Source organism: Streptomyces albofaciens JCM 4342 (genome assembly GCF_008634025.1).
GTDB lineage: Bacteria > Actinomycetota > Actinomycetes > Streptomycetales > Streptomycetaceae > Streptomyces > Streptomyces albofaciens.
Genome location: NZ_PDCM01000001.1, coordinates 1,230,001 through 1,287,671, shown reverse-complemented (window position 1 = coordinate 1,287,671; position 57,671 = coordinate 1,230,001). Strand labels below are relative to the sequence as shown.

The window sequence follows — 57,671 nt, the reverse complement described above, 5'->3', positions numbered from 1 at the left end:
CCCCCAACAAGGAGCTGGACAAGGCCGCGTACGTCAACGACACGATGCGCGAGATCGCCACGGCGCTGATCAACGCGGGCGACGACTTCCGCTTCGACATGTCCGACCAGGCCCCGGCGAGCTTCGGCGGCAAGCCCGGCCAGGGCGAGTGGAAGGACCTCCAGGACTTCCTGAAGAACCCGAAGGACATCGCGGGCACCCAGAGGAAGCTGGAGCAGGACGCCGCCAAGGCGTACGGCAGCTGACCCGGCGCCCGAAGTACGGCCGCGGGCCCCGCCGGCCCGCGGCCGCGCACCGCACGCGGCGGTGCGCACCGCCGCCCACCGCACCGACCGGGGGACAGACATGAACGCTGCGACCGCGGGCGGGCCGGCCGGCCCGGTCCGCCCGGGCACCGGCACGCTGCGCCGGGTCAAGAGTGTGGCGGGCACCCGCCCGTGGGTCGCCGCCGCCTTCCTGCTGCCCGCCTTCGTCCTGCTCGGGGCGCTGGTGGTCTACCCCATCGGCTTCTCGGTCTACCGGAGCCTGTTCGACGCCTCCGGCGACGGCTTCGTGGGCCTGGACAACTACGGCGAGCTGTTCACCGACGAGCGCATCCGGATCGCCCTGAAGAACAACGTCATCTGGGTGGTGGTGGCCCCCACCGTCGCCACGGCGCTGGGCCTGATCTTCGCGGTGCTCACCGAGCGGGTCCGCTGGGGCACCGCCTTCAAGCTGGTCGTCTTCATGCCGATGGCGATCTCCATGCTGGCCGCGGGCATCATCTTCCGGCTGGTGTACGACCAGGACCCGGAGCGCGGCGTCGCCAACGCCGTATGGGTCTCCCTCCACGACACGTTCGCGGAGCCCGCGCCGTATCCGGGCGCCAAGCCGCGGCCCAACGCCGGGCTGGCGGCGTCCGGCGGCGCGTACACCACCAAGAAGCCGGTGCGCGCGGGCGACCCGGCGAATCTGCCGCTGGTGGCCGTGCAGCCCGGTGACCTGGGCGGGGCGCGCCCGGCGACCGCGGCGCGCCCGGAGCCGGGCAAGGTCACCGGCACCGCCTGGCTGGACTTCACCCGCGGCGGCGGGGGCCACCCGAACATCATCGACCACACCGAGAAGGGCCTGCCCGGCCTGACGGTCGAGGCGGTCAAGGACGGCCGGACCGTGGCGAGTACGACCACGGGCCCGGACGGGCGGTTCTCGCTGCCCGCCGCGGCGGACGGCGCGAAGCTGCGGCTGCCGGCCTCGAACTTCGCCGCCGCGTACAACGGCGTGAACTGGCTCGGCCCGGCCCTGGTGACCCCGTCCATCATCGGCGCGTACATCTGGATGTGGGCGGGCTTCGCGATGGTGCTGATCGCGGCGGGCCTGGCGGGCGTGCCCCGGGAGCTGCTGGAGGCGGCCCGGGTGGACGGCGCCAACGAGTGGCAGGTCTTCCGGCGGGTGACGGTGCCGCTGCTGGCTCCCGTCCTGGTCGTCGTCCTGGTCACCCTGATGATCAACGTGCTGAAGATCTTCGACCTGGTGTACATCATCGCGCCGGGGTCCAGTCTCAAGGACGCCAACGTGCTCGCGCTCCAGCTCTTCCAGTCGTCCTTCGGCACGGACGTGGACCAGGGCCTCGGCAGTGCCATCGCGGTGTTCCTGCTGCTGCTCGTGCTGCCGGTGATGTACGTCAATCTCCGGCGCCTACGGAAGGAGCGGAGCCGATGACGACCGCCGAGGGCGTCGTACGGGCCAGGCAGTCGCTGCCCGCGCGGATCGCGGCCCGCACGGGCGGCGGCGTGCTGCGCGTCGCGCTGGTCCTGATCGGGCTGTTCTGGCTGACGCCGACCGTCGGCCTGCTGCTGTCCTCGCTGCGCGCGCCGCAGGACATCGCCGAGTCCGGCTGGTGGACGGTGTTCACCGAGCCCGCCCAGCTGACCTGGGCCAGTTACGGCGCGCTGCTGGACAACGCCAAGGTCATGGACTCGCTGCTGGTCACCGCCCTGATCACCGTCCCGGCGACGGTGCTGGTGGTCGTCGTCGGGGCGCTGGCCGGGTACGCGTTCGCCTGGATGGACTTCCCCGGCCGGGACGGGTGGTTCATGGTCGTCGTCGGCCTGCTGGTGGTGCCCGTACAGGTCGCGCTGATTCCCGTGGCCAAGCTGTTCGGCGCGGTCGGCCTGTTCGAGACGACGCCCGGTGTGATCCTCTTCCACACCGCCTTCGGGCTGCCCTTCGCGGTGTTCCTGCTGCGCAACTTCTTCGCCGAGATCCCGCGCGAGCTGCTGGAGGCGGCCCGGCTGGACGGCGCGAACGAACTGCGGCTGTTCACCCGGGTGGTCCTGCCGCTGGGCGGTCCGGCCATCGCGTCGCTGGGCATCTTCCAGTTCCTGTGGGTGTGGAACGACCTGCTGGTCGCGCTGATCTTCGCGGACAGCGGCAGTCCGCCGATCACGGTCGCGCTCCAGCAGGAGGTGCGGCAGTTCGGCAACAACATCGACGTGCTGGCGCCCGGCGCGTTCCTGTCGATGGTGATCCCCCTGGTGGTCTTCTTCGCCTTCCAGCGGCAGTTCGTCTCCGGTGTGATGGCGGGCGCGGTGAAGTGAGGCCCGCCCTGCGGGAGGGACACGGCGTACGGGAGGGACACGGCGTACCGGAAGGACACGGCGTACGGCAACGGGCCCGGTGACGTAAGGGAACGCTGTGCCGTACGCCACTTTCCGTTCACGTTGCTGCTCCACGATGACGGCCACGCCGACGACGCCCCTCGACCGTCTGGAGACGGACCGCACATGACTGCCCGCACCGCAGACCTCAGTGACGGACAACTCCCGCGCCCCGAGCGGCTGTCCGACGTGAAGGGCTGGTTCTTCACCGCCGACCAGCTGCTGTTCGACTGGATCCTGGCCCGCCAGGAGGAGCGGGCCGAGCCGGGCGACCTGCTCGAACTGGGCGCCTACATGGGCAAGAGCGCCATCTTCATGGGCGCCCGGCTGCGCCCCGGCGACCGCTTCACGGTCTGCGACCTGTTCGACTCGCCCGCCGAGGACGCGCCCAACTCGAAGGAGATGGCGAAGTCCTACGCCACGCTGACGCGCCGCGCCTTCGAGGCGAACTACCTGTCCTTCCACGACGAGCTGCCCGAGATCGTGCAGGGGCTCAGTTCCAGCGTGGCGGACCATGTGAAGCCGGGCAGCTGCCGCTTCGCGCACATCGACGCCTCGCACCTGTACGCGCATGTGCACGGCGACATCGTCACGGTGCGCAAGCTGCTCACGCCGGACGGCATCGTCGTCCTCGACGACTTCCGCGCCGAGCACTGCCCCGGCGTGGCCGCCGCCACCTGGCAGGCCGTCACGGGCCAGGGCCTGCGCCCGGTCTGCATCACCCCGACCAAGTTCTACGGCACCTGGGGCGACCCGGCGCCCGTGCAGGCCGCGCTGCTGGCCTGGCTGACCGGCCGGGAGGGGATGTGGCACGAGGTGCAGGAGGTGAACGGCGCGCCGCTGATCCGGCTGAGCGCCAAGGGCGCCGAGGAGCCCGCGCACCCGGTCTCCCGGCACCGGCCGGCGGCGCCGCGCGGCAACGCTCCGGCGGCCCCCACCGCCGCCGCCGAGCCCTCCGCCCCGCAGGCCGCCCGCTCCGCCGCGCCCCGCCCGGCCGCCCGCCCGCGCCGCAGCCCGGCCCGCCGGATCGCGGTGAACGTCCTGCCGCCCTTCATCACCAAGGCCGTCGTCGCGGCCCGCCGCCGCTCCGCGACCCGCTGAGGAGGCCGCCGGACTCGCTCACCCGACGACGGCGCCGGGGCCCGTGAGCGTACGGGTGGCGCCGTCCTCCTGGGCCAGCGCCCGTTCGGCGACGCGGGGCGACGGCGCGGTCCGGCGTTCGCCGGGCGGCAGATGCGGCAGCGGCTCGTCCTCGCCGAGCAGGACCCGGCGCACCACCCGCTCCGCGGCCAGCCCGTCGTCGTACCGGCAGAAGCGCTCGCGGAAGGCGGCCCGCAGCGACGCCGCCGCCGGACCGTCCCAGCGCCCGGAGTGGAAGGCCCCGGCGACGGCCGCCTCGTCCTGCGCGAGCACGCCCGGGGTGTCGCCGGGCTCGCCGGACAGCAGGTCCACGTAGGCGCCGCGGGTGAGCCGGAAGGCGTCCCAGCCGGCGGTGTGCACGACGATCGGCCGGTCCAGGACGGCGTAGTCGAACAGCAGCGGGGAGAAGTCGCTCAGCAGCGCGTCGGCGGCCAGGCACAGGTCTTCGACGTGCGGGTGCCCGGAGACGTCCAGGACCGCGCCGTCGTCCTGGAGGCAGGCCCGGCGGAGTTCCGGTGCCGCTCCCTGGGCACGGTCGTGCGGGTGGACGCGGACCAGGAGCTGGAAGCGCGGGCCGAGGGCCGCGGCGAGGCGGGCCACGTCCAGCGGCGGGGCGGCGCCGCCGGGCAGGCCGCGGGCGGGCGCGTACAGGACCGCGGTCGCGCCGGGCCGGACGCCGAGCGCGGCCCGTACCGCGCGCACGTCGGCGGCGGTGGCGGTGGCGAACCGGTCGTTGCGCGGGAAGCCGGTGGCCAGCGTCTCGTACGCGCCGGGGTGGGCGCGCTCCCGGATCTCACCGGAGTGCTGGTTGGCGGACAGGCAGAAGTCCCACCGGTCGGCGTGCTCCAGGACGCGGCCGGGGCCCGGTGCGGTTCCGGCGGCCGGGAGGCGGTGGGTGTCCAGGCCGGTCGCCGCCAGCGGGGTGCCGCGGTGGGTCTGGAGGCAGAGCTGTCCGGGGCGCCGGGCCGCGCCGGGGAAGTCCCCGTCGGTGACCAGGTAGGTGGCGCGGGCCAGCAGTTCCCAGTAGCGGCGGGAGCCGACCGTGACGTGGTCGGCGCCCGCCGGGACGGCGTCCCGGGCGTCCTCGTGGACGGCCCAGACGCCGTGCAGCTGGGGCGCGATCTCCTGGGCCTTGCGGTAGATCGCGTACGGATTGCCGGACACCGCGCGGTTGCTGCCCGCGCCGTACAGCACCAGGTCGGGGTCGAGGGAGGCGTGCCGCCGCAGGCCGTAGTAGCGCCGCCCGGCCGTGCGGGCGGCGGCCCCGCCGCGGTCCCGCAGCTCCCTGGCCAGCTCCCGCCGCAGGTCCCGGGCGCCGTGCAGCGACCGGTACGCGCGGTACGAGCGCAGCGCGGCCGGGAGCGGCGCCCCGGCCGGGCGGTGCCGCCGGATGCAGCGGCTCGCCGCGCGGAAGAAGGTGGCGCGGTCGGCGGGCAGGATGCGGTCGGGGTCGTCGAGCATCGCCAGCAGCCGTTCGGTCATCCGGGCGTGCAGCACGGCCCGCGGCGGCAGCCGGCCGCCGTCCGCCGCGGCCTCCTCCCCCGCCGCCCCCTCCGCGCCCTCCGCGCCCTCGTCCGTCTCCGGCAGCAGCCCGTCGAGCCGGGCGAACAGGTCCTCGTAGCGCTCGACGGCGACCAGGTGGTGGGGCCCGGGGGTGGTGGCGGCGCTGCCCCGCCGCCGCTCGCGCCAGGTGACGCAGACGCGGTCCAGTACCGCGACGCGCCGGGCGGTGAGCAGGCTCTCGTACGCGTACGGAATGTCCTCGTACGGGCCGTCGGCGAAGGCGAGGCCGCGTCCGGTCCAGTGGTCGCGGCGTACCGCGCGGTTCCACGCGGCGGGCGTCACGCCGAGCACGGCGGGCCGGGACGCGGCGTCGAAGACCGCGTCGCCCGCGGCCCGGAGGAGCGCGCCGTCGCCGCCGGGCCGCCGCCGCTCCCACACGTCCGTCCGCTCGTGGTCCCACAGCAGGACGTCCGGGTCCCCGCACACCCGCAGCCGGGCGTCGACGGCGGCCAGCGCGCCGGGGGCCAGCGTGTCGTCGCCGTCGAGGAAGAGCAGGTAGTCACCGCGGGCGAGCGCGGCGCCGGCGTTGCGGGACGGGCCGGCGCCGCTCGGGCGGCGCAGGTGCAGGGCGACCGGCCGCGGGTCGCGGCGGGCGTATTCGTCGATGATCGCGCCGGTGGCGTCCGTCGAGCAGTCGTCGACGGCGATCAGCTCCAGCAGGTCCCCGTCCGGGCGGTCCTGCTCCAGTACGGAGTCCAGGCAGGCGCGCAGATATCCCTGGACGCCGCGGGCGGGGACGATGACGCTGAACCGGGGCATGGCCCTCCCAAGGTCGGGGCGCGCGGACCGATGTACGCGACAGCCGGACGCAGAGCGTAATCAACCCGCTACGGGCTGTCGATTTCGCCTTTCACCCGTTCGCCGTACGGCCGTTTCCTGTCGATGCGCGGCCAGTTGACCCGCATGCCCCGTACGGACGGGTCCGTTGTCATACGGAAACGGGAGTCGGGGGCCCGCGCCCGGCCGCCGGGCCGGGGACGGCAAGATGGCCCGGAACAGGAACGCGCACGGAACCGTAGGGGCGGGTTCCGGTCTCCTTAGTGGACGAAAGGCCAGGGGAGCCCGCCGACGCCGACCACTCCGACACGAAATGTTGATGCAGTGACTGTGAATGAAGCCCGACAGCCACGTCCGGAGCCCGCCGGGCCCGCCGTCCCCCCCTCGGCCCAGGTCAGCATCGTCGTCATCGCCTACAACGACGCCACGCTGGTCGGCGCCGCGGTGCGCTCGGCCCTCGCGCAGGGCGACGCGGTCGCCGAGGTGATCGCCGTCGACGACGCCTCCACCGACGGCACGGGGCAGGTGCTGGACCGCCTCGCGCGCGAGCACGGGCGCCTGCGCGTGATCCACCGCGCGGACAACAGCGGCGGCTGCGGCACGCCCCGCAACGACGGACTGCGGGCCGCCACCGGGCGCTTCGTGATGTTCCTGGACAGTGACGACGTACTGCCCGACGGCGCGGTCGACGCGCTGCTGGGCGCCGCGCTGCGCCACGGCACCCCGGTGACGGCCGGCCTGTGCGTACGCCGTGAGCTGCCGGACCCGCGGGAGGTGCCCTGGCAGCCGGACCTCTACCGCGAGCCCGCCGTGCACGCGCCGCTCGCCGGGCACCCGGAGCTGGTCGGCGACACCCTGTGCGTCAACAAGCTCTACGAGCGGGCGTTCCTGCTCGACCACGGCATCCTCTTCCCCGACGGCCGCTTCACCTACGAGGACTTCGTCTTCACCTCCCGGGTGCTGGCCGCCGCGCCGAGCCTCGCGGTCGTCCCCGACCAGGTCTACATCTGGCACGTGCGGCGCTCGGCCGCCAAGCAGTCGATCTCGCTGGACCGCCGCGACGTGGCCAACTGGGAGGCCCGCATCGAGGCGCACCGCACCAGCGTGCGCATCCTGGCCGACGCCGGGCACAAGCGGCTCGCGCAGGCGGCGCGCACCAAGTTCCTCGACCACGACCTGCGGATGTACGTCCGTGAGCTGCACACCCGGAGCGCGGACTACCGGCGGGAGTGGTGGCGGCTGACCCGCGCCTACCTGGCGGGCTTCGAGGAGAGCGAGCTGCGCGCCGCCGCCGCGCCCGCCCGCTGGCTGGCCCGGGTGCTGCTGGCGAGCGAGGTCCCGGTGGACGCCGACCGGCTGACCCAGCTCGCCGCCCGCCCCGGCCGCCTGCTGCCGCCGTACGTACGCGACGGCGAGCGGCCCGTGTGGTCGCGCGAGCTGCCCGGGGCCGAGCTGGACGGCCTGGACGAGCTGCCCGCCGCCGAGCTGCCGGTGACCATCGACGCCGCGCCGGTCCTCGGCACCCGCTGCGTGCTGCGGCTGCGCGTGCGCGACCTGTACGGGCGGGTGCGGGCCGCCGGGCCGGCCGCCGTGGACGTGGAGCTGTACCGCCGGGCGGACGGCCGGCCGGGCCCCGTGCACACCGCCACGCTCACGCCCGACTCCGCCGGGACCGCCTGGACGGCCGAGACGACCCTCGACCTCGGCGCCCTGCTCGAACGCGGCGACCGGGGCGCCGCGACGCCCGTCCCGTGGGACCTCACCGCCCGTGTGCACTGCGCGGACGGCTCCGTCCTGGAGGGCGCGCTGCGCGCCGTCGGTCCCGGGCTGCGCAGGCACGCGCTGCTCAGCGGCCGGCACGGCCTGCTGCTGGTGCAGCCGTACGCGACCACCGGCGGCGCGCTGGCCCTACGCATGGCCTCCGGCCTGCGCGCGGCCTGGCGCATCGCGGCCCGCAGGCTGGGCCGCCGGACGTGAGCGGCCGTTAGTCGCGTCACAGCGGCCCGGCCGGAGACGGCGGGCCCCGGCGCGGCGGTGGCCCCGGGACGGCCCCGGTCAGCGCGCCGGAAGCCCTCTCACGACCCCCTCGGGGCGACGCCTTCGGCGTCCGTCCCTGTTCCACCCGACGCAGAACGACCACCCTAGGATGGCGAGATGTCTTACTTGATCACGGGCGGTGCCGGCTACATCGGCGCCCACGTCGTACGGGCCATGACGCAGGCGGGCGAGCGGGTCGTGGTGCTCGACGACCTCTCCACGGGCGTGGCCGCCCGGGTTCCCGAGGGCGTCCCGCTGGTGGAGGGCTCCACCCTGGACCGCGCGCTGCTGGACCGGACGATCTCCGAGCACGGTGTCACCGGCGTCGTGCACCTGGCCGCGAAGAAGCAGGTCGCCGAGTCCGTCGAGATGCCGCTGCACTACTACCGCGAGAACGTGCACGGCCTGCAGACGCTGCTGGAGGCCATGGCGGCGGGCGGCGTCGGCCGGTTCGTCTTCTCGTCCTCCGCGGCCGTCTACGGCATGCCGGACGTGGACCTGGTCACCGAGGACACCCCCTGCGCGCCGATCAACCCGTACGGCGAGACCAAGCTGGTCGGCGAGTGGATGGCGCGCGCCGCGGGCAAGGCGCACGGCATCAACACCGCGTGCCTGCGCTACTTCAACGTGGCCGGCACCGCGGCCCCCGAGCTGGCCGACATCGGCGTCTTCAACATCGTGCCGATGGTCTTCGAGAAGCTCACCGAGGGCGCGGCGCCGCGGATCTTCGGCGACGACTACCCGACCCCGGACGGCACCTGCATCCGCGACTACATCCACGTCGCGGACCTCGCGGACGCCCACCTGGCCGCCGCCCGCAAGCTGGCCGAGCCCGGCCCGGTGCGCGACATCACGCTGAATATCGGCCGCGGCGAGGGCGTCTCCGTCAAGGAGATGATCGACCTGATCAACGAGATCACCGGTCACCCGGACGCCACCCCCGAGGTCACCCCGCGCCGCGCCGGCGACCCGGCCCGGGTGGTCGCGGCCGCCGACCGTATCGCCGACGAGCTGGGCTGGAAGGCCCGCTACAACGTGCGCGACATGATCACCTCAGCCTGGCAGGGCTGGCAGCACCACCGCCCCGGCGCCTGATCCGCGAACGCTCCCCGCACGCCCCCGGTCCCGCCGGGGGCGTGCGGCGTTTCAGGCGCGGTCGTCGTCCTCGGCCGGCGGCGGGTCCGGCTCCCCCTCGGTGTCCGCCCGTACGACCTCGGTCAGCTCCTCCACCGCGCCCCTTCGCAGGCACTGCGCGCGCAGCCGCAGCCGGGGCGGCAGGGCGGCCAGCACGCGGTCGGTGAGGTAGGCGTCGACCAGGGGGCGGGCGGCCTCCGCCATGGCGCGGCGGCCCGCGGCGTCGCGGGCGAGGTAGGGCTCGGCGAACTGGGCGAGGATCTCGCCGTGGAAGTGGCGGACCATGAGCGTGTCGCGGTCCGGGCCCGGCGGCACCAGGTCCGCGACCTCGGCGAGCACGGTGCCGATGTAGCCGAGGTGCTCGACCCAGTCGAGGTCCTGGCGGCTGGCGTTGCTGTCGTCGTCGCGGCCCTGGAGGTAGTAGCAGTCGTAGTCGCCCAGGACCGAGACGGTCTCCGCGCCGAGCAGGGCCCGGATGCCGAAGGGCAGGTCCTCGGCCCGCAGGCGCCCCTCCACGAAGCGCAGCCCGCGCTCCTGGACGTAGGAGCGGCGGAAGAGCTTGTAGGCGGCCAGCGTCCAGTAGACGGGCGAGTCGAAGGGCGTGACGCGCGGACTGGTGGTGCGCAGGTCGACGGGCGCGCCGCGCCCGCCCGCGCCGACTATGCGCCCGTAGACGATGTCCGAGCCGTAGGTGTCGGCCAGCGCGGTGAGCCGTTCCAGCGCCTCGGTGCCGAGGTGGTCGTCGGAGTCGAGGAAGAAGAGGTAGCGGCCGCGGGCGCGGTCCATGCCGACGTTGCGGGGGCGGCCGGGGCCGCCGGAGGGCGGCTGGTGGAGCACCGTCAGGTTGGGGTGCGTACGGGCCGCCTCGTCCAGCCAGGCGCCGCTGCCGTCGTCGGAGCCGTCGTCCACGGCGATCACCTCGACCGCGTCCGGGCCGAGGCTCTGGCCGAAGACGGAACCCAGGCAGCGCTCCAGGTAGCGGCGGGTGTTGTGCACCGGCACGACGACCGAGACGGCCGGGCCGGTCCCCTGGCCGTCGGAGGCGGGCGGACGGTCTGCTGCCACGTGTGCCTCTTCCGTCGTGCGGTGCGGACCGGCCCCGCGCGCGGGCGGGGCCGGTCCGGCGGGCCTCAGCGCTCCAGCAGGGCGAAGAGGTCCTCCCAGCGCTTGACGATGCGGTCGGTGGAGTACCGCTGTACGTTCTCCCGCGCCGCCGTACCGAACCGGTCGCGCAGCTCCTTGTCGGAGATCAGCGCGTCGATGTGCCGGGCCAGTTCGGCGGTGTTGCCGACCACGGCCAGCAGGCCGTCCTCGCCGTCCCGGACGATCTCGTGGACGCCGGGCGCGCAGTCGAACGCCGCGCACGGCACGCCGCTGGCCATCGCCTCCATGAGCGAGAGCGGGAAGCCCTCGGCCCGGGAGGCCTGCGCGAAGACGGAGGCGCCGCGCAGCGCGCCCGCCACGTCGTCGGTGCGGCCCATGAACCGCACGGAGTCCGTGAGCCCCAGCGTGTCGGCCTGCTTCTTCAGGATGTCCTCGTCCTCGCCGGAGCCGTAGATCTTCAGCGTCCAGTCGGGGTGGGCCGGCGCGACCGCGGCCCAGGTGTCGAGGAGCAGGTCGACGCCCTTCTCGTCGGAGAGCCGGCCGATGCTGGCGACGACCTTGGCGGTGCGGTCGGAGGGCACCTCGGGCGTCACCGGCAGCGGGTTGGGCATGAAGTCCGCGTTGTCCATGCCCTGCCGGATCCACAGGTCGGCGTCCTCGCGGGTGAGGGCGAGCAGCCGGTCCACGCCCTTGTAGTACCTCTTGACCCGGTTGAAGCGCGAGGACTTGCGGCACGCGTCGAAGGACTCGTGGGTCATGCCGACCACCGGCAGCCCCGCGGTGTCCGCGAGCGCCACCCACTCCATGGCCCACACCTGGGTGACGATGACGATGCCGCCCGGCCGCGCGGCCCGGAACAGCGCGCTGAGCTTGGCGGCCTGCTCCTCCATCCCGGCCTGGCGGGCGGCCCGGCGGCGCTGCTCGGCGATGTTCAGGCGCCCCTTGATGCCGCGGGCGGCCGGTACGGCCTTGGGCGGGTGCACGTCGTACAGGGTCGTCGTCTCGTACGGCAGGTCGGCGCCGAGGTCGGCGCGCAGGTCCGCCGGGGCCGGTACGACACCGATGACGTGCACGCGGTGGCCGCGCTCGGCGAAGAGCCGGGCCATCTGGTGGGACCAGGTGGTCACCCCGCCCATCTCGTCGACGTTGTTGGAGACGAAGAAGATGTCACGCCCGGTCATCGGGCCTCCCCCTTCACGGAAGCGCCGCTCGGCGCGGAGCCGGTGATGACGGTGGGGCCGGGCAGGGCGCCGCCCCGCACCGGGCCGCGGTCCGCGCCGCCCGTGGGCGCGCCGCCGAAGAACCGCTCGACGATCGCGCGGGCCGCGTCGCCCCGGTCGTACTCGCCGAACTCGGCGGTGAAGCGGCGCCGGGCCTCGCGGTGCCCGTCGTCCGCCGCCTTCAGGCCCTCGATCGCCTCGAACAGTTCCTCGGCCGAGCCCAGCACCGGGCCCGGTGCCTTCTCCTTGAGGTCGAAGTAGGTGCCGCGGGCCTCGTTGGCGTACTCGTCGTAGTCGTACGCGAAGAACAGCATCGGCCGGTCGAGCAGGGCGTAGTCGAACATCACGGAGGAGTAGTCCGTGATCATGCAGTCGGCCAGCTGGAGCAGCGGGGTGATGTCGTGGTGCCCGGTGACGTCGATGACCTTGCCGCGTACGGACGGCGGCAGCACCACGTTGTTCAGGTAGTGCGAGCGCATCAGCAGGACGAAGCGGTCGCCGAAGCGCTCGGCGAACTCGTCCACGTCGAAGGGCAATTCGAAGCCGCGGACCGAGCCGTTGGGGTTGGCGCGGAACGTCGGCGCGTACAGCAGCACGGTCTTGTCGGCGCCGATGCCCAGCTCCTCGGCGAGCGGGCCGCGCTCGCGCACGCCGCTCGTCTCCTCGGCGACCCGCGTGGCGACCAGCGCGTCGTTGCGCGGGTAGCCGCTGCGCAGCAGCACCTCGTCGCGCAGGTGGAAGGCGCGCGCCAGGGTCCGTACGTCGTGCTCGGAGCGGACCAGGAAGTGGTCGAAGCGGTCCAGGATCTTCTGGAACTCCTCCTTGGCGGCCCGGGTCTTGAGCTTCATGCGCGGCTCGTCGAAGCCCATGCGCTTGAGCGCGGAGCCGTGCCAGGTCTGGATGTAGGTGGTCTCCGGGCGCTTGTTCAGGCGCAGCGGGAAGCCCTGGTTGTCGATCCAGAACTCGGCCTGGGCGAGGGCGCGCAGGTAGGGCCAGCTCCAGCGCTTGACGAGGGTGGCGTCCGTGGGGAAGCCGTCCGGCTTCTTGCCGTCGTAGGCCCACACCGCCTCGAAGTCGACGCCCTGGCGGCGCATCTCCTCGTAGATGGCGCGGGGGCTGTCGCTGTACTGCTTGCCGAGGTGGCTCTCGAAGACGACGAGCCCCTTGCGGACGGGCAGCTTGCTGAACACCTCGTGGTAGACGCGCAGTTTGGTCTCACCGGAGTTCAGGTCGCGCTTGGCCTTGCGGGCCTTGCGCACACCGTTCTTGGCGAGGTCGGCGGCGGGGCTGCGCAGCGCCTGCCGCAGCATCTCGTTGGTGCGCCTGGACATCTTGCCCTGGGCGTCCAGGACGAAGGTGAGGTGGCCGCGCTTGGAGGTGGCGGGCTCGACGCGGTCGGAGACCAGCCGGGTGAGGCGGGGGCGGACCCGCAGCGCGTGGGCGCGGTCCAGGTCGACACCGCCGACGGTCAGCCGGGTGCGGGTGGTGGTGCCGTCCACGTCCAGGATCAGCCGGACGTCCCAGACGGCGTCGATGAGGCCCAGCGGGCGCAGCCTGCGGGCCAGGTCCAGTTCGGCGTCCCAGTACAGGCCGTCGTCCGCGATGCGCAGCGAGGCCAGCGGGAAGGAGAACGTCTGGAGGCTCTTGCGGCGGGCCTTGAGCTCCAGCCGGCCGCGCAGCGGGGTGCCGGGGGTGACCTTGCCCAGCGGGTTGACGACCGTGCCGGCCAGCCTGACGGTGCCGCGTCCGTCGTCCTCGTAGGAGGTGAGCTGGTTGCGCAGGAAGAGCTGGCCGACGGTACGGGTGTGGTAGCCGGCGTCGGTGACGTCCAGGACCCGGCGGCCCTCGGGGTCGTCGAGGTGTTCGGCGCACCAGTAGACGCGGCCGTCGCGCTCGGCGAGCGGGGAGGAGAGCTTGTCGCGGTTGATGAGGGTGTCCACCGCGGGCATCAGGTTGTGCCAGTCCTCCTTGGCCAGGAGGTAGGCGCAGATGGCCTGGATGGGCTGGACCCGCTCGTACGCCTCCGGGGAGATGCCGGCGAGGTAGCCGTTGGCCATCGCCGCGAACTCACGGCGGTAGTCCTCGTCCAGCAGCGGAAGATCACGCAGATGCAGCACGAGGTCGTGCTTGAGGAACTTGACGTCCTTGTGGAACTTCAGCTCGGCCAGGCCCTCGCGCTCCAGCAGCTCGTCCACCCGGCGGTGGATCTCCATGCGGTGCGCGAAGTTGGCGATCTCGTGGCGCCGGTTGCTGATCGACTTCGTGGCCGCCTTCTCGAAGACGTTCCAGAAGTAGACGTGGTTGGGGATCAGCGTGATGCGCTTGGCGGCCACGTACGCCTGGGCCGAGAACAGCAGGTCCTCGTAGTGGATGCCGACCGGGAAGACCAGCCCGGCCTCCAGCAGGAACTCGCGCCGGTAGCACTTGTTGGTCGAGAGCGTGTCGAAGACCAGCAGGTCGGGCAGCTCGGAGATGGACTCGATGGTGCGGGTGCGGGAGTACAGCCAGGGGTACCACTCGGTCTGCTTCTGGTTGCGCGAGTCGACGTTGACCCGTACGCACATACCGGAGACCAGGTCGGCGCCGGTGCGCTCGGCCGCCTCCAGCATGTTGCGGCAGGCGTTCGGCTCCAGGACGTCGTCGCTGTCCAGGAACATCACGTACGAGCCGGCCGCGTGCTGGACGCCGTGGTTGCGGGGCGCGCCGCAGCCGCCGCTGTTCTCCGGCAGCCGGAGCGCGCGCACCCGGTCCGGGTGGGCGGCGGCGAGCTGCTGCGCCACCTCGAAGGATCTGTCCGTGCTGCAGTCGTCGACGATCAGAACTTCGACTCCGTGGAGCGTCTGGTCCAGTACGGACCGGACGGCCGTCGGTAGCCGGTCGGCGTCGTTGTAGACGATCACGACTACGGAGACGTCAGGCACGGGCACCCCAATCCTCTTTTCATAGCGCTGCGGGTCCCCAAAACTACCTTGGCCCGCGACCGGCCCGGCACGCCGTCGACCGGTGTACGAGCGCACGTTCGCCGCCGCACCTTGCTCTTGTCAAACCGCATTATTGCGGACATTTGGGCTTACCGTAGGACTCTCGGCCCGGGGACGATCACGCGTATCGGGAACCGGGTTACGACATTTCCGTCATAGTTAACTCATCGCCTGAAAGCGGCATCTACTCGTTCATGACGCAGCTGAGCAGGGAAGCGCGGCGCCCCGTGAAAGTGACCATCAAAACGCTGACCGCGCCCGCGGAACGCCTCGCCGCGCCACGGTTCGCGCCGCTTTTCTCGGCATTGCTGGCCATGGGCGCCTATTGCCTCGGTATGACGATGCTCGGCAGCTATCCGTTCGGTACCCGCTCCCGTGCCGTCAATGACCTCGGAAACCAGTTCGTCCCCTTCCACGTCCACCTGTGGGACCTGATGCACGGCACCACCACCGGCGACCTGGCGTTCAACTGGAACAGCGGCTACGGCGTCCCCTTCCTCGCCGATTTCCTCACCTATCTGATGAATCCGTTCTCCTGGCTCGTCGGGCTGTTTCCGCGCGAGCTGGCCGAGCTGCCGGTCTTCCTCGTCACGCTGGGCTGCATCGGACTCGGAACGGCCCTGATGACCGTCTTCCTCGGACGGCTGCACCCCGGCTCGGCCTGGCTGCGCGCGCTGCTCGCGGTGGGATACGGCACCTGCGCCTGGGTGGTGAGCGACGGCACCGCCGACCCCATGTGGATGTGGGGCCTGGTCTCGCTGCCGCTGACCGGCATCGCCGCCGACTGGTGCCTGCGCCGGCGCCGCTGGCCGTCCGGCGTCCTGCTGGTCGGCGCGTCCTGGGCCGGGAACTTCTACACCGCGGCGATGGCCACCCTCGCCATGGCGCTGGTACTGGCCGTACGCCTGCTGCTCGCCACCGACCTGCCCGCACGGCACCGGCTGCGCGCCCTGGCCCGGGCCGCCACCATGGCGCTGACCGGCGTCCTCCTGGCGGCGCCCGTCATCACCGTCACGCTCCGGGCCAGCAAGGCGTCCCGGCCCGCCCCGGAGGCCGTCTACCGGGGCCGCCCGCCGACGCTGGACGTCCTCGCGGAACTGCTGCCCGGCGGACGCGGCTCGGTGCCCGCGCCGCACCTGTTCATCGGGATGCTGGGCCTGCTGCTGGTGGCGGCCTTCCCGTTCGTCCGCGCCGTCCCGGTACGCGTCCGCGTCGCCTGGTACGCACTGGCCGCCTGCGTCGCCGTCTCCTTCGTGTGGAAGCCGACGCTGCTGCTCTGGCACGGGCTGGCGGTCCCCAACGGAAGCCCGTACCGCGCCTCCTTCGTGCTCAGCGCGCTGCTCGTGATCATCTCCTGGCTGGCGCTGGCACACCGGCCACGCCCGCGCGAGCTGGCGGCCGGGGCGGTGCTGGTGGCCCTGCTCGCCGTGCTGTGCCACGGACGCAGCGCGGTCGGCCCGGCCACCTGGATTCTGGTGGTGGGGTGCGGGGCGGTGGTGTTGGGGGCGTTGGTGGTGATGGGGCGGGGGTGGGGTGTAGGGGGTGCGGGGTCCGTAGGGGGCGTGGGGTCCACCGGGGGCCAGGGGGTGCGGGTCGCTGTCGCTGCCGTGCTGACCTGCGCGGTCTTCCTCGGTTCGGCGTACGCGGCGTTCTCCGTGACGGCCGCCCGGGACAAGATCGGATGGTGGGGGCCGAAGATCACGCTGAACGAGCAGGCCCTCGCCGCGCACCGGGGCATCCGGCAGCGCGCGGACTGGCCGCGCTCCCGCACCGACCCCGGACCGCACGAATTCGCCAACAACGACCCGCTGCTGCTGGGCGGCGAGGGCGGCGCGTACTACAGCAGCTACCTGCCGGAGCACACCGCGCGCACGCTGCGCGAGATGGGCGGCGGCTGGTACATCCAGGGCCGCCACACGCGCAGCCTGGAGGACCCCGTGAGCCGCGCGGTCATGGGCGTGAGCAGTTTCCAGACAGGTCCGCAGGCCGGTCCTGTCGACGTGGGGCGGGCCGCCGCCGCACCGCTGCTGACCGTACGGCCCGACGTCCAGGCGGACGACCTCGACCAGCGACGACGCGGGGCCGCCGCTCGGGGCATCGCCGTGCGCGACGATCCGCGGGTCGGCGGCGGCACGGTCTTCGCCCGCCAGGAACGACTGCTGGGCGCGCATGTGTACGAGGTACCGACGCTGCGCCTTACGGGGGACGGGGGCGGTGGTACGGGGGGCGGTCCGGCGGCGGGAGGGCATTCGGTGTCCGGGCCGGGCGGGTACGGGCCGGGCGGGTTCGGGCCGGGCGGTTCGGGGCCGGAAGGTTCCGGTCCAGCCGGTTCGGGTCCGGTTGGCCCGAATTCGATTAGTCCGAATGTGATTGGTTCGGGTCCTGGCGGTTCCGGTCCTGGCGGTTCCGGTCCAGTCGCCTGGTCCGTGCGGCCGGTGCCGCGTCTGGCGGACGGTGAGTGGCGGCTGCCGGCGACCCGCCGGGGCGGCGCCGCCGTCTTCACGGTCCGGTGCGCTCCCGGTTCGGACGTCTTCTGGTACGCGCCCTGGTATCACGGCAAGGTACGGGCGGCCGGGCACACCTCCCCCGGGTTCGGCATCCGGGAGACGACCGCGAACCCGATCCGGGGGCTGGGCAGGATGCCCGCCGACGGGCGGCTGACGGTCGCCTTCAGCAACCCGAAGGCCCAGCGCGTCCCGGAACACCCGCTCGGCTGCCTGTCCCCGAAGAAGCTCGACGCCGCGGTGGCGAAGCTGCGCGCCCAGGCTCCGGTGCGGCTCTCGGCGAGCGGGCACGGTATGACCGCCGAGCTGCCCGCGCACAGCACCGGTACGGCCGTCCTGGCCGTACCGGCCGTCACCGGATGGAGCTGCCGGGTGGACGGCGGCGCGGCCCGCGCCCCCCACACGTTCGGCGGCCTGATCGCCGTACCGCTGGGATCCGGTGCCTCGCGGCTGGACTGCTCCTACCGCCCGCCGGGGCTGCTCCCGGGCCTGGCGGCGAGCGGTGGTGCCGTGCTGGCGCTGATCGCCGCGGCCGTCACGTACGGCGTACGGGGGCGTCGAGGCCGGGACCGGCGCCAAGACCGGGACCGGGACCGGAGCCGAAGCCAGAGCCGGTACGGGAACTGGGACCGGGCGCCGCAATGGGGCCGGGACTGAGCGTGCCACCGGGCCGGGTGGTCTGCCCCCGCCCGATCGCCCAAATCGTGACATTTCATCTCATTAGTAGAATTGCTGCTTGGGGCGTGGTGGTCTCACCACGCCGCGCTCCGCCCCGGCGAAAGGGCCCCTTATGAAGCTCTCGGTCGTCGTCCCCTGTTACAACGAAGAGGAAGTCATCGGCCGCTTCGACGAGGAGATCCGCCAGGTGCTCGGAGGACTCGCCGTCGAGTACGAGCTGTGCTACGTGGACGACGGCAGTACGGACGGCACGCTGCACCGGATACGCACCCTCGCCCAGCGCTACCGCCCGACCACCCGCTACCTCTCCTTCAGCCGGAACTTCGGCAAGGAGTCCGCCATGCTCGCGGGCCTGAAGGAGGCCACCGGCGACGCCGTCATCCTCATGGACGCCGACCTCCAGCACCCGCCCCGGCTGATAGAGAAGATGCTCGACCTCTACCAGCTCGGCCACGACCAGGTGATCGCCAAGCGCAGCCGGGACGGCGACACGCCGCTGCGCAGCGCGTGCAGCCGGCTGTACTACCGGGCGATCAACAAGTGGGTGGACGTGGAACTGACCGACGGCGTCGGCGACTTCCGGCTGCTGTCGCGCACCGCCGTGGACGCGCTGGTCTCGCTGCCCGAGTACAACCGCTTCTCCAAGGGGCTGTTCTCCTGGATAGGGTTCGACACCGTCACCTTCGACTACCGCAACGCCCGCCGCGAGGGCGGCGAGACCAAGTGGCGCTTCGGCTCCCTGGTCAACTACGGCATCGACGGCATGATCTCCTTCAACAGCCGCCCGCTGCGGGTGGCGATCTACACGGGCCTGAGCCTGGCCGCGCTGGCCGCCGCGTACGCCCTGTGGATCATCGGCGCGGCGGTCGTCGGCGGCATCACCGCGCCCGGCTATGTCACCCTCGTGGCGATCATCGTGGGCCTGGGCGGCCTCCAGATGGTGATGCTCGGCCTGATCGGCGAGTACATCGGCCGCATCTACTACGAGACGAAGCGGCGCCCGCACTTCCTGGTCAAGGAGACCAACGGGACGACGCCCGCGCACACCCCGACGGCCCGGGTCGCCGGCCGGGCACGCCGGTGAGGCGTCCCCCGCACGGGCCGGGAAGCCGCGCCCGGTTCACCGCGTACCTTCCCCGGACGGCCCGGCTGCTGCGCTTCGCCGCCGTCGGCGGCGTCAACACCCTCACGTTCTACGGCTGCTACCTGGCCCTGCACCCCTGGCTGCCGTACTTCGCCGCCTACACGATCGCGTTCGTCCTCAGCATGGTGGGCTCGTTCTTCCTGAACACCTACTTCACCTACCGCACCCGGCCCAGCTGGAAGAAGTTCCTGCTCTTCCCGCTGACCCAGGTCACCAACTACGTGGTGCAGAGCGCGGGCCTGGTGGTGCTGGTGAACTGGTGCGGCCTGGGCACCCGTATCGCGCCGCTGCTCGCGGCGGTGCTGGCCATCCCGTTCACCTATCTGGTCTCCACGCGCATCCTGGTGCCGGGACGGGCGGTTCCGGCACCCGTCGGGGGTACGGAAGCCGGCCGTACGGGGGACGAGTGCCGTACGGAGGACGAGTGCCGTACGGGAGACGAGCGCCATACGGGTGATGACGGCCGTACAGGTGATGGCGGCCGTACGGGGGGCGACGACCGTACGGGTGTTGACGGCCGTACGGGGGACGCCTCCGGCCGGACCGGCGGGGACGGCGGCCGTACGGGTGACGGGACTCAGCCGGTGCGGTCCGGCGGGGCGGCCTGACCCCGCCTCGGCCGCTGGACCGTCCACTCCTGGAAGGGCCCGTCCGCCCCGGCGTCCCGCTGCCGCACCGCGTGCAGCCGCGCGTCGTTGCCGAGGACGGCCAGGACGACGCGCCCGTCCGGGTCCTGTCCGACGGCCGCCGCCCCCGAGTGCGGCACCTTCCCGGTCCGCCAGCGCCCCGGCCCGTCCTGGTCCGCGTCGGCGAGCGCGTACCGCAGCAGGCCCGCGCCGTCCCGGGCCGCGAGCACGACCGTCCGCGCGGGCCTGCCGACGGCCGCCGCGGCCACCCGCCCGTACCCGCCGACCGGCTCGTACCGGGCCACGAGCCGCCAGGACGCGGACCCCTGCCGCTCGGCGAGCAGCACCCCCGCGGTGCCGCTCTGCCGGTAGGCCAGGCGCACCGCGCCGTCACCCAGCGGGAGCAGGCTCAGCGGCCCGGCGGGTTCGGGCAGGCCGGTGCCCCCGGTGGGCTCCGGCAGTTCGCCCGGCTCCTTGGAGACCCAGTGGTGCACCTCCTTGGCGCCCGGCGCCGCGACGTGCACCAGCCCCTCGGAGTCCACGCACGCGTCCAGCCCGTCGACGACGCCCGGCACCCGGCCCGCCGGGCCGCCGGAGCCCGTCGGCGGTGCCAGCCGCCGCCACAGGGACCAGTCCGTGCCGCGCGCGCCGCTGCGGTAGCCGATGCCGCCCTGCCAGTCGCGGGCGAAGACGTGCACCGTGCCCTCCTGGTCGACGGCGGCGGCCGGGAAGCCCGTCTCCAGTGATCTGACCGGCGCGGCGTCCGGGACGCCCAGCGACTCCCACGCGCCGAAGGTCGGCACGCCGTCGCGGGCGGTGCCGTTCTGGCGGGCGGTCAGCAGCTCACGCCGGTGCGCCTGATTGCGGGCGGGCAGGACCGTACGGGAAACGAAGAGCTGGAGGGCGCCGCCGGGGTGGCTCACGGCGTGCACCTGGCCCTGGAACATCCGGCCGCCGAGCAGGTGCGGGCCGCTGAACGTGCCGTTGCCCGGCGCGGTCTCCGCCCAGCACACCGCGGCGCCGTCCAGGACGGCGAAGGCCGCGAGCCGGCCGTCCTTCAGGGGCCGCAGCCAGCTGTTCGAGCCGGGGGCGCGCAGCCAGGTGCTGCGGGTCCAGTTGCGGGACCAGCCGTCCAGCGCCGAACCGCCCACCTTGCGGTCGCCGCAGCCCGCCCGGTCGCCGCAGTCACGGCCGTCGGCCCAGCCGTAGACGGACAGCAGCCGGCCCTTGCGCCGGGCGGTCGGCGGGTCGAGGTTGTTGGGCAGCGCGTCCGTCTCGTAGCCGAGGTAGCTCTCCACGACGGTGGGGCGGTTGTGCTCGCGCCCCCAGTAGCCCGCGAGCGCCGCCTGCGCGAAGTACGCCGAGGCCGTGTGGTCCTGATGGTCGTGGTAGAGGAGCCCGCGCAGCCTGGGGTCGTCGGTGCGCGGCACCGGGTTCGGGGCGTGCGCCGGGGTCGGGCCGTGCGCCGGGTCCGGGCCGTGCGCCGGGTCCGGGCCGTGCACCGGGTCCGGGTCGTGCACCGCGTTCGGATCGAGGGTGCGGACCACGGTCGGCCGGACCCGTTCCAGCAGCGCGACCAGCGACTCGACGACCTGTTCGCGGGTGTACTCGAACGTGCGCTGTACGGGGGTGTCCGCGGGGCGCAGCGTGGACAACGTGCCGGTGGCGCCCAGCCACAGGCCGCGCAGGCTGTGCGCGCGGGGTTCGGAGACGGTCCGCGCCTCGACCAGCTCCATGAAGAAGAGCTGGTTGTGCGGCGCCGCCCGCAGGGTCTGCACCTCGACCTGGAAGCCGGGCAACAGCGAGATGGCCTCCACGTCCCAGGGGCTGAGCGGATCGCCGGTGGCCATCACCGCGTGCGCGGCCCGCAAGCCGTTGGTACGGGCCCGCGCGAACGCGGCGCGGTCGCGCGGCGGCAGCCGGTCCCCGCGCCCGTGCTCGGCGGTGTTCCGGCCGTCCGACTCACCACCGGTCAGACACACCGTCACCGAGCGGGCGCCGCTGCGCACCGACTGCTCCAGGGCCGGGTTCATGAAGTACAGGGAGTCGTCGGCGTGCGCGATGACGTGCAAAAACGCCTGCTCCGCCCCGGACGCGGCAGCCTCCCGCTCCAGCGCCGGCGCGGCGACCTGGGACAGCGGCGCACGCGGCCCGAGCCAGGCCCACACCCCGGCCCCGGCCGTCACGGCGGCCGCTCCCCCACCGGCCACCTGAAGCAGACGCCGACGGGACATACGGGGCGAATGCGTCGGCACAGCGCTGCTCCTCCATGGCGCCCGACAGCGCCCAAGCCCAATACCTACCAGATCCGCTCACAACAGGATGAACCACCTCCCTGGCGCATTCCCTCAGTATTCGGTCACGGCGCGAGGGGCGCATTCGGGTGCGGAGGGGCGTGGAGGCGATGGGTTGCGGAGAGGCGCGAGGCGATCGACCGCAGAGGGGCGTGGGGTGATCGGTCCGGGAGGAGCGCCGGGCGATCGGCCCCGGAGGGGCGTGGGGACGATGGGTTGCGGGCGGGGGCCTCGGAGTGGGGCGCTTGGGCGCGCGGAGGTGGGCGCTCGGGTGCGGGGGCCGGACCGGCCCCTCCTCACGCCTCCAGGGCCGACGCCACCGCGAGGGCCAGTTCGTCCAGGTACCCCTTCGGCGGCTCGTCGCGTACGACCAGCAGGCGCCAGTACAGCGGGCCGGTCATCAGGTCCAGCGCCAGGCGCGCGTCGACGCCGGGCCGCAGCTCACCGCGCTCCGCCGCGCGTTCCACCATCGCCGCCGCGACGCCCTGCTGACCGTCGAGCAGGGCGGTCCGCAGCGCTTCGGCGATCTCCGGGCTGCGCGCCGCCTCGGCCAGCAGGTCCGGGATGATCTGCGCCGCCATCGGATGCCGCAGCGCGCGGGCCGCGACCTCCAGCAGCATGCGGACGTCGCCGCGCAGCGACCCGGTGTCCGGTGACGGCAGCCCCTCGGCGGCCACCGCCGAGACCACGTCCAGCACCAGGTGCAGCTTGGAACGCCACCGCCGGTAGACGGCGGTCTTGCCGACGCCGGCCCGCCGGGCGATGCCCTCGATGGACATCCGCGCGAAACCCACCGCCGCCAGTTCCTCGAAGACCGCGGCGCGGATCGCCTCGGTCTTCTCCTCGCGTAGTACGGCGGCCCCGGCCGGCACCCGCCGCCCGCCCGTCGCACCCGGCGCCCTGGTCACTTCACTGCCGTCCTTTGCCATGCCTTGATCCTAGCGTCGCGACGCAACGGTTGCGTTTCGACGTGGGGCGGACGTAGGCTCGGCAGCGTTACGACGATACGGGACCGTTCTATCGTTAAGGCCGGACGGAGCGCGTCACGACGATACGGTCCCGTTCCAGCCCCCAGGCCGGGCGACGCACGTAGCGACGCAACGGCCCCGTTCCACCCTCAGGACCAGGCGGCACACGTAACGACGTAACGGGCCCGTTCCGTCGCTGACGCCCCCGCCCCTCCCCGGAAGCGACCGCCATGCCCCGAACCCTCGCCCCACCGGACCGACCCGCGACGACACCCTCCGCCGTCCCGGCCGCCGTCCCGCCCGACCCCCACCTGCGTGCCCTGGCCGAGCGGCACGGGCTGACCGTCAGCGGCGCGCGGCCGCCACTGCGGGAGTACACCCGCCGCCTGTGGGCGCGCCGGCACTTCATCGCGGCCTTCGCCACGGCCCGGCTGACCGCCACATACACCACGGCGCGCCTGGGTCAGCTCTGGCAGGTGGTGACCCCGCTGCTCAACGCGGGCGTCTACTACTTGATCTTCGGCGTGCTGCTGCACACCAGCCGCGGCATCCCGAACTTCATCCCGTTCCTGTGCACCGGGATCTTCGTCTTCACCTTCACCCAGTCCACGGTCCTGGCCGGCACCCGTGCCGTCTCCGGCAGCCTCGGCCTGGTCCGGGCCCTGCACTTCCCGCGGGCCGCGCTGCCGATCGCGTACACCCTCGTGCAGCTCCAGCAGCTCCTGTTCTCCATGGGGGTGCTGGCGGCCATCGTGCTCATCTGCGGCGTGCCGCTGACGTGGCACTGGCTGCTGATGATTCCCGCGCTGCTGCTCCAGTCGGTCTTCAACGCCGGGCTCGCCCTGGTCATGGCCCGGATCGGCGCGAAGACCACGGACACCGCGCAGCTGATGCCGTTCGTGCTGCGCACCTGGATGTACGTCTCGGGCGTCTTCTACAACCTCTCCGCGTTCACCGGCAGCGCACCACACATCGTCTCGACCGTCCTGAACTGCAATCCCGCCCTGATCTACATCGACTTGATGCGTTACGCCCTGATCGACACGGTGCGCGCGCACGACCTGCCGCCGCATGTGTGGCCGCTGGCCCTGGGCTGGGCCCTGTTGGCGGGCGTCGCCGGATACGTCTTCTTCTGGAAGGCCGAGGAGGAGTACGGCCGTGGCTGAGACCACCGTGGAACACCCGTCCGCCCCCGCATCCGTACCCGTACCCGCGACCTCACCCGCACTCCCACCCGAGTACGGCACCCCCGCCGACGACCGGACCCCCACCGTCATCTGCGACAACGTCCACATCGTCTACAAGGTGCACGGCGGTGGCAGCGGCAAGGGCAGCGCCACCGCCGCCCTGCAACGCCTCGTCCGCCACAGGCCCGCCACCGGAGTGCGCGAGGTGCACGCCGTCAAAGGCGTCACCTTCGTCGCCCACAAGGGGGAGGCGATCGGCCTGATCGGTTCCAACGGGTCCGGGAAGTCCACACTGCTGCGCGCCGTGGCCGGGCTGCTCCCGCCCGCCGCCGGCCGTGTCTACACCCATGGCCAGCCGTCCCTGCTGGGCGTCAACGCCGCCCTGATGAACGATCTGACCGGCGAGCGCAACATCGTCCTCGGCGGGCTCGCCATGGGCATGTCCCGCCAGGAGGTCCGTGACCGTTGCCCGGACATCGTCGAGTTCTCCGGCATCAACGAGAAGGGCGATTTCGTCTCGCTGCCGATGCGTACGTACTCCTCCGGGATGGCGGCCCGGCTGCGCTTCTCCATCGCCGCGGCCAAGAGCCATGACGTTCTGATGATCGACGAGGCGCTGGCGACGGGCGACCGGGCCTTCCAGAAGCGCTCCGAGGCCCGTATCCGCGAACTCCGCGCGGAAGCCGGCACGGTCTTCCTGGTCAGCCACAACAACACGGCGATCCGCGACACCTGCGACCGGGTGCTGTGGCTGGAGAAGGGCGAACTGGTCATGGACGGCCCGACGGACGAGGTCGTCACGGCGTACGAGAAGTCCACCAGGTAGAGCGGCGGGTGCGCCCACCGCCCGGCACCGCGACCACCGCCCGGCAGCGCGCCCGGCGCCGACGGCGCGCCGCGCACACCGGGCACAGCACCTGGCGAAACGACGGCGGCGCGGCCCGGAAGAACCGGGCCGCGCCGCCGTCACGGCATGGTGCGCGTCAGCTGTGCGTGCGCAGCAGCGTCCGCATCGTCCGCATGGCGACCGAGAGGTTCGCCAGGTCGAAGCCCTCCGACCCGTGGATCTCCTCCAGCGTCGTGCGGGCGCGCCCGAGGATCGCCGCGTTCTTCTCCTCCCAGGCCTTGAACCGCTCCTCCGGCGTGGCGGAGTCGCCGCCGAACGACAGGACGTCGCTGGTCAGCGCCGCGTGCGCGGCGAACAGGTCCTCGCGGATGGAGGCGCGGGCCATCGACTGCCAGCGGTCGTTGCGCGGCAGCTCCAGGATGCGGTCCAGGAGCTGGTTGATGCGCAGCCGGTCACCGAGGTCGTAGTAGACCTCGGCGACGGCCAGCGGGTCCTTGCCCGTACGGTCGGCGATGGCCACGATGTCCAGCGCCGGGAAGGCCGAGGAGAACCCGGCGACCCGGGTGGCCAGGCCCATCGGCACGCCGGCCTCGGTCAGTTCGTCCAGGATGCGCTGGTGCCACTCCAGGTCGCCGCCGCGCAGCAGCTTCGGCAGCTCGGCCCAGACGCCGGCCACCCGGTCCGCGAAGAAGTCGATGGTCTCGGACAGTTCCAGCGGCTGCGGGCGGTTGTTGAGGAGCCAGCGGGTGCCGCGCTCCACCAGCCGCCGCGAGTGCAGCCGGATGCGGGTCTGCACGTCGGCGGCGACGGTGTTGTCCAGCGCCTCGACGTCGTCCCAGACCTTCCCGAGCCCGAAGATCGCGCGGGCCGCGGTGTGCGCCCGTACGACCTCTTCGAGCGAGGCGCCGGTCTCCTCCCGCATGCGGTGCAGGAAGCTCGTACCGCCGGAGTTGACGGTGTCGTTGACCAGCACCGTCGTGACGATCTCGCGGCGCAGCGCGTGCGCGTCGACCTGCTCGGCGAACTTCTCGCGCAGCGCGCTGGGGAAGTAGGCGTGCAGCAGGTGCTGGAGGTACGGGTCGTCCGGCAGCCCGGTCTGGATCAGCGCGTCGGATACCGTGATCTTCGTGTACGCGAGGAGCACGGCGGTCTCGGGCTGGGTCAGGCCGCGCCCGGCGTTCAGCCGCTCCTTGATTTGCTGGTTGCTGGGCAGGAACTCCAGCGCCCGGTCCAGGTGCCCGTCGCGCTCCAGGCGGCGGATGAAGCGCGCCTGGGCGGGGAGCATGCTGGCGCACTGGGCCTGGGCGAGCGCGAGCGCGGTGTTCTGCGCGTAGTTGTTGCGCAGCACCAGCGCGCCGACCTCGTCGGTCATCTCGGCCAGCAGCTTGTTGCGCTGCTTGACCGTCAGGTCGCCGTCGGCGACGACCGAGTTGAGCAGGATCTTGATGTTCACCTCGTGGTCGGAGGTGTCCACACCGGCGCTGTTGTCGATCGCGTCGGTATTGATCTTGCCGCCGTTGCGGTCGAACTCGATCCGGCCGAGCTGGGTCAGGCCCAGGTTGCCGCCCTCGCCGACGACCTTGACCCGCAGGTCCTCGCCGTTGACGCGGATCGCGTCGTTGGACTTGTCGCCCACGTCCGCGTGCGACTCGGCCGACGACTTCACGTACGTGCCGATGCCGCCGTTCCACAGCAGGTCCACCGGCGCCTGGAGGATGGCGCGCATCAGGTCGGCCGGGGTCATCTTCTTGACGCCCGCGTCGAGGCCGAGGGCGGCCCGTACCTGCGCGTTGATCGGGATGGACTTGGCGGTACGGGGGTGGACGCCGCCGCCCTGCGACAGCAGCTTGGTGTCGTAGTCCGCCCACGAGGAGCGCGGCAGCTCGAACAGGCGGCGGCGCTCGGCGTACGAGGTGGCCGCGTCCGGGTTCGGGTCCAGGAAGATGTGCCGGTGGTCGAACGCGGCGACCAGCCGGATGTGCTCGCTGAGCAGCATGCCGTTGCCGAACACGTCACCGGACATGTCGCCGACGCCCACGACGGTGAAGTCCTCGGTCTGGGTGTTGACGCCCAGCTCGCGGAAGTGCCGCTTGACCGACTCCCAGGCGCCGCGGGCGGTGATGCCCATGCCCTTGTGGTCGTAGCCGGCGCTGCCGCCGGACGCGAACGCGTCGCCGAGCCAGAAGCCGTACGACTCGGCCACCTCGTTGGCGATGTCGGAGAACGTCGCGGTGCCCTTGTCGGCCGCGACGACGAGGTACGTGTCGTCCTCGTCGTGCCGTACGACGTCCGCCGGGTGCACGACCTCGCCGCCGACCAGGTTGTCGGTGATGTCCAGCAGACCGGAGATGAACGTCTTGTAGCAGGCGATGCCCTCGGCCAGCCACGCGTCGCGGTCCACCGACGGGTCCGGCAGCCGCTTGCCGACGAAGCCGCCCTTGGCGCCCACCGGCACGATGACGGTGTTCTTGACCATCTGCGCCTTGACCAGGCCGAGCACCTCCGTACGGAAGTCCTCCCGCCGGTCCGACCAGCGCAGACCACCGCGCGCGACCTTGCCGAAGCGCAGGTGGACGCCCTCGACGCGCGGCGAGTACACCCAGATCTCGTACGCCGGGCGCGGCGCCGGCAGGTCCGGGATGGCCTGCGGGTCGAGCTTCATCGACAGGTAGGCGTGCGGCTGCCCGTCGGCGTTCTTCTGGTAGTGGTTGGTGCGCAGGGTCGCCTTGATGACGGTGAGGAAGGAGCGCAGGATGCGGTCCTCGTCCAGGCTCGCGACCTGGTCCAGCGCGCCGTCCAGCTCTTCCAGCAGCCCGTCGATCAGCTCGGTGCCGGCCCGCTGCCGCTCCGGCGACATCCGCGCCTCGAAGAGGCTGACCAGCAGCCGGGTGGTGTGGACGTTGTTGGAGAGGGTGTCCTCCATGTACGTCTGGCTGAAGGTCGAACCGGCCTGCCGCAGGTACTTGGCGTACGCGCGCAGCACCATCGCCTGGCGCCAGTTCAGGCCGGCCCGCAGCACCAGCTTGTTGAAGTTGTCGCTCTCCGCCCGGCCGGTCCACACCGCCGTGAAGGTGTCCTGGAAGCGCTCGCGCGCGTCGTCGCCGTTCATCCGCTCGGGGATGCGCAGCCCGAAGTCGTAGATCCAGGCGGTGGTGCCGTCGGTGCAGCGCAGCTCGTGCGGGCGCTCGTCGACGACCTCGACGCCGAGACGGTTCAGCAGCGGCAGGACCTTGGACAGCGAGACCGGCTCACCGGTGCGGTAGATCTTGAAGCGGCGCTCGTCGGGGCCCGCGCCGACCGGCTCGTACAGGCTGACCTCGAAGTCGTTGCCGCCCTTCGCCGTCAGCTTCTCCAGGTGCTGGAGGTCGGCGACCGCGCTGCGCGGCGGGTTGTCGGCCTTGTAGCCCTCGGGGAAGGCGTGGTTGTAGCGGCGCAGCAGCTCGGCGGCCTTCTCCTCGCCGACCTCGGCGGTCAGCGCTTCCGCGAAGCCGTCGGCCCAGGACCGGGCGGCCTCGACCAGGCGCGCCTCGATGCGCTCGGCGTCCGCGTCGGTGAGGTCCGGCAGCGTCGCGCCGGGCTGCACCCGGACGACGAAGTGCAGCCGGGAGAGGATCGACTCGGTGTTCCAGGCGGTGAAGTCGACGCTGATGCCGCCCAGTTCCTCCTTGAGGATGTCGATCAGCCGCAGCCGTACGGCGGTCGTGTAGCGGTCGCGCGGCAGGTAGACCAGCGCCGAGTAGTAGCGCCCGTACTCGTCCTGGCGCAGGTACAGCCGCAGCCGGCGGCGCTCCTGGAGGTACAGGACGCTGGTGACGATGGACTGGAGCCGGTCGACGGGCGTCTGGAACAGCTCGTCGCGCGGGTAGGTCTCCAGGATCTGGAGGAGGTCGCGTCCGTCGTGGCTGTTCGGGGTGAAGCCGGCCGCGTCGAGGACCTCGGCGACCTTGCGGCGGATGACCGGCACACGGCGTACGGACTCGGTGTACGCGGCCGAGGAGAACAGGCCCAGGAACCGGCGCTCGCCGATGACGTTGCCGTCCGCGTCGAACTTCTTCACGCCCACGTAGTCGAGGTACGAGGGGCGGTGCACGGTGGAGCGGCTGTTGGCCTTGGTCAGGATCAGCAGCCGGTGCTCGCGGGCCTTGGCGCGCGCGTCCTTGGGGAGCCGGTTGAAGGACGGGGAGACGGGGTGGCCGTCGTCGCCCTCGCTGTGCGCGGGGTCGGAGCGCAGGATGCCCAGGCCGGTGCCGGCCACGGCGGTCAGCACGTCCTCCTCGTCGCCGGACTCGCCGGGGGCCGAGGTCAGCTCGTACTCGCGGTAGCCGAGGAACGTGAAGTGGTCGGCGGCCAGCCAGCGCAGCAGCTCGCGGGCCTCGTCGACCTCCTGGTCGCGCAGGTCGTCGGCGGTCGGCTCGGTGGGCAGCTCGTCGGCGATGCGCAGCGCGGCGTCGCGCATCTTCTCCCAGTCCTCGACGGCCTCGCGCACGTCGGACAGGACGCGCAGCAGATCCTTGGTGATCTGCTTCAGGTCGGCGCGGTCGGTCTCCCGGTCGATCTCGACGTGGATCCACGACTCGATCAGCGCGTCGTGCGGCAGGTCCTTGCCCTTGCCCTTGCCCGACTTGTCCTTGCCGGTCCGGCCGTGCAGGTCACACGTGTTGTCGAGGACCTCGATGAGCTTGCCGGTCACGTCGCGGCGGACGATGACCTGCGGGTGGATCACGACGTGGATGCCGCGGCCCTGACGCGACAGCTCGTTGGTGACCGAGTCGACGAGGAAGGGCATGTCGTCGGTGACGACCTCGACGACGGAGTGGCTGCACGTCCAGCCGTTCTCCTCGACCGTCGGGGTGTGCACCCGTACGTTCGCGGTGCCCTGGGGGCGGTTCTCGGCCAGTCGGTAGTGGGAGAGCGCGGCGCCGAAGACGTCCACCGGGTCACGGCCGGTGAGGTCCTCCGGCGCGGTGTGCAGGTAGTAGCGCTGGAGGTATCCCAGAAGGGTGTCCGGGTCGAGGCCCTGTACCGGTGCCTGTCCCCCGGCCGGGCTGCTTTCAGCGACCCGGGCGGCCCGCGCGAGCAGCTCGGTCTTGGCTTCGTCCAGCTTGGTCTGCATGTCCTCTGGCTCCTGTCGCGCGCCGTTGCGTGACGTCGTGGATGAGATCCGTGGAAGCTGCACAGCACCGGAGCGGCCGGTGAGGGTTCCCCCGCCACAGCGCGGGGAAGAGTCCGGTCGGAGACGACACTGTGCCGCGATGAGCGATGACCGGGCCGTGGGGCGCGGCTCCGCGGGGAGCCGGCGGGAGGCCGTGGTCGCAACGATCAGCGGTCGCCCGGCCGCCTTGCTGTTCCGGGCGCAGGGCGAGGGCCTCGATGCCCCCGCGAGTTATCGCGCTGATCACGATGCAAGGCTATCGCTCTCGGTACGGGTGCCGTCATGGTCCAGCTGTGTACAAAACCACTAGCCGAAATTTGACGATCCGGACAGCGACGCGACGCAGCGGCGCCACCCCTGGAATCCCACGGTATCCCGCGGGGGCTTGGCAAGCACGGCGATCCGGAGGACGTTGAGCGGGACACCGAGGAGCGGACGATCCGCGCGCGAATGTGATGAAGAGCACGTCCGCGCGGGCCACGCAACCCCAGCGGAGGTGGACGGCATGGCCGCCAAGATCCTGATCGTGACCGGCGACGCGGCGGAGTCCCTGGAGGTCCTCTACCCCTACCAGCGGCTGCGCGAGGAGGGCTACGACGTGCACATCGCCGCGCCCGCCCGCAAGACGCTGCGCATGGTCGTACACGACTTCGAACCCGGGTTCGACACCTACACCGAGAAGCCCGGCTACACCTGGCCCGCCGACCTTGCCTTCTCCGAGGTGGACCCGGGGCAGTACGCCGCCCTGGTGGTCCCCGGCGGGCGGGCGCCCGAATATCTGCGCAACGACCCCGAGCTGCGCAAACTGGTGAAGTCCTTCTTCGACGCGGACAAGCCGGTCGCCCAGATCTGCCACGGCCCGCTGCTGACCGCCGCCATCGGCGGCCTCAACGGGCGCCGCGTCACCGCCTACCCCGCCCTCGAAATGGACATGCAGGGCGCCGGCGCCACCTTCCGCGACGCCGAGGTCGTCGTCGACGGCACGCTGGTCTCCTCCCGCGCCTGGCCGGACCACTCCGGCTGGATGCGCGAGTTCATCGCGGTGCTGCGGTCGAAGGCGCCGGTTACGTAGGGGACGGGCGGGTTACGGGGCGGGGGTTGCGGGTCCGGGCCTGCGGGCGGAGCTTGCGGGTCGGGGGCCCGGGTCGGAGCTCGCAGGCCGGGGGCGGCGGGTCGGAGTTCGCAGGCAGAGGGCTGTGGGGCGGCGCCTGCGGATCGGTTCGCGCCACGGGCCCGGTCGGCGTGCGGCGTACGGCGTACGGCGTACGGCTACGCGGCGATCTCCGTGGCCGCCTCCACCGCCTCCGCGAGGGTGTCCACCACCGGAACCCCCGCGGCCGCCAGGCTCGCGCGGCTGTGCGAGCCGCCCGTGTAGAGCACCGCGTGCGCCCCGGCGTGGCGGGCCGCCACGGCGTCGTCGACCGCGTCGCCGATCACCACCGTGCGCGCCGGGTCTATTCGGCCCGTCCCGTCCGGCGCGGCGGGCCCGGCGGTCAGGGCCGCGAGGTGGCGCACCATGTGCTCGCTCTTGCTGCCGCCGGAGGGGCCCGTACGGCCGTCCACGCGCACGAAGCGCGACTCGATGCCGAAGCCCCGCACCAGCGGCATCAGCTCGTCGTGTCCGTACATGCTCAGGATCGACTGGCTGCGGCCCGCCCGCTGCCAGCTCTCCAGCAGCCGCTCCGCGCCCTCCGTGAGCCCGCAGGCGGGCCGGTGGGTGGCGTAGTGCCGGTGGAACGCCTCGTCCATGACCAGCCACTCGTCCTGCGTCGGCAGCCGGCCCAGGAGCCGCTCGTAGAACCGCGGGATCGGGACGCAGTACAGCTCCCGGTAGCGTTCGAGGGTGATCGGGGGCAGTCCGAGCTCGGCGAAGGCGGCGTTGGTCGCGCCCATCACCGCGTCGGTGTCGTGAAAGAGCGTGCCGTTCCAGTCCCAGACGATGTGCGTCACGTTCGTCCCCATGTCCAAGACCGTACCCGGGACCACCGACAGCCCAGTCATGAGCGGTGGTGCCACAGGCCTGAGGGCCCGCGAGCCCTCAGGCGATCAGACGGTCGGACGGTCGGACGGCCAGGCGGTCAGGCGATCAGGCGACCGGACGGTCAGGCGATCAGGCGGTCAGGCGATCAAGTTGGGGATCTCCTGCACGCCGAACCACATCAGCTCGTGGTCCTCCGCGCCGTCGACCGTGAACCGCGCGTCGTCGTCGCCGAGGTCGGCCGCGCCCAGCGCGTCGGCGGCCGCCGCGACGTCCTCGGCCGCGTCGTCGGAGTCCACGTGCACCGCGGCGGCCTTCGCCATCGGCACCGGTCCCGCGATCCGGACCTCGCCCAGCGCCGCCTGGTCCAGACCGCGGTCGGGGTCGGCGACGGCCGCTCCGTCCGGTACGTCCACGGCCACCACGACCCGGCGCCGCGGGGCCTCCGGGTCGGCCGCCAGCCGGCGCAGCGAGCCCTGCGCGGCCCGGTTGAGCGCCGCGTACTCCAGTTCCTCGATGTCGTCGGAGACGTACCACTCACGGAGCGCGGGGGTGACGGCGTAGGCGTCCAGCGGGCCGGGGCCCAACTCCCCGGCTTCGTGCGCCGCCGCGAGTCCGGGCAGGGTCAGGGGGACATACACGCGCATGGCTGCCGCTTCCGCTCACTTCGCCGGTCCTGGAAAAAACTGCCCGGCCAGCATACGGGCGCGCGTCCCCCGTCGTGCTCCGGCGCCGTCCGCCCCGGCGCCGCCCGGCACCGTGCGCGGGCCGGCCCGCGCCCCTAGCAGCACTGCCATCCCCCTGACGGGTGAATTCGCGGGCCTGTCCACGGCCCGGCCGCGGGCGGTTGCCGCTGCCGTCGCGCCGTCGGTAGAAGAACCCCCACCGAAGCTACTGCCCGGTATCCACCGGGCCGGCCGAACGGGGGCCCACCATGACCGTCACCACCCAGTCCGACGCCCGCACGCCCGCCCGCGTCCGCTCCTCCAGGGGCGCGTCGACGGCGGGGCCGGGCCGTCCCCGTAGCGGTCCGCCGGGACGCCGCGATTCCAGGCGCCCGGCCGGGCCGCGTACCGCGCCGGCCGCCGCGGGCAGGCGCCGGGCTTCCCCGCCCGCGCCGCACGAGTGGTTCGCCGAGCAGCTCCTGCTCACCCTCAGTGGCCGGCGTCCGGTGCACGCCCTGTTGGGCCATGCGCTGCCCGCCGCGTACGACCGCCTCGTCGAGCTGGCCCCGCAGGCGCCGCTGCGGCCCTCGGACTCCGGAGCGGGACGCCGCGCACCGGCCCCGGCGGTCCGGCACTGCGGCCTGTGCCGGCCGCGCCCGGACGTCATCGAGGCCTTCGCCCGCATCGCCTCCGGCGAGCGGCTGCGCGCCCTCGCCTTCCGGCTGGAGCGGGGCGGTGACGCCCGGTGGCGCTGCGCCGCCCTGGACATCGGCCCGTCGAGCCCGGTCTGGTGAGCCGGTCACCCCGTAGCCGTAAGGCACCTGCCTCGTAGGCGAAGACCGCCCGCCTCACAGGCGTAGACCGCCCGCCTCACAGGCGAAGGCCGCCCGCCTCACAGGCGCGGGCCACCGAAAAGGCCGGGGCGCCGTGGCTCGATGCCACGGCGCCCCGGCCTCACGCGCTCCGTGGAGCGCCGGGTGGCGTCACTTCTTGCGGCGCCGCCCGCCGCCCTTCTGGGCCTTGCGGCGCTCGGCGCGCGTCAGGCCGTCCGACTCCGAGCGGGCCGGGGCCGCGTCCTCGCTGGTGAAGTCGCCCTCGACGACACCGCCCTCGCCGTCCACGGTCGGCGCGGAGAAGTGCAGCCGGTCCGGGCGCTGCGGGGCCTCCAGGCCCTTGGCGTGGATCTCCGGGCGGCCGGCGCCGGCGGGCACCGCGTCCTGCACGTCCTTGTCCAGCGAGGTCCGCTCCTCGGCGTCCGCCACCGGGACCTCCTCGACCTGCTGCTCGACCTGGACCTCCAGGTTGAACAGGTAGCCGACGGACTCCTCCTTGATGCCCTCCATCATGGCGGTGAACATGTCGAAGCCCTCGCGCTGGTACTCGACCAGCGGGTCCTTCTGGGCCATCGCCCGCAGGCCGATGCCCTCCTGGAGGTAGTCCATCTCGTAGAGGTGCTCACGCCACTTGCGGTCCAGGACGGACAGCACCACACGGCGCTCCAGTTCGCGCATGATGTCGGAGCCGAGCTGCTCCTCACGGGCCGCGTACTGGCGGTGGATGTCCTCCTTGACGGCCTCGGCGATGAAGTCGGCGGTGATCCCGGCGCGGTCGCCGACCTCCTCCTCCAGCTCCTCGATCGTCACCTTGACCGGGTAGAGCTGCTTGAACGCGCCCCACAGGCGGTCCAGGTCCCACTCCTCCGCGAAGCCCTCGACCGTCTCCGCCTGGATGTAGGCGTCGATCGTGTCGTCCATGAAGTGCTTGATCTGCTCCTGGAGGTCCTCGCCCTCCAGGACGCGGCGGCGCTCGCCGTAGATGACCTCGCGCTGCCGGTTCAGGACCTCGTCGTACTTCAGGACGTTCTTACGGGTCTCGAAGTTCTGCTGCTCGACCTGGGACTGGGCGGACGCGATGGCACGCGTCACCATCTTGTTCTCGATCGGCACGTCGTCGGGGACATTGGCCATGGCCATGACCCGCTCGACCATCTGAGCCTTGAACAGACGCATCAGGTCGTCGCCGAGAGAGAGGTAGAAGCGGGACTCGCCGGGGTCGCCCTGGCGGCCGGAGCGGCCGCGCAGCTGGTTGTCGATACGGCGCGACTCGTGGCGCTCGGTGCCGAGCACATACAGCCCGCCGAGTTCCTTGACCTCCTCGAACTCCGTCTGGACCGCGGCCTCGGCCTTCTCCAGGGCGGCGGGCAGCGCGGCCGCCCACTCCTCGACGTGCTCGACCGGGTCCAGGCCTTGGGCACGCAGCTCGGCCTCGGCGAGGTCGTCCGGGTTGCCGCCGAGCTTGATGTCCGTACCGCGGCCGGCCATGTTCGTGGCGACCGTGACGGCGCCCTTGCGGCCGGCCTGCGCGACGATCGACGCCTCGCGCTCGTGCTGCTTGGCGTTGAGCACCCGGTGCGGCACACCGCGCTTGTCGAGCTGCTGGGAGAGGTACTCGGACTTCTCCACGGAGGTGGTGCCGACCAGGATCGGCTGGCCCTTCTCGTGCTTCTCGACGATGTCCTCGACGACCGCGGCGAACTTGGCGACCTCGGTGCGGTAGATCAGGTCCGGCTGGTCCTTGCGGATCATCGGCCGGTTCGTCGGGATCGGGACGACGCCCAGCTTGTAGATCTGGTGGAACTCGGCGGCCTCGGTCATGGCCGTACCGGTCATGCCGGAGAGCTTGTCGTAGAGGCGGAAGAAGTTCTGGAGGGTGATCGTGGCGAGGGTCTGGTTCTCGTCCTTGATCTCCACCCCTTCCTTCGCCTCGATCGCCTGGTGCATGCCCTCGTTGTAGCGGCGGCCGGCGAGGATACGGCCGGTGTGCTCGTCGACGATCATGACCTCGCCGTCGATGACGACGTAGTCCTTGTCGAGCTTGAACAGCTCCTTGGCCTTGATCGCGTTGTTCAGGTACCCGACGAGCGGCGTATTGACCGATTCGTACAGATTGTCGATGCCCAGCCAGTCCTCGACCTTGGACACACCGGACTCGTGGATGCCGACCGTGCGCTTCTTCTCGTCGACGTCGTAGTCGCCGGTCTCCTCGATGCCGCGCTGCGGGTTGGCGGGCTCGCCCTTCTTCAGACGCTGCACCAACTTGGCGAAGTCGCCGTACCACTTGGTGGCGGAGTCCGCGGGACCGGAGATGATCAGCGGCGTACGGGCCTCGTCGACCAGGATCGAGTCGACCTCGTCGACGATCGCGAAGTTGTGGCCGCGCTGCACCAGCTCGTCCTTCGACCAGGCCATGTTGTCGCGCAGGTAGTCGAAGCCGAACTCGTTGTTCGTGCCGTACGTGATGTCGCGGCTGTACTGCTCGCGGCGCTCCGCGGGCGACATGTTGGCCAGGATGCAACCGACCGTGAGGCCGAGGAACTTGTGGACCCGGCCCATCATCTCGGAGTCGCGCTCGGCCAGGTAGTCGTTGACCGTGATCAGGTGCACGCCCTTGCCGGACAGCGCGTTCAGATACGCCGGGAGGGTACCGACCAGGGTCTTGCCCTCACCGGTCTTCATCTCGGCGACGTACCCCAGGTGAAGGGCCGCGCCGCCCATCAGCTGGACGTCGTAGTGGCGCTGGCCGAGCACCCGCTTGGCCGCCTCACGGACGGTCGCGAACGCCTCGGGCAGCAGGTCGTCCAGCGACTCGCCGTCGGCGAACCGCTCCTTGTACTCATCGGTGAGCGCCCGCAGCTCTGCGTCGGAGAGGGCCGCGAAGTCCTCCTCGATGGAGTTGACCTGGCCCGCGATGCGGTGCAGTTTGCGCAGGATCTTTCCTTCGCCTGCACGCATGAGCTTGTTGAAGACGGACACTTGGGCTGGTCTCCTTGCCGGTCGGGCCTGGCGCTGGGGGTACCCCCCGCCGCAGGCAGGGGGAGGGTGCGCGGGCGCGGCATTTTTCCAAGGGGCAGGCCCCGCCGCAACGGCCATCGTAAAGGAGGACCCCATCCGGCCGGGAGGTCCACCGCCGCGAAGCGCACCGCTCCCCGGTGCACAGCTTCCGCGAAGGTGAACGCACGAGGGCGGTGGAAGGTGCCGGGTGGGCGGTCGGAGGGGCTGGGTGGGGCGTGTGGTGGGGCTGGGTGTGGGATGTGATGGGCTGGGTGTGGTGGGGCGGTGGGGGCCGGGGCGGTGGGTGGGCGGCGCCCCGACGGCACCCGCCCGAGCTCCGTCCCAGCCCCGTCGGCACCGGCCGTTGTCAGTGGCGGCTCTTACTCTGAGCCTCATGACAGCTGCCACGCCTGCCAGGTCCGTGACACCGAAGTGCGCGACGCCGAAGCCCGTGACGTCCCTGTCCGCCGACGACGCCCGGCGTCTGGCCCTGCGCGCGCAGGGCTTCCTCGGCGCGCCGGACCGCCGCGCGGGCGTGCGGGGTGTGCTGCGGCGGCTGGGCGCGGTGCAGCTCGACACGATCTCGGTGCTCGCCCGCTCCCACGAGCTGATCCCGTACGCCCGCCTCGGTGCCGTCGGCCGCCCCGCCGTCGAGTCCGCCTACTGGTCGGGCGGGCACAGCTTCGAGTACTGGTCGCACGCCGCCTGCATCCTGCCGGTCGAGGAGTGGCCGCACTTCGCCTTCCGTCGCCGGGCGATGCGCGCCAAGGGGTACCGCTGGCACCTGATGGAGGACCGCGAGGGCTCCTGCGCCGCCGTACTGGACCGGCTCAAGGCCGACGGCCCGCTGACCACCTCCGACCTGGGCGGGGGCCGCAAGGGCGGCGAATGGTGGGACTGGTCCGAGACGAAGATCGCGGTGGAATGGCTGCTGGACACCGGCGAGGTGGTGTGCACGGAGCGCCGCGGCTGGAAGCGGGTGTACGACCTCGCCGAGCGCGCCATCCCGGACGACCTGCTGCACGACGATCTGGACGACGCGGAGTGCATACGCCGCCTGGTCGCCCAGGCCGGCGCCGCGCTGGGCGTGGCCACCCGCGCGGACCTCGCCGACTACCACCGCCTCAAGAACGACCAGGTGGACGCCGTCATCGGGGACTCCGGCCTGGTCCCGGTCGAGGTCGAGGGCTGGGGCAGGCCCGCCTGGGCGGACCCCGCCGCCCTGGCGGACGCACCGCGCGGCCGGCACCGTACGACCCTGCTCTCGCCCTTCGACTCGCTCATCTGGGACCGCCCGCGTACGGCCCGGATCTTCGACTTCACCCACCGCCTGGAGGCATACGTCCCGCGCGCCAAGCGGATACACGGCTATTTCGCGATGCCGCTGCTGACCGGCGGCCGGCTCGCCGGGCGGGTGGACCCGGCCCGCGAGGGCAGCACGCTCATCGCCCGCCAGGTGTCGATGCGCGACGCCAAGGCCGTACGCCCGATGGCACAGGCCCTGACGGAAGCCGCCCGGTGGGTCGGCTGCGACACCGTACGGATCGAGCGCTGCGACGACACCAAGCTGAGGGCGGGGTTGGTGGGGGAGCTTTCGGAGGCGTGAGAGCGGTGGGAGGGACCGGCGTCGTGTCACCTGAATGAGTGGATGTGGGGGCGGATCAGGTACGGAAGCGGAGGGGCGGTTGGCGGGGAGCGGTCGCTGAAGTGCTCGGACGCCGAGAGGGCCTTTGGTAGGCGAGGTCCTTGAGGGGACGGAACCCTGAGAGAACGGGTTTCAGAGGGGGCGGATCTCTGAGGGAACGGATCCCTGAGTCGGCCGGTTGCCGGAGGAGGAGCAGCGGAGGAGAGCTACGGCGGAGTGAACCGCACATGGGGCAACTGCTCGGTGTGCCGATATGCCGGTGTCGAGAGATGGGCTCGGTGTGCCGGTATGTCGGTATGCCACTGTCGAGAGACCCGCTCAGCGGCCGGCCGCCGGGAAACGTACTGAGCGGTCCGCGTCTGGGGCGCCGCTGAACGGTCCGCGATCGAGAGTGCCGCTGAGCGGTCCGGCCGCCCGGTCCTCCCTCAGCGGATCTCCAGGATCTTCTCCCGCATCGCGTACACCACCGCTTCCATCCGGGAGTGCAGCTGGAGCTTCTCCAGGATGTTGCGGACGTGGTTCTTGACGGTGTTCTCGGAGATGAACAGTTCCTTGGCGATGTCCCGGTTGTTCATGCCCGTGGCCACCAGCTTGAGGACCTCCAGCTCGCGGTCGGTGAGCCGGGGCGCCGGCACGAGGCGGCGCTCGTCCGTGCGCTGGATCATCGACTTGAACTCGGTCAGCAGCTTGGACGCCATGGACGGGCTGATCTGGGACTGGCCGTCCGCGACCGCGCGGATCGCCGTGGCCACCTCGTCCGTGGAGATCTCCTTGAGGAGGTAGCCGGTGGCCCCGGCCTTGATCGCGTCGTAGAGGTCGGCCTCCTCGTCGCTGATCGTCAACATGATGATCTTCGCGCTGGGGGCCACCTCCTTGATGGAGGTGCACGCCTCGATGCCGCCGCGCCGGGGCATCCGTACGTCCATCAGCACGATGTCGGGCAGCAGGTCGGCCGCCTTGTCCACCGCCTCGGCGCCGTCCCCGGCCTCACCGACGACCTGGATGTCCTCTTCATGGGCGAGCACGATCTCCAGGCCCCTGCGGAAGAGCGCGTGGTCGTCGACGACCAGGACCCTGATCGGCTCCTTGCGCGACATGCTCGCGTCCATGCCGGAATCGTCGCGGACGCCGAATCCGTCGCCGTCCGCTCCGCCGTGCACGGGCCCGAAGCTGTCCCCCATCGTCCCTCCCCGTCAACTACCCGGCCGGTGAAGGCCAGAGTTTGGGTCTAAGGCTGGTTGACAACAGCCCTCTGCGGCCAGCCCGAACAACGCCATACAACCGTCTCCCCGGCATGTCGCCATTTCGTGCTCACAAGCTCCCTGGCTGGCACAAACACTATACGGCCTCAACTCCTGCCTCCCGCAGGCGCAATGGTGCCCCCGGGCGTACGCCGGGGGCACCACATCAGCGGACGTCAGCCGCCGAGCGCCCCTCCGGCGCCACCGGGCTCCTCTCCCCCGAACGAGTCGGGGTTCAGGTGGATGACGCCGTAGTCGTAGGCGTGCCGCCGGTAGACGACACTCGGCTGCTTGGTCTCGGCGTCGACGAAGAGGTAGAAGTCGTGTCCGACCAACTCCATTTCATACAGCGCCTGGTTGAGTGTCATCGGCGCCGCGGAGTGGGTCTTCTCGCGGACGACCAGGGGCCCTTCGCCCTGGATCTCCAGCGAACCCATCCGCGTCGTCGGCACCTCTTCCCGCGGCTCGCCGTCCACGGCCAGCCGGCCGCTCTCGTCCAGCATGGCCGCGTCCGGCACGCTGCCCGCGACGTCACTCGCCGGGATGCGTCCGTTGCCGCGCCGCGAGTGGCGCTTGTCGTGCTGCTTGCGCAGCCGCGCTTCCAGCTTGGCCGTGGCCAGGTCGAGCGCGGCGTAGGGATCGGCGGCGGCCGCCTCGGCCCGTACGACCGGGCCTCGGGAGCGGAGAGTGATCTCCACTCGGTCGGAACGGTCGGCCTGCCGGGGGTTGGGCTCCTTGGACACCTCGACGTCCAGGCTGATCACCTTGCCGTCGAGCTTCTGGACCTTGTCCAGCTTCAGCTTCTCGGCCACGTGCTTGCGGAACCGCTCGGGCACCTCGGTCTTGCGGCCCTTGACGACGATGTCCACGCAGAACTCCGTTCCCGGATCGCCCCGCTCGGCGCGCGGAGCGATTCCTTCTTGCACCAGGCTCCGGTGAGTGCCGAAGCCTCGGACTTGGCGACTTTCACCTCCTCCTCCCCCGTAGGCAGGGTCCCCACTCCCGTGCTTTCAGGGTCCCCGCAAAGACCCGTTAAACGCACCTGTCCGGCATTCGAGGCAAAGCGTCTGCCAAGTCCTCACAACCGAACATAGCTCTCTCGGGCGGGTGGCGGCACCCCCTGGCTGGTACTAGCTCCGTTTGGATGCCTTTTCGCGCTTGTTACCTGCAACGATGAATTTTGGCGGTCAGTTCCAGTTGATTTCGAAAGCACTCCGCGGCGCTGCCACCACACCCCCGCCCACCACCCTCCCGCCGGCCGCGCGGACCGCCCGCGCCGCCTCCGCCAGCGAAGCCCCGGTGGTCATCAGATCGTCCACCAGGACCACCGGGGCAGCCGCCAGCAGCCGTCCGGCTCCGGTGACGACGATCAGGGCTCCGGAGACGTTGGCCAGGCGCCGGCGGGCACTGAGGCCCGCCTGGTCGACCACCGTACGCCGTTGCCTCAGCACATTGAGTACCCGAACGGGCATCCCGCCCAGCCGAAGGTCCCGAGCCGCCGCCAGCGTCATCCGCCGCACCGGATCGTGCCCCCGCCCCGCCACGGCGCGCGGGGCGGAGGGGACGGGGACGAGGAGGATGGGGGCGGGTGAGCTGTCGGAGGGCTGGGGACGGCCTGAGCTGCGCGGACCGGTAAGGCCAGGCGCTCCGCCGCGGGCCGGGGCCGACGGGGCGGCTGGAGGGCGTGGGTCCGGTTGCCGATTCGTGTAACCGGCCCTATACGGGGTCGCCCCGTCGTACGGGGGCGCCCCGCCGTATGGGGTCACCCTGCCGTACGGGGGCGCCCCGCCATATGCGGCCGCCCCGCCATGCGGCATTCCCTCGGCGTACGGATTCACCCCGCCGTACGGCATTCCCCCGGCGTACGGGGTCGCCCCGCCATACGGCATTCCCTCGGCGTACGGATTCACCCCGCCGTATGGGGCCGCCCCGCCGTACGGCATTCCTTCGCTGTACGGGGTGCTCCCACCGCACGGGGTGCTCCCGCCGTACAGAGTGCTCTCACCGTACGGACGCAGCGGCCCACCCCACGCCCACAGCCCGCGCACGGCCCCCGCCAGCGCCGACCCCAGCGGACCTGCCAGCCGCAGCGCACCCCGCTCCTTGTGCGCGAGCAGCACCGCCCGTACCTCATCGGCGTACGGAGCCGCCGCGTAAGTCGGCGGCAGCCCGGGTGGGGCGGGGCTCGGGCGCACTCTTCGGGGGCCTTGGGGGCCTCCCCCGCCCCCACCCCTCCCCCTCACCCCCCGCATCAGCGCTCGTCGGCATTCCTCGCACAGTTCCGTACGAGGACGGCCGCACCCCGCGCAGTCCACCGGTAGTACCAGGCCGGTGATTTCCCGCCATACGCCCCGCATGGATCTACTGTCCCGCGGGGTGGGCGGGGCTGCCACCCCCTGTGGATAACTCGGGTGACGGGGTTGTGGCGGCGCATGTCCGGCCAGGCGTCCAGCCAGACGTACGGGCAGGCGTCCAGCCAGGCATACGGGCAGGCATACGGGCAGGCGTCCAGCCAGGCATACGGCCAGGCATACGGGCAGACGTACGGGCAGGTCAACGCCGTCGGAACTCGGCGCCCTCCCGGCGCCGCCCCCGAACCAGCCCCTCACCCCGGATAAACCGGCGCCTTCCCGTCCTTGGCCACCGTCTTCCAGTTCGCGTCCTGCGGCAGCCGCACTATGCCCTCGGAACCGTCGGCGATCAGCGGCCTCGTCTCGTCCTCCGAAGCCGTCACCGCCTTGACCCCGTTGACGCCGGGCAGCGTCTGCGCGCTCGACGCCGAGCCGTCCGTCTCCATGTACTGCATCTGCTGCACCCCGCCGGACTGCCTGCCGACCACCACGAGCCGGCTGCCGCCCGCCCAAGACGCCGCCACCACGTCCTCCAGCTGCGGTGCGATCGGCCGCAGCTCCTCCACCGACAGCACCGGGTGCTGCGCCGTCCCCCCGCGCTCGACCCGGCCGAGCTGCAACGTCGTACGGCCCTTGTCCTCGACCAGCACCGCGATCCGGATGCCGTCGGACGCCACCTTGATCGACTTGATCCGCCGGTCGCCGAGGCCGGGCACCGTCACCACGTCCGGCGTCCCCTTGCCCTGGCGCAGCCGCAGCAGCCGCGATCCCCGGTCGCTGCGGTCCGCTATCCACAGGTCGCCCAGCCCGTCCCAACTGGGCGCGGAGAAGCCGTTGTTGGCGGTGCTGTGCAGCAACGCCGGGCCGCGTTCGGTGCCGTACTCCAGCGGCACCACATACAGCGCCCTGCCGTCGGCCGAGACGCCCGCCGCGGTTTCCTCGTCGCGCGAGATCGCGATCGAGCTCAGCGGCGTCTTGCCGCTGCCGAACGGGCCCGGGACCGGCTGCGGTTCCGTGGCCGTGTCCGGCATCCTGACCACCTTCTGGTCAGCGGCGATGAAGTACTCCTGGGCGGACCGCCCGGCGTGCTTGCGCGGCGCGAACTCGCTGTTGGCCCGCTCCTGCGTCAGGACGCACAGCCGGCCGCCCCGTTCGTCCTGCAGTTCCACCTCGCTGATCTTCGACGCCCGGGTGATGTCCTGGACGGTGAAGAACAGCTGTGCCGCCATCCGCCGGCACTGCGCCGGTCCTGCGGCGGCCGCCCGCTTGCTGAGCTTGACCCGCAGCGCGTTGGAGTCGTCGAGCGCCAGACCGCTGCTCTTGAGCACGGTGCCCGTCGGGAACGCCGACGCGGTGACCTGGTTCAGCCAGTTCGTGGGCCCCTCCAGCAGCGCGGCCACACTCGCGGTGACCGGGTCTATCCGCTGCCGCAGGTAGACGGGGTCGGCAACCAGTACGTTGGGGCCCGCCTTGGCCGACTGCGCCTCCGACTTGTAGTCGGCGAAGTAGTACTTGTTGACGGACCGGTAGATGCGCTGGAAGTCGGACTGCCCGAGGACCAGCCCGTTCGGCAGCCGGTCGATGCGCCACTGACCGTCTTCCTTGGTCAGGTGAATGGTCTGTTTGTACGCCTTTTCTTCCGGCGTGTAGGCGTGGTTACGGTCCACGGTGGCGACCTGGCTGCCGGACAGCGTGACCGTGTAGCCGTTCGGGTCCTCACGGTTGGCCTGGCCCACGGGCTCGGATGCCGGGCGCTGCTGGAGCACCTTCGTCGCCGAGAACGGCTGCCACGTCTTCTTCGCCGACTTGGCCAGGTACTGCACGGCCGTGCTGAAATCCACCTCGTCGCTCGTCGTCGCGTCGAGGAAGCCACTGACGATCTCGGTCGGCTGGGCACCGTCCTGCGGCGGCACACCGTAGACGCGTACCTGCGAGTCGGCCTCCGCGCGCGGCGACTGGTCGACCGCCTGCATGTCTCCGCTGTCGGGCATCGACGCGCACCCGGCCAGCAGGAGCGCGCCACAACCGAGCACCACGCCCGTACGTACGCGCACGCCCTTGCCGCCGGCGCTACCGCGCAGCTTCAGGCGCGCCCGCGCACCGTCCCGCGCCCATGCCTCGTCCTCGGCGCGCGCCTCAGCGCTCACACCGGCGCGCGCCTCTCCGCGCATCTCGGCACGCGCCTCAGCGCCCGCTCCCGGGCCTGTCTTAGCGCCCACGAACCTCGTCCTCCCGCTTCGCGCCCGCGCCGTTCCCGGACTCCCGGTTCAGCCCACGCCCGGCACCGTCGCCCGGCACGCTGTCGCCCTCACCAGCCGCACTCCCGCGCACGCCGTCGCCCCGCACACCGGCCTCGCCACCGTTGCGCGAAACCTCACCACCGTCCAAGCCGACGTCCGTACGGGTCCCGTCCGCGCGCCCCGCCGCCCCGGCCGCGCCGTCCTCCCCCGCCTCGCTCTGCCTTTGCGCCGGGGTCCGCGGCTCAAGAGGCCACGGTTCCGCCAGCCGCTGCTGCGGCGGGATGGCGGCCGTGGCCGTCCGCACCGCCGCCGCGCCACTCGGCAGCCCCGAACCGGCCGCCTCCAGGTTGCGCCGCGAGTCCTCCGGCTCCAGCGGTATCGGCGAGCCGCGCAGCGCCTCCCCGGCCGTACGCGGCAGCGTCAGCCGGAACTGCGAGCCGCCGCCCGGCTCACCCCACGCCTGCAGCCAGCCGCCGTGCAGCCGCGCGTCCTCGACCGCGATCGACAGGCCCAGCCCGGTGCCACCGGTCGTACGGGCCCGCGCCGGGTCCGCGCGCCAGAAGCGGTTGAACACCCGTGCCGCGTCCCCCGGCTTCAGGCCCACGCCGTAGTCGCGTACGGCGACGGCCACCGCGCCGCCGTTCTCGCCGCCGACCGCGGCCAGCCGCACCACGACGTCCCGGCCTTCGCCGTGCTCCACCGCGTTGACGACCAGGTTGCGCAGCACCCGCTCGACCCGGCGGGCGTCCGCCTCCGCGATCACCGGCCGCTCGGCCCCGCGCACCACGAACCGGGTGCCCTTGCGCTCGGCCAGCGGCTCGGCGCCCTCCAGGACCCGGTTGACCACGTCCCGCAGGTCGATCGGCTCGGCCTCCAGGGCGGCGGCGCCGGCGTCGAACCGGCTGATCTCCAGCAGCTCGGCGAGCAGCGACTCGAAGCGGTCGAGCTGGCCGCGCAGCAGCTCGGCGGAGCGCGCGGTCACCGGATCGAAGTCCTCGCGCGCGTCGTGGATGACGTCGGCGGCCATCCGTACGGTGGTCAGCGGCGTCCGCAGCTCGTGCGACACGTCGGAGACGAACCGCCGCTGCATCCGGGACAGCTCCTCCAGCTGCTGGATCTTGACCTGGAGGTTCTGCGCCATCTTGTTGAAGGACTCGCCGAGCCGGGCGATGTCGTCCTCGCCGGTGACCTTCATCCGCTCCTGGAGCAGCCCGGCGGCCAGCCGCTCGGAGATGCCCGCCGCCATCCGTACGGGGGTGACGACCTGCCGGACCACCAGCCAGGCGATCGCGCCGAGCAGCACCACGACGAACACCCCGGCCGTCGCCAGGGTCCCCTTCACCAGGCTGAGCGACTTCTCCTCCTGGCTGAACGGGAAGAGGTAGTACAGCTGGTACGGGTTGCTGTTCACGTCGTTGAGGCGCTTACCGATGATGATCGCCGGCTCGCCCTCCTCCGACCCGACCCGCTTGATCTGCGTGGACTGGCGGAAGGTGCCGGTCTTGGTGTCCAGCATCCGGCGCATCTCGGCGGGCACGCTGCGCTCGGGGTCGACGTCTCCGGAGGCGCGCGGACCGCGGGTGTCCGGGCTGCTGTCCCCGAAGGGCTCCTCGACGGCCGATCCGGAGCTGAGCGCCACCACGGAGAAGACGCCCTGGCCACCGCTGGCGAGCTGTTCGACCAGGCTGGTCAGCCAGGTCGCGGAGTCCTGCGAGCCGCGGTTGCCGGACCGTACGGGGTCGTCGCCGCGGCTGTCGGTGGCGCCGTCGGCCAGCTTCTGCGCCACCGCGAACCCGCCGGCCGCCTGGCTCTGCGCGGCCTGCCGCTTGGCCTCCAGCAGCCCGTTGCGGACCTGCCCGATGACCACGACGCCGAGCAGCAGCACCACGCCCAGCGACATCAGCAGGGTCGTGGCGACCACGCGGAGCTGGATGTTGCGGCGCCACAGGCGCAGTGCGGGCAGCAGCGGACGGCGTATCCAGCGGCCGAAGAGGCGCAGCATGGGGTGGACCGGGCCGGCGGTGGCACCGTCGGACAGCAGGCGCGCGGGCATCGCCCGGAGCCGGTCACCGGGCCGCTCCGTCCACCCCGGCCGGGCAGCGGGCCGTGCCGCGGCCTCTACGGGACGCTCAGCCGCCCGCGCTGCGTGGGTGCCGTCCTCCGGCCGCTTCGAACGCTCCGGGCTCTCGCCGTCTTTCGCGTCGTCCTGCCCGGCAGCCGCCGCGAAACCGTCGTCCGGCCCTGTCGTTCGACCGCCACCGGTCACCGCCTCCGGGCGGGCGGGTGTCCGTCCATCGGCCTGCCCGGGCACCGTCCCGTCGGCCTGTCCGCTCGCTTGCCCGTTCGTCCCATCGGTCAACCGAGCGCGAAAGCGCTGGAAAAGCGACATACCACCTGCCGTACGAACGGTCCGTCCCCGCTCGTCCGCCGGGGCCGAACCGTCCCGGGACATGTCAGCTGGGCCCGGCCTTATAGCCGACGCCGCGTACCGTCACCACGATCTCCGGGCGCTCCGGGTCCTTCTCGACCTTGGAGCGCAGCCGCTGTACGTGCACGTTCACCAACCGCGTGTCGGCGGCGTGCCGGTAGCCCCAGACCTGCTCCAGCAGCACCTCGCGGGTGAACACCTGCCACGGCTTGCGGGCGAGCGCCACCAGCAGGTCGAACTCCAGCGGCGTGAGCGCTATCGACTGGCCGTTGCGCTTGACCGAGTGGCCCGCCACGTCGATGACGAGATCACCGATGGCCAGCTGCTCGGGCGCCGGCTCCTCCGAGCGGCGCAGCCGGGCCCTGATGCGGGCCACCAGCTCCTTGGGCTTGAACGGCTTGACGATGTAGTCGTCCGCCCCCGACTCCAGGCCGACCACCACGTCGACCGTGTCACTCTTCGCGGTCAGCATGACGATCGGTACACCGGACTCGGCCCGGATCAGCCGGCACACCTCTATGCCGTCCCTCCCGGGCAGCATGAGGTCGAGCAGCACGAGGTCCGGCTTGGTCTCCCGGAAGGCGGCGAGCGCCTTGTCCCCGTCGGAGACGAACGACGGTTCAAAGCCTTCGCCGCGCAGCACGATGCCGAGCATCTCTGCCAGTGCGGTGTCGTCGTCGACGACCAGGACGCGTCCCTTCATTCGGCCATCATCCCATTACCTGATCGTGACTTACCCAATCGTGACGTGGAACACAGCTCCGCGAGGCCGCCCGGAGTGACCGGCGAGACCACTCCGGCCTCCGTGACGATCGCCGTCACCAGCTCGGCCGGCGTCACGTCGAAGGCCGGGTTGTAGGCCAGCGCGCCCAGCGGAGCCACCGGCACCCCGGTGCCGGCCTCCGTCCCGGCCCCGGGCACATACGGTGCCGCGATTTCCGTCACCTCGTGCCCGGGCCGCTGCTCCACCTCGATGAGCGCGCCGTCCGCCGTCTCCAGGTCCACCGTGCTCGTCGGCGCCACCACCACGAACGGTACGTGGTGGTAGCGGGCCAGCACGGCCAGCGGATAGCTCCCCACCTTGTTGGCGACCGAGCCGTCCGCCGTGATCCGGTCCGCGCCGATCAGTACGGCATCCACCTCGCCCGCCGCGAAGAGCGACCCGGCCGCCCCGTCCGCGAGCAGGGTGTACGGCATGCCCGTACGCGCCGCCTCATACGCGGTCAGCCGCGCGCCCTGCAGGAGCGGCCGCGTCTCGTCGACCCACAGCCTCCGCAGCTCCCCGGCCCGGTGCGCCGCCAGCGCCACCGCCAGGGCGGTTCCCTCGCCACCGGACACCAGGGCCCCGGTGTTGCAGTGGGTGAGTATGCGGTGTCCGCCGCCGGGCAGCAGCTCGCCCAGCAGCGCCAGCCCGTGCGCGGCCATCTTGGTGCTGGCCTCGGCGTCCTCGGCGTGTACGGCCCGCGCCTCGGCCAGTGCCGCGGCGGCGGCCGTCTCACGGTCCGCGCCGCCCTCGACCGCGGCCCGGTACGCGTCGGCGGCCCGCCCCACGCCGTATCCGAGGTTGACCGCCGTCGGGCGGGCGTGCGCCAGGGTGTCGGCCGCGTCGGCCACGTCGAATCCCCGTGCCGCGGCGAGGGCGACTCCGTACGCACCCGCGATGCCCAGCAACGGAGCGCCGCGCACAGCCAGCGTGCGGATCGCCTGCACCAACGCCGGAACATCCGTACACACCAGTTCGATCTCTTCGGCCGGCAGCCGTGTCTGGTCGAGGAGAACCAGTACGGGCCCCTCGGGAAGCTCCTCCCAACGCAGTGACGGAACCACGGGAGCGTCGGCGCCCGCCTCGGACTTCTCGTAGCGATCGGCCATCCGCCCAGTCTGCCGCCGACGACGGGCGGAGCAGAAGGGTTCGCCCGTGCAAGGGCGCCCCTCCGGACAAGGGCCCGGGGACGCGCGCCCCCGCGCCATGACACGATGACAGGCACTGCGGACGTCGGAACCCGGCCGTTCGAACGGGCGGGAATCATGAAGGAGCGATGATGAACAACTCTCCGGGCTGGGCCTCGCCCGGATCCTCCCCCTCCGACGAGCCGGACCGCACCGCACAGGGCCGGCCCGCCACGGACGAGACCGGAGCCGCGGACCGGGCCGGAGCGGATGCCCCGGCCGACCCGGCCGGTTCCACCGGTACGGCAGGCCCCGCGGAACCAGCGGGCCCGGCCGGCGCCGGTGCGTCCGGCGACTCCTCGGTCCCGCCGCAGTGGTCCAAGGAGCAGCCTCCCCCCGGCCAGTGGTCCGCGCCCACCGGCGGCCCCGGCCGCGGCGGGCCGGGCGGACCCGGCGGACAAGGCGGCTGGGGCGGACAGCAGCCCGGTGGGGGCGGTCAGCCGGGCTGGGGCGGAAGGCCGGGCTGGGGGGCGCCCTGGGCGCCGCCGCCCGCCGCGAAGCCGGGTGTGATCCCGCTCCGCCCGCTCGGCGTCGGCGAGATCCTCGACGGCGCCGTCTCCACCATGCGCGCCCACTGGCGCACCGTCCTCGGCATCTCGCTGGTCGTGGCGGTCGTCGCGCAGGCCGCGAACACGATCGTCACCGGCCTCTGGTTCCGCAACGCCGGGGACTTCTCCGCGCTGGACAACAATCCCGACGCCTCCCTGAGCGAAGCCATGGACGCGGTCGACAACACCCTCATCGGCAGCGCCCTCACCTCGCTCATCGGACTGCTCGGCACGATCATCGTCACCGCGCTGCTCACCATCGTCGTCAGCCGGGCCGTCCTGGGCCGTTCCGTGTCGACGGGCGAGGCCTGGCGGGACGCCCGGAGCCGGCTGCCGCGGCTGCTCGGGCTGCTGCTCCTGCTGCCCCTGATCTTCTCGGCCGTGATCCTCCTGGGCATGGTGCCCGGCATCATCGTCACCGCGGTGGGCCCGGCCGCTGCCGGTGTCCTGCTCACCCTGCTCGGCGGGCTGGGCGCGGCCGTCGTGGGCGTCTGGCTGTGGGTCCGCTTCAGCCTCGCCGCCCCGGCGCTGATGCTGGAGAAGCAGGGCGTCATCGCCTCCATGCGGCGCTCGGCCAAGCTCGTGCGGGGCGCGTGGTGGCGGGTCCTGGGCGTGCAGCTCCTGACGTACCTGCTGATCATCGTCGTCGGGATGATCGTCCAGATCCCGGCCACGATCGTCGCCGTCCTCGTCAGCGGCGAGGGCATGACGGCGTGGACCGAGGGCGCGGGCGGTGCCGGCTGGACGTTCCTGACCGTGCTGGGCATCGGCTCCGTGATCACTTCCGCGGTCACCTACCCCATCAGCGCGGGCGTCACGGCGCTCCTCTACATGGACCAGCGGATCCGCCGCGAGGCGCTCGACCTGGAGCTCGCCCGCGCCGCCGGCCTGCCCGGCTACGGCGCGGACGTCCCCGGGCCGGGGGCTCCCGGCCCGCACGGCACCGGGCCGGACAGCACCGGCCAGGGCCCCGCCGGCCCCACACCGGGAAGCTGATGCGGTGACGGTTGGGGGGAGAACCGCCGTGCTCGTCCGTCTGGCGACGGGTTCCGGCGACGACGGACCAGTGACGATTCCGCGTGTGCCCGCCCGTGAGGCGGCCGAACGCGAGCTTTCCGATCCGCGGTACCACCAGAACGACCCGAACCTGCTCCAGCGTGCCCTGAACTGGTTCTGGGAGCGCATCGGCGATCTCTTCGACGCCGCTGCCGGAGCCACGCCGGGCGGCTGGACCGGGCTCATCGCCGTCGTCCTCGTCGTCGTACTGCTCGTCGTCGCCCTGCGGCTCCGGCTGGGCGCCCTGCGCCGCACCCCCACCTCGGGGGGCGGCACGCTCTTCGGGGACCGTCCCCGGACGGCCGCGGAACACCGCGCCGCCGCTGAACAGCACGCTGCCGACAGGCGCTGGACCGAGGCGGTGCAGGAGCGGATGCGGGGTCTCGTCCTCGCTTTGGAGGAACGGGCCCTGCTCACCCCGGGCCCCGGGCGCACCGCCGACGAGGCCGCGACGGAGGCCGGCCGGATGCTGCCCGCCCATGCCGAGCGCCTGCGCACGGCCGCCCGTACGTTCGATGACGTCACATACGGCGGGCGTCCCGGTACGGAACGGGAGTACGCCCTCCTGAGCAGCCTCGACACCGACCTGCAGCACAGCAAGCCCCAGCCGGCCAGCGCCGCGACCGCCCTCGACCGGAGCGGCACATGAGCGCCACCACCACTGCCACGACATCTCTCGCACCCACCGGCCGCCGCCTGTGGACCCGCTCGCGCGGGCTGCTCGCCGGTCTTCTCGTCCTCGTCCTGGGCGGGCTCGGCCTCGCCCTGCTGCGCTCCGGGGACCAGCACGGACGTCTCGACCCCCGGTCGGTGGACCGCTACGGCAGCGGGGCCGTCGCCGCGCTCCTCGCCGACCGCGGCGTCGACACCCGTGTCGTGACCACCACGGAGGAGGCCGCCGCCGCGGCCGGCCCCGACACCACCGTGCTGGTCGCCGACCCCGATCTGCTGACCCGCCGCCAGCTGGACACCCTCCACCAGGCCACCGGGCGCGCGACCGGCCGGACCATCCTGCTCGCTCCCGGCTCGCCCGCACTGGACGTCTTCGCTCCCGGCACCGAGGCCGGGGTGCCCGCCGAGGTGCGGCCGCTCGACCCGAACTGCGCGCTGCCCGCCGCCCGGAACGCCGGCGACGCGGAACTCGGCGGCCTGCGCTACTCGGCATCCGCTCCCGGCGCCGACCGCTGCTACCCCAGCAGCGGCAAGGCCACCCTGCTGCGTCTGCCGTCCAAGGCCGGTGGCGACACCGTGCTTCTCGGCGCCCCCGACATCCTCTACAACCACCGGCTCGCCGAGCGCGGCAACGCCTCGCTCGCCCTGCAACTGCTCGGTTCGCACAAGCATCTGGTCTGGTACCTCCCCTCCGTCAGCGACCCTTCGTCCACGCAGGACGGCCGGCGCAGCTTCTTCGACCTCATCCCCTCCGGCTGGAGCTGGGCGCTGCTCCAGCTCCTCATCGCCGCCGCACTGGCCGGCATCTGGCGGGCCCGTCGGCTCGGCCCGCTCGTCCCCGAGCGCCTGCCGGTCACCGTCCCCGCCGCCGAGACCACGGAGGGGCACGCCCGCCTCTACGAGCAGGCCGGCGCACGCGACCGGGCCGCCGCCGTCCTACGGGCCGCCGCCCGCACCCGGCTCGCACCGCTCACCGGCGTGTCTCCCACCCACGCCCACACCCCCGACATCCTTCTTCCGGCCGTCGCCGCGCGGCTGCCCGCGGACGCGGCGTCCGGCACGGCCCTGCACTCCCTCCTCTTCGGCCCGCCGCCCGCCGACGACAAGGCCCTGGTCACCCTGGCCGACCAGCTCGACAACCTGGAACATTCCATCCTGTCCCCAGAGAGGCACGTCCCCCGTGAGCACCCCGACAGCTGACAGCGCCCGAGCCTCCCTGGAGGCCGTCCGTACCGAGATCGCCAAGGCCGTCGTCGGCCAGGACGCGGCCGTCACCGGCCTGGTCGTCGCGCTGCTCTGCCGCGGTCACGTCCTGCTCGAAGGCGTCCCCGGCGTCGCCAAGACCCTGCTCGTACGCGCGCTCTCGGCGACCCTGGAACTCGACACCAAGCGCGTTCAGTTCACCCCCGATCTGATGCCGAGCGATGTCACCGGCTCGCTCGTCTACGACGCGCGCAGCTCGGAGTTCTCCTTCCAGCCCGGCCCGGTCTTCACCAACCTGCTGCTCGCCGACGAGATCAACCGCACTCCGCCGAAGACCCAGGCGTCCCTGCTCGAAGCCATGGAGGAGCGCCAGGTCACCGTCGACGGGACGCCTCGGGCCCTGCCCGAGCCGTTCCTCGTCGCCGCCACGCAGAACCCCGTCGAGTACGAGGGCACCTATCCGCTGCCCGAGGCCCAACTCGACCGGTTCCTGCTCAAGCTGACGGTGCCGCTGCCCGCCCGCCAGGACGAGATCGACATCCTGGCCCGGCACGCTCAGGGCTTCAGCCCGCGCGACCTCGACGCGGCCGGCCTGCGTCCGGTCGCAGGTCCCGCCGATCTCGAAGCGGCCCGCGCCGCGGTGGCCAAGACCGCCGTATCCCCCGAGGTCACCGGTTACATCGTCGATATCTGCCGTGCCACGCGTGAATCCCCCTCGCTCTCCCTCGGCGTCTCTCCCCGAGGCGCCACCGCCCTGCTCTCCACCTCACGGGCCTGGGCCTGGCTCACCGGCCGCGACTATGTCATCCCCGACGACGTGAAGGCCCTTGCCCTGCCCACACTCCGGCACCGCGTCCAGCTCCGCCCGGAGGCCGAGATGGAAGGAGTCACCGCCGACTCCGTCATCAACTCCGTCCTCGCCCACCTTCCCGTCCCCCGCTGAGACCAGCCGTGGCCCTGACCGGACGCACCGCACTCATCTCCGCCCTCGGAGCTCTCTTCGTCGGCCTGCTGCTGCCCAGCTGGACCGGCATCCTCACCGTCCAACTCGCCCTGCTGCTAGCAATTTTGTGCGATCTGGCGCTCGCCGCGCCAGTGCGGAAGCTCCAGTTCACCCGAACCGGTGACACATCTGTTCGACTGGGTCAGGCGGCACAGACACACCTGACCATCACCAACCCGGACCGCCGCCTGCTGCGCGCCCAGCTCCGCGACGCATGGCCGCCCAGTTCCTTCCGCCCCGGCACGGAGGCCCCGGCCACCCGCCACCGGCTCCGCATTCCCGGCGCCGAGCGGCGCCGCGTCACGACGGCGCTTCATCCCACCCGTCGCGGCGACCACCGCGCCGTCCGCGTCACGATCCGTTCCTACGGCCCGCTCGGCCTGGCCGCGCGCCAAGGCAGCCACCACGTCCCATGGACCGTGCGCGCCCTGCCGCCCTTCACCAGCCGCAAGCACCTGCCCGGCAAGCTGGCCCGGCTGCGCGAGCTGGACGGTCGTACGAGCATCCTGACGCGCGGCGAGGGCACCGAATTCGACAGCCTCCGCGACTACACGCCCGGCGACGACACCCGGTCCATCGACTGGCGCGCCACCGCGCGACGCCAGACCGTGGCCGTCCGCACCTGGCGCCCGGAACGCGACCGCCGCATCCTCCTGGCCCTGGAAACCGGCCGCACCTCGGCCGGCCGGGTCGGCGACACACCGCGGCTGGACGCCTCCATGGACGCGGCACTGCTGCTCGCCGCCCTCGCTTCACGCGCCGGCGACCGCGTCGACCTCCTGGCGTACGACCGCCGGGTACGGGCTTCCGTCCAGGGCCGCGCGGCCGGAGACCTCCTGCCCGCGCTGACCGAGGCGCTCGCGCCCCTCGAACCCGAACTCGTCGAGGCGGACGCCCGCGGCCTGGCCGCGGCCATTCACCGCAGCACGCCGCGCCGTTCCCTGATCGTCCTCTTCACCGGCCTCGACACGGCCCCGGTGGAGGAAGGCCTGCTGCCCGTGCTCCCCGGCCTCACCCAGCGCAACGAGGTCATCGTCGCCGCGGTGGCGGATCCCCGCATCGAGGAGATGGCCGCTTCCCGGCACACGCCGCAGGCCGTGTACGCCGCGGCCGCGGCCGAGCAGACCCGCGCGGCCCGCCGACGCAGCGCCGACCGCCTGCGCAGTCACGGCGTTACGGTCATCGACTCCACGCCCGCCCGCCTCGCCCCTGACCTGGCGGACGCGTATCTCTCCCTGAAGGCCGCCGGCCGACTGTAGGAGACAGGAAGGACCCCAGGGCTGGGCTGTAGGAAGCCTGCTGTGGACGGTCCGCGACGATGCTCGCGGTCGTCTGCGGCAGGCTTCTTTGCGTGTGGCTGGGGGAGGCTGGGTGAGGTTTCGTAAGGCTGCTGTCTGCGGGTGCCTGTTCTGTCGTTGTCCGCGTGGCTGAGTGGCCTGGGATCGGCTGTGTTCTCTGAGACCGGGCGGGGGGCCGGGGACCGCAGTCCGCAGTCCGCAGTCCGCAGTCCGCAGTCCGCAGTCCGCAGTCCGGTTGGAGTATGGGGGCGGATCTATGTGGCTCAGGCAGAGGGCGGGGCGGGGCTGGGCGGCTGTGAGCCGTCCTGCTGGAAGCGGTAGGACTCCCCCTTGAACGCAATATGCCCCGCACCGAATGGTGCGGGGCTGTTCTCTGCGTCAGAGCAAATAAAAAAGCTCCGGTCCCTGAACCAGAAGGCTCAGGGACCGGAGCGGAAAAATTGTTCGGCGGCGTCCTACTCTCCCACAGGGTCCCCCCTGCAGTACCATCGGCGCTGAAAGGCTTAGCTTCCGGGTTCGGAATGTAACCGGGCGTTTCCCTAACGCTATGACCACCGAAACACTATGAAGATGAACTCCAGCCAGCACAGGCGAGTTCGTTACTTCAGAACAAACACAGTGGACGCGAGCAACTGAGGACAAGCCCTCGGCCTATTAGTACCAGTCAACTCCACACCTTACGGCGCTTCCATATCTGGCCTATCAACCCAGTCGTCTACTGGGAGCCTTACCCCATCAAGTGGGAGGGAGCCCTCATCTCGAAGCAGGCTTCCCGCTTAGATGCTTTCAGCGGTTATCCTTTCCGAACGTAGCCAACCAGCCATGCCCTTGGCAGAACAACTGGCACACCAGAGGTTCGTCCGTCCCGGTCCTCTCGTACTAGGGACAGCCCTTCTCAAGACTCCTACGCGCACAGCGGATAGGGACCGAACTGTCTCACGACGTTCTAAACCCAGCTCGCGTACCGCTTTAATGGGCGAACAGCCCAACCCTTGGGACCGACTCCAGCCCCAGGATGCGACGAGCCGACATCGAGGTGCCAAACCATCCCGTCGATATGGACTCTTGGGGAAGATCAGCCTGTTATCCCCGGGGTACCTTTTATCCGTTGAGCGACGGCGCTTCCACAAGCCACCGCCGGATCACTAGTCCCTACTTTCGTACCTGCTCGACCCGTCAGTCTCACAGTCAAGCTCCCTTGTGCACTTACACTCAACACCTGATTGCCAACCAGGCTGAGGGAACCTTTGGGCGCCTCCGTTACCCTTTAGGAGGCAACCGCCCCAGTTAAACTACCCACCAGACACTGTCCCTGATCCGGATCACGGACCCAGGTTAGACATCCAGCACGACCAGAGTGGTATTTCAACAACGACTCCACAACCACTGGCGTGGCCGCTTCACAGTCTCCCACCTATCCTACACAAGCCGAACCAAACACCAATATCAAGCTATAGTAAAGGTCCCGGGGTCTTTCCGTCCTGCTGCGCGAAACGAGCATCTTTACTCGTAGTGCAATTTCACCGGGCCTATGGTTGAGACAGTCGAGAAGTCGTTACGCCATTCGTGCAGGTCGGAACTTACCCGACAAGGAATTTCGCTACCTTAGGATGGTTATAGTTACCACCGCCGTTTACTGGCGCTTAAGTTCTCAGCTTCGCCCCACCGAAATGGAGCTAACCGGTCCCCTTAACGTTCCAGCACCGGGCAGGCGTCAGTCCGTATACATCGCCTTACGGCTTCGCACGGACCTGTGTTTTTAGTAAACAGTCGCTTCTCGCTGGTCTCTGCGGCCACCACCAGCTCACACCGCAAGGGTGATCACCAGCAATGGCCCCCCTTCTCCCGAAGTTACGGGGGCATTTTGCCGAGTTCCTTAACCATAGTTCACCCGAACGCCTCGGTATTCTCTACCTGACCACCTGAGTCGGTTTAGGGTACGGGCCGCCATGAAACTCGCTAGAGGCTTTTCTCGACAGCATAGGATCATCCACTTCACCACAATCGGCTCGGCATCAGGTCTCACCCTCACATGTGCGACGGATTTGCCTACCGCACGGGCTACACCCTTACCCCGGGACAACCACCGCCCGGGCTGGACTACCTTCCTGCGTCACCCCATCACTCACCTACTACAAGTCTGGTTCGTCGGCTCCACCACTCCCCTACGCTCCGAAGAGCTCAGGGCGGCTTCACGGACTTAGCATCGCCTGATTCGATGTTTGGCGCTTCAAAGCGGGTACCGGAATATCAACCGGTTGTCCATCGACTACGCCTGTCGGCCTCGCCTTAGGTCCCGACTTACCCTGGGCAGATCAGCTTGACCCAGGAACCCTTAGTCAATCGGCGCACACGTTTCCCACGTGTGTATCGCTACTCATGCCTGCATTCTCACTCGTGAACCGTCCACAACTACCTTCCGGCGCTGCTTCACCCGGCACACGACGCTCCCCTACCCACCACGATCCCCGTTAGGAGTAATATCGCAGTGACATGACTTCGGCGGTGTGCTTGAGCCCCGCTACATTGTCGGCGCGGAATCACTTGACCAGTGAGCTATTACGCACTCTTTCAAGGATGGCTGCTTCTAAGCCAACCTCCTGGTTGTCTCTGCGACTCCACATCCTTTCCCACTTAGCACACGCTTAGGGGCCTTAGTCGATGCTCTGGGCTGTTTCCCTCTCGACCATGGAGCTTATCCCCCACAGTCTCACTGCCGCGCTCTCACTTACCGGCATTCGGAGTTTGGCTAAGGTCAGTAACCCGGTAGGGCCCATCGCCTATCCAGTGCTCTACCGCCGGCAAGAAACACACGACGCTGCACCTAAATGCATTTCGGGGAGAACCAGCTATCACGGAGTTTGATTGGCCTTTCACCCCTAACCACAGGTCATCCCCCAGGTTTTCAACCCTGGTGGGTTCGGTCCTCCACGAAGTCTTACCTCCGCTTCAACCTGCCCATGGCTAGATCACTCCGCTTCGGGTCTTGGGCACGCTACTCAACGCCCTCTTCGGACTCGCTTTCGCTACGGCTTCCCCACACGGGTTAACCTCGCAACATACCGCAAACTCGCAGGCTCATTCTTCAAAAGGCACGCAGTCACGACACAAAGAACAAGTTCTCTGTGCGACGCTCCCACGGCTTGTAGGCACACGGTTTCAGGTACTATTTCACTCCGCTCCCGCGGTACTTTTCACCATTCCCTCACGGTACTATCCGCTATCGGTCACCAGGGAATATTTAGGCTTAGCGGGTGGTCCCGCCAGATTCACACGGGATTTCACGGGCCCCGTGCTACTTGGGAAATTCTCAAGCGAGCCGTCAATGTTTCAGCTACGGGGGTCTTACCCTCTACGCCGGACCTTTCGCATGTCCTTCGCCTACATCAACGGTTTCTGACTCACCGACCGGCCGGCAGACCGATCAAGAGAACTCCCACAACCCCAACCACGCAACCCCTGCCGGGTATCACACGTAACTGGTTTGGCCTCATCCGGTTTCGCTCGCCACTACTCCCGGAATCACGGTTGTTTTCTCTTCCTGCGGGTACTGAGATGTTTCACTTCCCCG

At 71.5% G+C, this 57,671-nt stretch carries 35 protein-coding genes, 2 rRNA genes and 2 pseudogenes (2 of these 39 only partly in view); 19 read left to right on the top strand and 20 right to left on the bottom strand.

From position 1 onward, the window contains the following. The 4 genes from CP973_RS05955 to CP973_RS05940 form a co-directional block, all read left to right on the top strand. A protein-coding gene (locus CP973_RS05955; RefSeq protein ID WP_150238209.1) for an ABC transporter substrate-binding protein crosses the window boundary here: on the top strand, positions 1-245 show its final stretch. 1,189 nt of this gene lie to the left of the window's left edge; only the last 245 of its 1,434 coding nucleotides appear in the window; the start codon falls outside the window, past its left edge; it ends in the stop codon at positions 243-245. 100 nt (positions 246-345) lie between these two features. Beyond that, positions 346-1,698: a carbohydrate ABC transporter permease gene (locus CP973_RS05950; RefSeq protein WP_150238207.1), complete on the top strand. Its 1,353-nt coding sequence runs from the start codon at positions 346-348 to the stop codon at positions 1,696-1,698. Beyond that, positions 1,695-2,576 (top strand): carbohydrate ABC transporter permease, encoded by an 882-nt coding sequence (locus CP973_RS05945; protein WP_150238205.1) that lies wholly within the window; start codon positions 1,695-1,697, stop codon positions 2,574-2,576. The genes CP973_RS05950 and CP973_RS05945 overlap by 4 nt, the downstream gene beginning before the upstream one ends. A 186-nt stretch (positions 2,577-2,762) precedes the next feature. After that, entirely contained in the window at positions 2,763-3,737 is a 975-nt protein-coding gene (locus CP973_RS05940) for a class I SAM-dependent methyltransferase (protein ID WP_150238203.1), read from the top strand. Between the two features lie 18 nt (positions 3,738-3,755). On the opposite strand, the gene CP973_RS05935 is transcribed toward CP973_RS05940, so the two are convergent. Then, positions 3,756-6,098: a bifunctional glycosyltransferase/CDP-glycerol:glycerophosphate glycerophosphotransferase gene (locus CP973_RS05935; RefSeq protein ID WP_150238201.1), complete on the bottom strand. Its 2,343-nt coding sequence runs from the start codon at positions 6,096-6,098 to the stop codon at positions 3,756-3,758. A gap of 348 nt (positions 6,099-6,446) precedes the next feature. Here CP973_RS05935 and CP973_RS05930 point away from each other — a divergent pair, with 348 nt between their 5' ends. Both CP973_RS05930 and galE read left to right on the top strand, forming a co-directional pair. Continuing rightward, positions 6,447-8,093 (top strand): glycosyltransferase family 2 protein, encoded by a 1,647-nt coding sequence (locus CP973_RS05930; protein ID WP_150243182.1) that lies wholly within the window; start codon positions 6,447-6,449, stop codon positions 8,091-8,093. 177 nt (positions 8,094-8,270) lie between these two features. Continuing rightward, positions 8,271-9,248, top strand: a complete 978-nt coding sequence (gene galE / locus CP973_RS05925; protein WP_150238200.1) for a UDP-glucose 4-epimerase GalE — start codon at positions 8,271-8,273, stop codon at positions 9,246-9,248. 51 nt (positions 9,249-9,299) lie between these two features. On the opposite strand, the gene CP973_RS05920 is transcribed toward galE, so the two are convergent. From CP973_RS05920 to CP973_RS05910, 3 genes are all read right to left on the bottom strand, one after another. Then, the gene (locus CP973_RS05920; RefSeq protein ID WP_150238198.1) at positions 9,300-10,352 is read right to left on the bottom strand and encodes a glycosyltransferase family 2 protein; all 1,053 of its coding nucleotides are present in this window, start codon (positions 10,350-10,352) and stop codon (positions 9,300-9,302) included. 65 nt (positions 10,353-10,417) lie between these two features. Further along, positions 10,418-11,572, bottom strand: a complete 1,155-nt coding sequence (locus tag CP973_RS05915; protein ID WP_150238196.1) for a glycosyltransferase family 4 protein — start codon at positions 11,570-11,572, stop codon at positions 10,418-10,420. After that, a complete protein-coding gene (locus tag CP973_RS05910; protein ID WP_244409295.1) occupies positions 11,569-14,538 on the bottom strand; it encodes a bifunctional glycosyltransferase/CDP-glycerol:glycerophosphate glycerophosphotransferase in 2,970 nt (989 codons plus the stop codon). Before CP973_RS05910 ends, CP973_RS05915 begins: the two co-directional genes overlap by 4 nt. 248 nt (positions 14,539-14,786) lie before the next feature. On the opposite strand from CP973_RS05910, the gene CP973_RS41345 reads away from it, so the two are divergent. The 3 genes and pseudogenes from CP973_RS41345 to CP973_RS05895 all read left to right on the top strand — a co-directional run. Next, positions 14,787-17,753: a YfhO family protein gene (locus tag CP973_RS41345; RefSeq protein WP_280118997.1), complete on the top strand. Its 2,967-nt coding sequence runs from the start codon at positions 14,787-14,789 to the stop codon at positions 17,751-17,753. A gap of 133 nt (positions 17,754-17,886) precedes the next feature. Beyond that, on the top strand, positions 17,887-18,858 hold the full coding sequence (locus CP973_RS05900) for a glycosyltransferase family 2 protein (protein ID WP_150238190.1): 972 nt from the start codon (positions 17,887-17,889) through the stop codon (positions 18,856-18,858). 65 nt (positions 18,859-18,923) lie between these two features. Further along, positions 18,924-19,271 (top strand): annotated as a pseudogene (locus tag CP973_RS05895) (GtrA family protein); the annotation flags it as partial. A 224-nt stretch (positions 19,272-19,495) separates the two neighbouring features. Here the strand turns inward: CP973_RS05895 and CP973_RS05890 are convergent. Both CP973_RS05890 and CP973_RS05885 read right to left on the bottom strand, forming a co-directional pair. Next, positions 19,496-21,778 (bottom strand): PIG-L family deacetylase, encoded by a 2,283-nt coding sequence (locus tag CP973_RS05890; RefSeq protein ID WP_244409294.1) that lies wholly within the window; start codon positions 21,776-21,778, stop codon positions 19,496-19,498. Between the two features lie 356 nt (positions 21,779-22,134). Continuing rightward, entirely contained in the window at positions 22,135-22,767 is a 633-nt protein-coding gene (locus tag CP973_RS05885; protein WP_150238187.1) for a TetR/AcrR family transcriptional regulator, read from the bottom strand. Positions 22,768-23,036: 269 nt separating this feature from the next. On the opposite strand from CP973_RS05885, the gene CP973_RS05880 reads away from it, so the two are divergent. Both CP973_RS05880 and CP973_RS05875 read left to right on the top strand, forming a co-directional pair. Next, positions 23,037-23,972 (top strand): ABC transporter permease, encoded by a 936-nt coding sequence (locus tag CP973_RS05880; protein WP_208853136.1) that lies wholly within the window; start codon positions 23,037-23,039, stop codon positions 23,970-23,972. Beyond that, entirely contained in the window at positions 23,965-24,819 is an 855-nt protein-coding gene (locus tag CP973_RS05875) for an ABC transporter ATP-binding protein (protein ID WP_150238185.1), read from the top strand. Before CP973_RS05880 ends, CP973_RS05875 begins: the two co-directional genes overlap by 8 nt. 157 nt (positions 24,820-24,976) lie before the next feature. Here CP973_RS05875 and CP973_RS05870 read toward each other — a convergent pair whose 3' ends face one another. Then, complete coding sequence (locus CP973_RS05870; RefSeq protein ID WP_150238183.1) at positions 24,977-29,953, bottom strand: NAD-glutamate dehydrogenase; 4,977 nt, start codon at positions 29,951-29,953, stop codon at positions 24,977-24,979. 544 nt (positions 29,954-30,497) lie between these two features. Here CP973_RS05870 and CP973_RS05865 point away from each other — a divergent pair. After that, the gene (locus CP973_RS05865) at positions 30,498-31,064 is read left to right on the top strand and encodes a DJ-1/PfpI family protein (protein WP_150238181.1); all 567 of its coding nucleotides are present in this window, start codon (positions 30,498-30,500) and stop codon (positions 31,062-31,064) included. A 197-nt stretch (positions 31,065-31,261) separates the two neighbouring features. Here the strand turns inward: CP973_RS05865 and CP973_RS05860 are convergent, their stop codons facing one another. Next, a complete protein-coding gene (locus CP973_RS05860) occupies positions 31,262-31,954 on the bottom strand; it encodes an HAD family hydrolase (protein ID WP_150238179.1) in 693 nt (230 codons plus the stop codon). A 156-nt stretch (positions 31,955-32,110) separates the two neighbouring features. Further along, entirely contained in the window at positions 32,111-32,617 is a 507-nt protein-coding gene (locus CP973_RS05855) for a DUF6912 family protein (RefSeq protein ID WP_150238177.1), read from the bottom strand. Positions 32,618-32,904: 287 nt separating this feature from the next. Between CP973_RS05855 and CP973_RS05850 the strand changes: the two genes are divergently transcribed. After that, positions 32,905-33,429 (top strand): Rv3235 family protein, encoded by a 525-nt coding sequence (locus CP973_RS05850; protein ID WP_150238175.1) that lies wholly within the window; start codon positions 32,905-32,907, stop codon positions 33,427-33,429. Positions 33,430-33,618: 189 nt separating this feature from the next. Here CP973_RS05850 and secA read toward each other — a convergent pair whose 3' ends face one another. Further along, positions 33,619-36,447, bottom strand: a complete 2,829-nt coding sequence (secA, locus tag CP973_RS05845; RefSeq protein WP_150238173.1) for a preprotein translocase subunit SecA — start codon at positions 36,445-36,447, stop codon at positions 33,619-33,621. 412 nt (positions 36,448-36,859) lie between these two features. Here secA and CP973_RS05835 point away from each other — a divergent pair, with 412 nt between their 5' ends. Next, the gene (locus CP973_RS05835; RefSeq protein WP_244409293.1) at positions 36,860-38,071 is read left to right on the top strand and encodes a winged helix-turn-helix domain-containing protein; all 1,212 of its coding nucleotides are present in this window, start codon (positions 36,860-36,862) and stop codon (positions 38,069-38,071) included. A gap of 464 nt (positions 38,072-38,535) precedes the next feature. On the opposite strand, the gene CP973_RS05830 is transcribed toward CP973_RS05835, so the two are convergent. From CP973_RS05830 to mtnA, 8 genes and pseudogenes are all read right to left on the bottom strand, one after another. Next, positions 38,536-39,291 (bottom strand): response regulator, encoded by a 756-nt coding sequence (locus CP973_RS05830; protein WP_150238169.1) that lies wholly within the window; start codon positions 39,289-39,291, stop codon positions 38,536-38,538. 236 nt (positions 39,292-39,527) lie between these two features. Then, the gene (gene hpf, locus CP973_RS05825; protein ID WP_150238167.1) at positions 39,528-40,220 is read right to left on the bottom strand and encodes a ribosome hibernation-promoting factor, HPF/YfiA family; all 693 of its coding nucleotides are present in this window, start codon (positions 40,218-40,220) and stop codon (positions 39,528-39,530) included. Between the two features lie 318 nt (positions 40,221-40,538). Next, entirely contained in the window at positions 40,539-40,802 is a 264-nt protein-coding gene (locus CP973_RS05815) for a ComF family protein (protein ID WP_425281989.1), read from the bottom strand. 591 nt (positions 40,803-41,393) lie between these two features. Further along, positions 41,394-41,708: pseudogene (locus CP973_RS40705) on the bottom strand (hypothetical protein); the annotation flags it as partial. A 248-nt stretch (positions 41,709-41,956) separates the two neighbouring features. Further along, a complete protein-coding gene (locus tag CP973_RS05805) occupies positions 41,957-43,849 on the bottom strand; it encodes an LpqB family beta-propeller domain-containing protein (protein WP_150238163.1) in 1,893 nt (630 codons plus the stop codon). A 61-nt stretch (positions 43,850-43,910) separates the two neighbouring features. After that, on the bottom strand, positions 43,911-45,995 hold the full coding sequence (mtrB, locus tag CP973_RS05800) for an MtrAB system histidine kinase MtrB (RefSeq protein WP_150238161.1): 2,085 nt from the start codon (positions 45,993-45,995) through the stop codon (positions 43,911-43,913). A 400-nt stretch (positions 45,996-46,395) separates the two neighbouring features. Then, positions 46,396-47,073 carry a two-component system response regulator MtrA gene (mtrA, locus tag CP973_RS05795; RefSeq protein ID WP_003982195.1) on the bottom strand — a complete coding sequence of 226 codons (678 nt, stop codon included), beginning with the start codon at positions 47,071-47,073 and terminating at the stop codon, positions 46,396-46,398. After that, the gene (gene mtnA / locus CP973_RS05790; protein WP_150238159.1) at positions 47,070-48,242 is read right to left on the bottom strand and encodes an S-methyl-5-thioribose-1-phosphate isomerase; all 1,173 of its coding nucleotides are present in this window, start codon (positions 48,240-48,242) and stop codon (positions 47,070-47,072) included. The genes mtrA and mtnA overlap by 4 nt, the downstream gene beginning before the upstream one ends. Positions 48,243-48,412: 170 nt before the next feature. Here mtnA and CP973_RS05785 point away from each other — a divergent pair, with 170 nt between their 5' ends. From CP973_RS05785 to CP973_RS05765, 5 genes are read left to right on the top strand one after another with little or no spacing between them, the layout of a single operon-like run. Then, a complete protein-coding gene (locus tag CP973_RS05785; protein WP_150238157.1) occupies positions 48,413-49,864 on the top strand; it encodes a DUF7847 domain-containing protein in 1,452 nt (483 codons plus the stop codon). 4 nt (positions 49,865-49,868) lie between these two features. After that, positions 49,869-50,573 carry a DUF4129 domain-containing protein gene (locus CP973_RS05780; protein WP_167538267.1) on the top strand — a complete coding sequence of 235 codons (705 nt, stop codon included), beginning with the start codon at positions 49,869-49,871 and terminating at the stop codon, positions 50,571-50,573. Then, positions 50,570-51,796 (top strand): DUF4350 domain-containing protein, encoded by a 1,227-nt coding sequence (locus tag CP973_RS05775; protein WP_150238153.1) that lies wholly within the window; start codon positions 50,570-50,572, stop codon positions 51,794-51,796. The genes CP973_RS05780 and CP973_RS05775 overlap by 4 nt, the downstream gene beginning before the upstream one ends. After that, on the top strand, positions 51,777-52,742 hold the full coding sequence (locus CP973_RS05770; protein WP_150238151.1) for an AAA family ATPase: 966 nt from the start codon (positions 51,777-51,779) through the stop codon (positions 52,740-52,742). The genes CP973_RS05775 and CP973_RS05770 overlap by 20 nt, the downstream gene beginning before the upstream one ends. Before the next feature lie 8 nt (positions 52,743-52,750). Further along, positions 52,751-54,061: a DUF58 domain-containing protein gene (locus tag CP973_RS05765; protein WP_150238149.1), complete on the top strand. Its 1,311-nt coding sequence runs from the start codon at positions 52,751-52,753 to the stop codon at positions 54,059-54,061. 481 nt (positions 54,062-54,542) lie between these two features. Here the strand turns inward: CP973_RS05765 and rrf are convergent. Both rrf and CP973_RS05755 read right to left on the bottom strand, forming a co-directional pair. Next, positions 54,543-54,659: ribosomal RNA gene (gene rrf / locus CP973_RS05760) — 5S ribosomal RNA — on the bottom strand. 75 nt (positions 54,660-54,734) lie between these two features. Then, positions 54,735-57,671 (bottom strand): 23S ribosomal RNA (locus CP973_RS05755); it runs 187 nt beyond the window's last position.

Coding starts and splice junctions, on each gene's coding strand:
- CP973_RS05950 (WP_150238207.1), top strand. CDS start 346: ATGAACGCTGCGACCGCGGGCGGGCCGGCCGGCCCGGTCCGCCCGGGC.
- CP973_RS05945 (WP_150238205.1), top strand. CDS start 1,695: ATGACGACCGCCGAGGGCGTCGTACGGGCCAGGCAGTCGCTGCCCGCG.
- CP973_RS05940 (WP_150238203.1), top strand. CDS start 2,763: ATGACTGCCCGCACCGCAGACCTCAGTGACGGACAACTCCCGCGCCCC.
- CP973_RS05935 (WP_150238201.1), bottom strand. CDS start 6,098: ATGCCCCGGTTCAGCGTCATCGTCCCCGCCCGCGGCGTCCAGGGATAT.
- galE (WP_150238200.1), top strand. CDS start 8,271: ATGTCTTACTTGATCACGGGCGGTGCCGGCTACATCGGCGCCCACGTC.
- CP973_RS05915 (WP_150238196.1), bottom strand. CDS start 11,572: ATGACCGGGCGTGACATCTTCTTCGTCTCCAACAACGTCGACGAGATG.
- CP973_RS41345 (WP_280118997.1), top strand. CDS start 14,787: ATGACGCAGCTGAGCAGGGAAGCGCGGCGCCCCGTGAAAGTGACCATC.
- CP973_RS05900 (WP_150238190.1), top strand. CDS start 17,887: ATGAAGCTCTCGGTCGTCGTCCCCTGTTACAACGAAGAGGAAGTCATC.
- CP973_RS05890 (WP_244409294.1), bottom strand. CDS start 21,778: ATGTCCCGTCGGCGTCTGCTTCAGGTGGCCGGTGGGGGAGCGGCCGCC.
- CP973_RS05885 (WP_150238187.1), bottom strand. CDS start 22,767: ATGGCAAAGGACGGCAGTGAAGTGACCAGGGCGCCGGGTGCGACGGGC.
- CP973_RS05880 (WP_208853136.1), top strand. CDS start 23,037: ATGCCCCGAACCCTCGCCCCACCGGACCGACCCGCGACGACACCCTCC.
- CP973_RS05870 (WP_150238183.1), bottom strand. CDS start 29,953: ATGCAGACCAAGCTGGACGAAGCCAAGACCGAGCTGCTCGCGCGGGCC.
- CP973_RS05865 (WP_150238181.1), top strand. CDS start 30,498: ATGGCCGCCAAGATCCTGATCGTGACCGGCGACGCGGCGGAGTCCCTG.
- CP973_RS05860 (WP_150238179.1), bottom strand. CDS start 31,954: ATGGGGACGAACGTGACGCACATCGTCTGGGACTGGAACGGCACGCTC.
- CP973_RS05855 (WP_150238177.1), bottom strand. CDS start 32,617: ATGCGCGTGTATGTCCCCCTGACCCTGCCCGGACTCGCGGCGGCGCAC.
- CP973_RS05850 (WP_150238175.1), top strand. CDS start 32,905: ATGACCGTCACCACCCAGTCCGACGCCCGCACGCCCGCCCGCGTCCGC.
- CP973_RS05835 (WP_244409293.1), top strand. CDS start 36,860: ATGACAGCTGCCACGCCTGCCAGGTCCGTGACACCGAAGTGCGCGACG.
- CP973_RS05830 (WP_150238169.1), bottom strand. CDS start 39,291: ATGGGGGACAGCTTCGGGCCCGTGCACGGCGGAGCGGACGGCGACGGA.
- mtrB (WP_150238161.1), bottom strand. CDS start 45,995: ATGCCCGCGCGCCTGCTGTCCGACGGTGCCACCGCCGGCCCGGTCCAC.
- mtrA (WP_003982195.1), bottom strand. CDS start 47,073: ATGAAGGGACGCGTCCTGGTCGTCGACGACGACACCGCACTGGCAGAG.
- mtnA (WP_150238159.1), bottom strand. CDS start 48,242: ATGGCCGATCGCTACGAGAAGTCCGAGGCGGGCGCCGACGCTCCCGTG.
- CP973_RS05785 (WP_150238157.1), top strand. CDS start 48,413: ATGAACAACTCTCCGGGCTGGGCCTCGCCCGGATCCTCCCCCTCCGAC.
- CP973_RS05775 (WP_150238153.1), top strand. CDS start 50,570: ATGAGCGCCACCACCACTGCCACGACATCTCTCGCACCCACCGGCCGC.